52 protein-coding genes and 2 tRNA genes (2 of these 54 running past the window's edge) are annotated in these 56,321 nt (G+C 67.6%); 24 read left to right on the forward strand and 30 right to left on the reverse strand.

Annotated features, from left to right (window positions below; translation table 11 throughout):
• The 8 genes from argH to NJD74_RS09865 all read right to left on the reverse strand — a co-directional run.
• Positions 1-1,261 carry the 5' portion of an argininosuccinate lyase gene (argH, locus tag NJD74_RS09830; protein ID WP_070470152.1) on the reverse strand. Its footprint begins 35 nt before the window's first position, so 1,261 of the gene's 1,296 nt are visible here — the first part of the coding sequence; the start codon lies at positions 1,259-1,261; its stop codon lies off the left edge, out of view.
• Between the two features lie 74 nt (positions 1,262-1,335).
• Positions 1,336-2,289 (reverse strand): N-acetyl-gamma-glutamyl-phosphate reductase, encoded by a 954-nt coding sequence (argC, locus tag NJD74_RS09835; RefSeq protein WP_019182838.1) that lies wholly within the window; start codon positions 2,287-2,289, stop codon positions 1,336-1,338.
• Complete coding sequence (locus NJD74_RS09840) at positions 2,286-2,885, reverse strand: GNAT family protein (protein WP_019182837.1); 600 nt, start codon at positions 2,883-2,885, stop codon at positions 2,286-2,288. Before NJD74_RS09840 ends, argC begins: the two co-directional genes overlap by 4 nt.
• 5 nt (positions 2,886-2,890) lie before the next feature.
• Positions 2,891-4,216: an acetylglutamate kinase gene (locus tag NJD74_RS09845; RefSeq protein ID WP_070470155.1), complete on the reverse strand. Its 1,326-nt coding sequence runs from the start codon at positions 4,214-4,216 to the stop codon at positions 2,891-2,893.
• A 73-nt stretch (positions 4,217-4,289) separates the two neighbouring features.
• Entirely contained in the window at positions 4,290-5,378 is a 1,089-nt protein-coding gene (locus tag NJD74_RS09850) for an acetylornithine deacetylase (protein WP_319624070.1), read from the reverse strand.
• Positions 5,379-5,532: 154 nt separating this feature from the next.
• Positions 5,533-6,726, reverse strand: coding sequence for an argininosuccinate synthase (locus NJD74_RS09855; protein WP_019182834.1), 1,194 nt, complete (start codon positions 6,724-6,726; stop codon positions 5,533-5,535).
• A gap of 131 nt (positions 6,727-6,857) precedes the next feature.
• Entirely contained in the window at positions 6,858-7,868 is a 1,011-nt protein-coding gene (locus tag NJD74_RS09860) for an N-acetylornithine carbamoyltransferase (protein WP_019182833.1), read from the reverse strand.
• Positions 7,869-8,228: 360 nt separating this feature from the next.
• Positions 8,229-8,801 carry a hypothetical protein gene (locus tag NJD74_RS09865; protein ID WP_070425542.1) on the reverse strand — a complete coding sequence of 191 codons (573 nt, stop codon included), beginning with the start codon at positions 8,799-8,801 and terminating at the stop codon, positions 8,229-8,231.
• A 255-nt stretch (positions 8,802-9,056) separates the two neighbouring features.
• Here NJD74_RS09865 and cysS point away from each other — a divergent pair, with 255 nt between their 5' ends.
• From cysS to NJD74_RS09880, 3 genes are all read left to right on the forward strand, one after another.
• Complete coding sequence (gene cysS / locus NJD74_RS09870; RefSeq protein WP_070470161.1) at positions 9,057-10,424, forward strand: cysteine--tRNA ligase; 1,368 nt, start codon at positions 9,057-9,059, stop codon at positions 10,422-10,424.
• 149 nt (positions 10,425-10,573) lie between these two features.
• Positions 10,574-11,014, forward strand: coding sequence for a SufE family protein (locus NJD74_RS09875; RefSeq protein WP_070470164.1), 441 nt, complete (start codon positions 10,574-10,576; stop codon positions 11,012-11,014).
• A complete protein-coding gene (locus tag NJD74_RS09880; protein WP_319624071.1) occupies positions 11,011-12,264 on the forward strand; it encodes an MFS transporter in 1,254 nt (417 codons plus the stop codon). Before NJD74_RS09875 ends, NJD74_RS09880 begins: the two co-directional genes overlap by 4 nt.
• A gap of 66 nt (positions 12,265-12,330) precedes the next feature.
• Here the strand turns inward: NJD74_RS09880 and dksA are convergent, their stop codons facing one another.
• Positions 12,331-13,602 (reverse strand): RNA polymerase-binding protein DksA, encoded by a 1,272-nt coding sequence (gene dksA, locus NJD74_RS09885; RefSeq protein WP_319624072.1) that lies wholly within the window; start codon positions 13,600-13,602, stop codon positions 12,331-12,333.
• A gap of 272 nt (positions 13,603-13,874) precedes the next feature.
• Here dksA and yidD point away from each other — a divergent pair, with 272 nt between their 5' ends.
• The 3 genes from yidD to NJD74_RS09900 are packed head-to-tail and all read left to right on the forward strand — an operon-like array spanning position 13,875 to position 16,321.
• A complete protein-coding gene (gene yidD / locus NJD74_RS09890; protein WP_019182827.1) occupies positions 13,875-14,132 on the forward strand; it encodes a membrane protein insertion efficiency factor YidD in 258 nt (85 codons plus the stop codon).
• Positions 14,133-15,479, forward strand: a complete 1,347-nt coding sequence (locus NJD74_RS09895; protein ID WP_046273205.1) for a dihydroorotase — start codon at positions 14,133-14,135, stop codon at positions 15,477-15,479.
• Positions 15,479-16,321 (forward strand): M23 family metallopeptidase, encoded by an 843-nt coding sequence (locus tag NJD74_RS09900; protein WP_026069721.1) that lies wholly within the window; start codon positions 15,479-15,481, stop codon positions 16,319-16,321. Before NJD74_RS09895 ends, NJD74_RS09900 begins: the two co-directional genes overlap by 1 nt.
• A gap of 77 nt (positions 16,322-16,398) precedes the next feature.
• On the opposite strand, the gene NJD74_RS09905 is transcribed toward NJD74_RS09900, so the two are convergent.
• The 5 genes from NJD74_RS09905 to efp all read right to left on the reverse strand — a co-directional run bounded on the left by NJD74_RS09905 (position 16,399) and on the right by efp (position 20,763).
• A complete protein-coding gene (locus tag NJD74_RS09905) occupies positions 16,399-17,106 on the reverse strand; it encodes a squalene/phytoene synthase family protein (protein WP_319624073.1) in 708 nt (235 codons plus the stop codon).
• 18 nt (positions 17,107-17,124) lie between these two features.
• On the reverse strand, positions 17,125-17,808 hold the full coding sequence (locus NJD74_RS09910) for a phosphoglycolate phosphatase (protein ID WP_319624074.1): 684 nt from the start codon (positions 17,806-17,808) through the stop codon (positions 17,125-17,127).
• The gene (gene ubiG / locus NJD74_RS09915) at positions 17,801-18,532 is read right to left on the reverse strand and encodes a bifunctional 2-polyprenyl-6-hydroxyphenol methylase/3-demethylubiquinol 3-O-methyltransferase UbiG (protein WP_070425550.1); all 732 of its coding nucleotides are present in this window, start codon (positions 18,530-18,532) and stop codon (positions 17,801-17,803) included. The genes NJD74_RS09910 and ubiG overlap by 8 nt, the downstream gene beginning before the upstream one ends.
• A 16-nt stretch (positions 18,533-18,548) precedes the next feature.
• Positions 18,549-19,892 (reverse strand): TRZ/ATZ family hydrolase, encoded by a 1,344-nt coding sequence (locus NJD74_RS09920; protein ID WP_319624075.1) that lies wholly within the window; start codon positions 19,890-19,892, stop codon positions 18,549-18,551.
• A 301-nt stretch (positions 19,893-20,193) separates the two neighbouring features.
• Entirely contained in the window at positions 20,194-20,763 is a 570-nt protein-coding gene (gene efp / locus NJD74_RS09925) for an elongation factor P (RefSeq protein ID WP_019182820.1), read from the reverse strand.
• A 126-nt stretch (positions 20,764-20,889) separates the two neighbouring features.
• Here efp and epmB point away from each other — a divergent pair, with 126 nt between their 5' ends.
• Positions 20,890-21,894, forward strand: a complete 1,005-nt coding sequence (gene epmB, locus NJD74_RS09930; protein WP_019182819.1) for an EF-P beta-lysylation protein EpmB — start codon at positions 20,890-20,892, stop codon at positions 21,892-21,894.
• Here epmB and NJD74_RS09935 read toward each other — a convergent pair whose 3' ends face one another.
• The 3 genes from NJD74_RS09935 to NJD74_RS09945 all read right to left on the reverse strand — a co-directional run bounded on the left by NJD74_RS09935 (position 21,895) and on the right by NJD74_RS09945 (position 25,776).
• Entirely contained in the window at positions 21,895-24,021 is a 2,127-nt protein-coding gene (locus NJD74_RS09935; RefSeq protein ID WP_070425552.1) for an EAL domain-containing protein, read from the reverse strand. It lies immediately after the preceding gene.
• Complete coding sequence (locus NJD74_RS09940; protein WP_319624168.1) at positions 24,018-24,884, reverse strand: phosphate/phosphite/phosphonate ABC transporter substrate-binding protein; 867 nt, start codon at positions 24,882-24,884, stop codon at positions 24,018-24,020. Before NJD74_RS09940 ends, NJD74_RS09935 begins: the two co-directional genes overlap by 4 nt.
• 118 nt (positions 24,885-25,002) lie before the next feature.
• The gene (locus NJD74_RS09945; protein ID WP_293980439.1) at positions 25,003-25,776 is read right to left on the reverse strand and encodes an RNA methyltransferase; all 774 of its coding nucleotides are present in this window, start codon (positions 25,774-25,776) and stop codon (positions 25,003-25,005) included.
• A gap of 119 nt (positions 25,777-25,895) precedes the next feature.
• Here NJD74_RS09945 and NJD74_RS09950 point away from each other — a divergent pair, with 119 nt between their 5' ends.
• Positions 25,896-26,723, forward strand: coding sequence for an inositol monophosphatase family protein (locus tag NJD74_RS09950; RefSeq protein ID WP_019182815.1), 828 nt, complete (start codon positions 25,896-25,898; stop codon positions 26,721-26,723).
• A 114-nt stretch (positions 26,724-26,837) separates the two neighbouring features.
• Here NJD74_RS09950 and htpX read toward each other — a convergent pair whose 3' ends face one another.
• Positions 26,838-27,710 (reverse strand): protease HtpX, encoded by an 873-nt coding sequence (gene htpX / locus NJD74_RS09955; RefSeq protein ID WP_070470190.1) that lies wholly within the window; start codon positions 27,708-27,710, stop codon positions 26,838-26,840.
• 93 nt (positions 27,711-27,803) lie between these two features.
• Between htpX and gluQRS the strand changes: the two genes are divergently transcribed.
• The 3 genes from gluQRS (at position 27,804) to phaR (ending at position 30,224) form a co-directional block, all read left to right on the forward strand.
• Entirely contained in the window at positions 27,804-28,709 is a 906-nt protein-coding gene (gene gluQRS / locus NJD74_RS09960) for a tRNA glutamyl-Q(34) synthetase GluQRS (protein WP_319624076.1), read from the forward strand.
• A gap of 53 nt (positions 28,710-28,762) precedes the next feature.
• Positions 28,763-29,503: an acetoacetyl-CoA reductase gene (gene phbB, locus NJD74_RS09965; protein WP_088432577.1), complete on the forward strand. Its 741-nt coding sequence runs from the start codon at positions 28,763-28,765 to the stop codon at positions 29,501-29,503.
• Between the two features lie 181 nt (positions 29,504-29,684).
• On the forward strand, positions 29,685-30,224 hold the full coding sequence (gene phaR, locus NJD74_RS09970) for a polyhydroxyalkanoate synthesis repressor PhaR (RefSeq protein ID WP_019182811.1): 540 nt from the start codon (positions 29,685-29,687) through the stop codon (positions 30,222-30,224).
• A gap of 123 nt (positions 30,225-30,347) precedes the next feature.
• Here the strand turns inward: phaR and NJD74_RS09975 are convergent, their stop codons facing one another.
• The 6 genes from NJD74_RS09975 to NJD74_RS10000 all read right to left on the reverse strand — a co-directional run bounded on the left by NJD74_RS09975 (position 30,348) and on the right by NJD74_RS10000 (position 37,928).
• Positions 30,348-31,310, reverse strand: coding sequence for a TraB/GumN family protein (locus tag NJD74_RS09975; RefSeq protein WP_319624077.1), 963 nt, complete (start codon positions 31,308-31,310; stop codon positions 30,348-30,350).
• Between the two features lie 2 nt (positions 31,311-31,312).
• Complete coding sequence (locus NJD74_RS09980; RefSeq protein WP_319624078.1) at positions 31,313-32,254, reverse strand: DUF1684 domain-containing protein; 942 nt, start codon at positions 32,252-32,254, stop codon at positions 31,313-31,315.
• Positions 32,255-32,264: 10 nt separating this feature from the next.
• Positions 32,265-34,148, reverse strand: coding sequence for a DNA mismatch repair endonuclease MutL (gene mutL / locus NJD74_RS09985; RefSeq protein ID WP_070470204.1), 1,884 nt, complete (start codon positions 34,146-34,148; stop codon positions 32,265-32,267).
• A 105-nt stretch (positions 34,149-34,253) separates the two neighbouring features.
• Positions 34,254-35,876, reverse strand: a complete 1,623-nt coding sequence (locus NJD74_RS09990; RefSeq protein ID WP_319624169.1) for an N-acetylmuramoyl-L-alanine amidase — start codon at positions 35,874-35,876, stop codon at positions 34,254-34,256.
• 88 nt (positions 35,877-35,964) lie between these two features.
• Positions 35,965-36,447, reverse strand: coding sequence for a tRNA (adenosine(37)-N6)-threonylcarbamoyltransferase complex ATPase subunit type 1 TsaE (tsaE, locus tag NJD74_RS09995; RefSeq protein ID WP_319624079.1), 483 nt, complete (start codon positions 36,445-36,447; stop codon positions 35,965-35,967).
• A gap of 2 nt (positions 36,448-36,449) precedes the next feature.
• Entirely contained in the window at positions 36,450-37,928 is a 1,479-nt protein-coding gene (locus NJD74_RS10000) for an NAD(P)H-hydrate dehydratase (RefSeq protein WP_319624080.1), read from the reverse strand.
• A gap of 72 nt (positions 37,929-38,000) precedes the next feature.
• On the opposite strand from NJD74_RS10000, the gene queG reads away from it, so the two are divergent.
• Positions 38,001-39,101, forward strand: coding sequence for a tRNA epoxyqueuosine(34) reductase QueG (gene queG, locus NJD74_RS10005; RefSeq protein WP_319624081.1), 1,101 nt, complete (start codon positions 38,001-38,003; stop codon positions 39,099-39,101).
• Between the two features lie 60 nt (positions 39,102-39,161).
• Positions 39,162-40,502 (forward strand): exodeoxyribonuclease VII large subunit, encoded by a 1,341-nt coding sequence (gene xseA, locus NJD74_RS10010; RefSeq protein WP_319624082.1) that lies wholly within the window; start codon positions 39,162-39,164, stop codon positions 40,500-40,502.
• A gap of 30 nt (positions 40,503-40,532) precedes the next feature.
• On the opposite strand, the gene NJD74_RS10015 is transcribed toward xseA, so the two are convergent.
• Together NJD74_RS10015 and NJD74_RS10020 are read right to left on the reverse strand one after the other, a co-directional pair.
• The gene (locus tag NJD74_RS10015; protein WP_319624083.1) at positions 40,533-41,435 is read right to left on the reverse strand and encodes a M48 family metallopeptidase; all 903 of its coding nucleotides are present in this window, start codon (positions 41,433-41,435) and stop codon (positions 40,533-40,535) included.
• Positions 41,436-41,538: 103 nt separating this feature from the next.
• Positions 41,539-43,410, reverse strand: coding sequence for a formylglycine-generating enzyme family protein (locus NJD74_RS10020; protein ID WP_319624084.1), 1,872 nt, complete (start codon positions 43,408-43,410; stop codon positions 41,539-41,541).
• A gap of 252 nt (positions 43,411-43,662) precedes the next feature.
• Here NJD74_RS10020 and rnd point away from each other — a divergent pair, with 252 nt between their 5' ends.
• Entirely contained in the window at positions 43,663-44,742 is a 1,080-nt protein-coding gene (gene rnd, locus NJD74_RS10025; RefSeq protein WP_070471061.1) for a ribonuclease D, read from the forward strand.
• A gap of 86 nt (positions 44,743-44,828) precedes the next feature.
• Here the strand turns inward: rnd and NJD74_RS10030 are convergent, their stop codons facing one another.
• Entirely contained in the window at positions 44,829-47,174 is a 2,346-nt protein-coding gene (locus NJD74_RS10030) for a TonB-dependent receptor (RefSeq protein WP_319624085.1), read from the reverse strand.
• Between the two features lie 368 nt (positions 47,175-47,542).
• Here NJD74_RS10030 and NJD74_RS10035 point away from each other — a divergent pair, with 368 nt between their 5' ends.
• Both NJD74_RS10035 and NJD74_RS10040 read left to right on the forward strand, forming a co-directional pair.
• The gene (locus tag NJD74_RS10035) at positions 47,543-47,731 is read left to right on the forward strand and encodes a hypothetical protein (RefSeq protein ID WP_319624086.1); all 189 of its coding nucleotides are present in this window, start codon (positions 47,543-47,545) and stop codon (positions 47,729-47,731) included.
• Positions 47,732-47,834: 103 nt separating this feature from the next.
• A tRNA-Ala gene (locus NJD74_RS10040) sits at positions 47,835-47,910 on the forward strand.
• Positions 47,911-47,979: 69 nt separating this feature from the next.
• On the opposite strand, the gene NJD74_RS10045 is transcribed toward NJD74_RS10040, so the two are convergent.
• Together NJD74_RS10045 and NJD74_RS10050 are read right to left on the reverse strand one after the other, a co-directional pair.
• Positions 47,980-48,150: a hypothetical protein gene (locus tag NJD74_RS10045; protein WP_019182797.1), complete on the reverse strand. Its 171-nt coding sequence runs from the start codon at positions 48,148-48,150 to the stop codon at positions 47,980-47,982.
• 124 nt (positions 48,151-48,274) lie between these two features.
• On the reverse strand, positions 48,275-49,297 hold the full coding sequence (locus NJD74_RS10050; protein ID WP_319624087.1) for an NADP-dependent oxidoreductase: 1,023 nt from the start codon (positions 49,295-49,297) through the stop codon (positions 48,275-48,277).
• A 224-nt stretch (positions 49,298-49,521) separates the two neighbouring features.
• On the opposite strand from NJD74_RS10050, the gene NJD74_RS10055 reads away from it, so the two are divergent.
• Positions 49,522-49,911 carry a hypothetical protein gene (locus tag NJD74_RS10055; RefSeq protein ID WP_070470870.1) on the forward strand — a complete coding sequence of 130 codons (390 nt, stop codon included), beginning with the start codon at positions 49,522-49,524 and terminating at the stop codon, positions 49,909-49,911.
• Here NJD74_RS10055 and NJD74_RS10060 read toward each other — a convergent pair.
• Positions 49,901-50,701, reverse strand: coding sequence for a helix-turn-helix transcriptional regulator (locus NJD74_RS10060; protein ID WP_254427754.1), 801 nt, complete (start codon positions 50,699-50,701; stop codon positions 49,901-49,903). The genes NJD74_RS10055 and NJD74_RS10060 overlap by 11 nt on opposite strands.
• Before the next feature lie 99 nt (positions 50,702-50,800).
• Here NJD74_RS10060 and NJD74_RS10065 point away from each other — a divergent pair, with 99 nt between their 5' ends.
• The 7 genes from NJD74_RS10065 to NJD74_RS10095 form a co-directional block, all read left to right on the forward strand.
• Positions 50,801-51,982, forward strand: coding sequence for a YbfB/YjiJ family MFS transporter (locus NJD74_RS10065; protein WP_319624088.1), 1,182 nt, complete (start codon positions 50,801-50,803; stop codon positions 51,980-51,982).
• A 203-nt stretch (positions 51,983-52,185) separates the two neighbouring features.
• Positions 52,186-52,261: transfer RNA gene (locus NJD74_RS10070), tRNA-Phe, on the forward strand.
• Between the two features lie 94 nt (positions 52,262-52,355).
• On the forward strand, positions 52,356-52,892 hold the full coding sequence (locus NJD74_RS10075) for a hypothetical protein (protein WP_319624089.1): 537 nt from the start codon (positions 52,356-52,358) through the stop codon (positions 52,890-52,892).
• A 127-nt stretch (positions 52,893-53,019) separates the two neighbouring features.
• Positions 53,020-53,736 carry a hypothetical protein gene (locus tag NJD74_RS10080; protein ID WP_083298715.1) on the forward strand — a complete coding sequence of 239 codons (717 nt, stop codon included), beginning with the start codon at positions 53,020-53,022 and terminating at the stop codon, positions 53,734-53,736.
• Between the two features lie 123 nt (positions 53,737-53,859).
• A complete protein-coding gene (locus NJD74_RS10085) occupies positions 53,860-54,399 on the forward strand; it encodes a lipocalin family protein (protein WP_070470878.1) in 540 nt (179 codons plus the stop codon).
• A gap of 174 nt (positions 54,400-54,573) precedes the next feature.
• The gene (locus NJD74_RS10090) at positions 54,574-55,059 is read left to right on the forward strand and encodes an LEA type 2 family protein (RefSeq protein ID WP_026069713.1); all 486 of its coding nucleotides are present in this window, start codon (positions 54,574-54,576) and stop codon (positions 55,057-55,059) included.
• Between the two features lie 47 nt (positions 55,060-55,106).
• Positions 55,107-56,321: the 5' portion of an acyl-CoA dehydrogenase C-terminal domain-containing protein gene (locus NJD74_RS10095; RefSeq protein ID WP_319624090.1), read on the forward strand. It continues 579 nt past the right edge of the window; the window shows 1,215 of its 1,794 coding nt (coding positions 1-1,215); its start codon is at positions 55,107-55,109; its stop codon lies off the right edge, out of view.

A 56,321-nucleotide genomic window follows, 5' to 3' on the forward strand; every position in this document is an offset into this window, starting at 1 on the left:
CCAGCCGCAGGTCGGCCGCCGCGCCGGGCGATACGCGCGCGGCCAGGCTGCCTTCGGGGGTTCGCCCCTGCCCTGCCGTGTCCGCCGCCGCGGCGGCAGCCTTGTAGGCCTCGCGGAACGGCACACCGGCCACGGCTGCCTCCACCGCGACATCGGTGGCGTACATGCCCGAGTCGATCGCCGCGCACAGCTTGTCGTCGCGCCATTCCAGGTTGGCCAGCAGCGCCGGCAGCAGTTCCAGCGCGGCCAGGCCGCGGCCGAAGCCGTGGAAGATCGCGCCCTTGCTGCTCTGCAGATCGCGGTGGTAGCCCGAGGGCAGCGACAGCAGCTGCTCGATCTCGGTGCGGGCCGCGGCCACGCTGGCATGGGTGGCGCGCATCAGTTCGATCACGTCCGGGTTGCGCTTGTTCGGCATGATCGAGCTGCCGGTGGTGTACTGCGCCGGCAACGCCACGAAGCCGAACTCGCCGCTGGTGAACAGCGACAGGTCCCATGCGATGCGGCGCAGGTCCAGGGTGGCGCCGCCGAGTGCTTCCAGCGCCGCCAGTTCGAACTTGCCGCGAGAAAGCTGCGCGTAGATCGGCGAGATCTGCATGCGCGCAAAGCCAAGCGCTTCAGTGGTATGCGCGCGGTCCAGCGGCAGATTCACGCCGTAGCCGGCGGCCGTGCCGAGCGGATTGGCATCGACCAGGTTGAACGTGTCGTGCGCGCGGATCGCGTTGTCGATGAAGGCCTCGGCCCAGCCGGCCCACCACATGCCCGCCGAGGACACCACGGCGCGCTGGATGTGGGTGTAGCCGGGCACGGGCAGGTCTTTCTCGGCCTCGGCGCGATCCAGCGAGACCTTGGCGATCTCGCGGCTCAGTTCGGCCACGCGCAGCAGCTTGTCCTTCAGCCACAGCCGGGTGGCGACCAGGATCTGGTCGTTGCGGCTGCGGCCGGTGTGGATCTTGCGGCCGGCATCGCCGAGGCGCTCGGTCAGGCGCGCTTCGATCGCCGAGTGGCAATCCTCGAAGCGCTCATCCAGCACGAACGCGCCACTGCGGAAATCCTCGGCCAGCACGTCCAGCTCGCGCTGCAGGCCGATGCGCTCGTCATTGCCGAGGATGCCGATGTTCTCCAGGCCCTGCGCGTGCGCCTTGCTGGCCGCCACGTCGTAGAGGAAGAACTCGCGGTCCAGGATCACATCATCGCCGGCCAGGAAGGTCTGGATCTTGGCGTCTACCGCCACGCCGGGCTTCTGCCACAGAAGGTCTGCCATGTCTTGCTCCATAGGCGGAGTCGCTCCGCCGGGTTGTCAGGGCGCGCGCAGGGGGCCGCGCAGCGCCGTGGGAATCAGTGCGGGATCGAGGCCAGTTCGTCCAGACCCAGCGCCAGGTTGAGGTTCTGCATGGCCTGGGTGGCCGCGCCCTTGAGCAGGTTGTCCAGGGTCGCCACCACCACCACGCGCTTGCCGCCCGGGGCCACGTCGAAGCCGCCGATCTGCACGCCATGCCGGCCGGCGATCTGGCTGACCCACGGCGCTTCGTCGAGCACCTCGATCAGCGCCTCATCGGCGTAATACTTCTGGTAGAGCGCGATCACATCCTCGCGCTTGACTACCGTGTTGAGCCACAGGTTCACCGTCATGGTGATGCCACGGAAATGCGGCGCCACGTGCGGCATGAACTCGACCGGCACGCGCAGGTGCGCAGTGACTTCGCGCTCGTGCACATGGTTGGTCAGCGCATACGGCATGAGGTTGTCACGCAGCAGTTCCGGATTGTTCTTGTCCGAGGGCGTGGTGCCCGCGCCGGAGTAGCCGGACACACCAAAACACTGCGGCGGGCCGGCCAGCTGCTGCAGCAGCGGGCTGATCGCCAGCTGCATCGCGGTGGCGTAGCAGCCCGGATTGCTGATGTGCTTCTGGCCCAGGTAGTCGCCCCGGGTCAGCTCCGGCAGGCCGTAATACCAGCTCGGCTCGAAGCGGTGATCGGCCGACAGATCGACGATCACCGTGTCCGGCCTGGCCGCATCCAGCGCGGCGACGAACGGTGCGGCCAGGCCATTGGGCAGCGCCAGGATCACCGCGTCCATGCCCTTTGCAGCGACGGCATCTGCATCCAGGTTTTCGAACTGCAGCTCACCCTGCCAGTCGCCGTGGTGATCGCTCACGCGCTGGCCGGCCAGCTCGCGCGAGGAGACGAAGCCCAGCTGCAGGCTCGGGTGGGCGGCGATCAGCTTGATCAGCTCGGCGCCGGTGTGGCCACGTGCGCCGACGATGCCGACGGTGAAGATCTTGGTACTCATGCGTGTGCGTCCAGGCGGTGCTGCAGGTGGCGTTTCACCCCCTGCCATTCCGCATCGATGATGGAGAAGATGACGGTGTCGCGCGGGGTGCCGTCCGGGTGGCGCTTGTGGTTGCGCAGCACGCCGTCCTGCTTGGCGCCCAGCCGCGCGATCGCGGTGCGCGAGGTGACGTTGAACCAGCTGGTCTCGAACACCACGCTCAGGCATTCCAGCCGCTCGAAGGCATGGGTGAGCAGCATCAGTTTGGTTTCGGTGTTGATGCCGGTGCGCTGGGCGGCTTCGCCATACCAGGTGTAGCCGATGCTCAGGCGCGGCACCTCGGCGTCCAGATCGTAGTAGCGGGTGGTGCCGACCACTTCATCGGCATCGTTGAGGACCACGAACGGCAACACCTTGCCCTCGGCCTGCGCCTGCAGCGCGGCCTGGACATAGGCGGTCATGGTCTTCGCACTCGGCACCTGGGTGTACCAGAGCTTGGACAAGGTGCCATCCCCCAGTGCGCCGCGCAGGCCATCGATATGCGCCATCTGCAGCGGCTCCAGCCGGGCATGGGTGCCGGCCAGCGTGGGGACCTTGGTCCAATCGGCAAGATTCATCGGGTTCAGCCCTCCAGGCTGGGGGTGCGTGCGGCGCAATGCTCGACGTACGCTTTGATGCGGTCGAAGCCATCGGCGCCGAACCAGAACACCTTCCAGTGGCCCTGCTTGTAGCAGCCATCGGATTCGGCGTAATAGAAGTGATTGATCGGGTTGCCGTTGCGCGAGCGCCAGAACAGCTGCGGGGTTTCGTCCAGCATGACATTCCAGACCGCGCGGCCAAGGCCTTCGCCCTGCGCGTCATCCAGCACGGCGAACTTGTCCAGGTAGACCCCTTCCGCTTCATCGGTGAGGATCACCGCGGTGCGGTAGTTCTCGCTGACGTAGGCACGCAGCAGCTTGGTCTTCTGGAAATAATCCGCCACCAGGGTGCGGCCGAAGCTGGATTCGATCAGCTGCTTGAGGCGCGGCAGATCGAGTTCGTCCCAGCGGGTGGCGCGCAGCACTTTCTCGCCCTTGCGCACCAGCGTGCCCGAGCCCTTGTGGGTGAACAGTTCCTTGGCCAGGTCCGCCGGGCGGGTGATGGAGACCGAGGATTCCAGCGGCAGCCGATCCAGCAGGTCCTTGATCTGTTCGATCTTGACCCGCATGCCGCCATGGATCCACGGCTGCTGCATCAGCTGGTCGTACTCGGTGGAGAGGTTGATCGAGTCGATCACCTTGCCCTCTTCATCCAGCAGGCCGCCGGTGCCGGTGAGGAAGATGATCTTGTACGGCTGCAGTTCCTGCACCAGCTCGTTGGCGGCGAAATCAGCGTTGACGTTGAGGATCTGCCCGCAGCGGGTCTCGCCCAGGCTGGTGATCACCGGGATCGAGCCGGCGCGCAGGCTGGCCTCGATCGGGGCCAGGTTGACCTTCTTGACCTCACCGACCAGGCCGTAGGTGTCCTGGTCCAGGTACTCGGCTTCGAACACGCCCCCGGTGATCGAAGTCGCGCGCGCGCCATTCTGCTGCAGCGCTTCAACCAGCTGCAGGTTGGAGGCCTGGAACACCCGGCGCACGATCGCCAGGCCTTCGGCCGAGGTCACGCGCAGGCCGTTCACGGTCTGCTTCTCGATGCCGGCCGCCGAGAGCTCGGCGTCCAGCTGCGGGCCGGCACCATGCAGCACGATCGGGGTCAGGCCGACTTCCTGCAGGAACGACAGCGAGGAGGTCAGCGCGTCCAGGTCATCGCGCAGCACCGCGCCGCCGACCTTGACCACGGCGAAGCGTTTGGCGTCCAGCTGCGAGAAACGCTTGAGGTACTGGCTGATCTCCTTCGCGCTGGCCATGCTCGAGAGCAGGCGCACGATGGTCTGACGGGTCTGGCGGTGGGGCTGGGAAGAAGGCATTTCGATATCGTCGCAGGCGGCCGCAGCCGCGATGGGAGTTCCGTCAGTGGGGGACCACGACGGCGTCATTCGATCAGGCGCCGTGCGCGATGATGCGGTGCACGGACTCGGTGTAACGCTGCAGCTGCTCCAGCGTCACGAACTCATCGGCGGTGTGGGCCTGGGCGATGTCGCCCGGGCCGTACACCAGCGTGGTGTAACCGCCGGCCGAAAACAGCGAGGCCTCGGTCCAGAAATCCACCGCGTTGCCGATCGGGATATCCAAGGCATCGGCCACGTCACGCGCGGCCAGACGGCGGTTTTCTGCTTCGGCAATATCGCCGGCCGGGAAGCTGGGCCCGCGGAAGGTCTCGGTGAACACCGCGGCCTCCGGTTCGGCAAAACCGGCAAAGGTGGCCAGCAGCGCATCGATATCCATCGACGGCAGCGGGCGGTAGCCGAAACGCACTTCGGCCGCGGGTGCGATCATGTTGGCCTTGATGCCGCCTTCCACGCGCCCGATGTTGAAGCGCAGGCCGGTCAGCCCGCCAAAGCGCGCGTGCGACAGCGACTCGACATGGTCCAGCGCGCGGTTGCCCCAGCGCATCGCCTGGTGCAATGCGCTGGCGGCCGCATCCTGCTTGCCCGAGGCATGCCCGGCCCGGCCGGTGAACTGCATCAGCACCGAACTGATGCCACGGTGCGCGAGCACCGCTTCGCTCATCGTGGGCTCGGCGACCAGCACCGCTTCGTACGGAATGCCCCGGGCGAGGAAGGCGGCGATGCAACGCGGGTCGTTGGCCTCCTCGTCGCTGGAGAACAGGAACGCGGCATCGCCATCGCTGGCGTTGGCCGCGGCCACCAGGGCCGCCGCAGCGCCCTTGATGTCGCACACGCCCAGCCCGATCACGCGATCGTCCGCTCGCCGCATCACGTGCGGGTCGGCCGTCCAATGCGGCGAGTCCGGCACGGTATCCAGGTGCACATTGAACAGATATTTCGGCGTGCCACGCACCGCATACAGGCTGACCGCACCGTCGCCATGGTCGAGCACCTCCACGTGGAACCCGGGCAGGTTCGCGCGCAGGTAATCGAAGATGCCGCCTGTGGTGATCGCACGCGGCGGGTTGCGCGTGTCGAAGGACACGAGCTGCCGCAGGTGATCGAGTGTCTGTTCAAGCATGTGTCTGAGTATCCGTAGGGTTCAACATCGGTAGTGCCGGCCGCTGGCCGGCTCTGCAATGATCCAGCCGTGCCACGCGCCGGCCAGCGGCCGGCACTACCATCGATCGGCGTTGCGAGGCGCCGGCCAGGGGCCGGCACCCCGGTGCATCGCCTTAGCGGTTCACCTGCGCGTACAGGGTGGAGCTCATGCCGAACAGCTTGATGAAGCCTTCCGCCTCTTCCACGCCCCAGTCGGCCGACTGTGCATACGTGGCGCCCTTGGTGTTGAGCAGGTGCGGCGACTTCACCGCAACGGCGTCCACACGGCCACCACGGGTTTCCAGCACCACTTCGCCGTTGACCTTGGCCTGGGAGGACTTCAGGAAGGCCTCGATATCGGTCTTGAGCGGGTCGTGGTAGAAGCCTTCGTACACCAGCTCCACCCACTTGCGCGCCACGTCCGGCTTGAAGCGGTTCTGCTGCTTGGTCAGCACCGCATCTTCCAGCGCGCGGTGCGCGGCCAGCAGCGAAACCAGGCCCGGCGCTTCGAACACGATGCGGCCCTTCAGGCCGATCACGGTGTCGCCGGTGTACACGCCACGGCCCACGCCGTACGGGGCGAACAGCTTGTTGAGCTTGGCCAGGATCTGCTCACCCGGCAGCGCCTTGCCGTCCAGCTCGACCGCTTCGCCTTCGACGAACTTCAGGGTGACCGTCAGGGCCTGTTCCGGCCATTCGCTGCGCGGTGCGCACCAGCCGCGGGCACCCTCGCCCGGGGCTTCCCAACGGTCGATCTCGCCGCCGGACATGGTCAGGCCGAGCAGGTTCTCGTTGATGGTGTAGGCCTGCTGCTTGGCCCGCACGCCGAAACCGCGCTCTTCCAGGTACTTCTGCTCGTAGGCGCGGGTCTGGGTGTGTTCTTTCTGGATCTCGCGGATCGGGGCGACGATCTGGTAGTCGCCCAGTGCCTTCACGGCCAGGTCGAAGCGGACCTGGTCGTTGCCCATGCCGGTGCAGCCGTGGGCGATGATGTTGGTGCCCAGTTCGGCGGCGCGCTTGAGCGCGGCGTCCACGATCAGGTAACGATCCGAGACCAGCAGCGGGTACTGGCCCTGGTAGCCCTCACCGGCCCACACGAACGGCTTGACGAAACCGCTCCAGATGGCCGGACCGCCGTCGACGGTGACGTGGCTGGTGACGCCCAGTTCGGCCGCACGCTTCTCGATGAAATCGCGCTCCTCGTCATCCACGCCGCCGGTGTCGGCGAACACGGTATGCACGTTGTAGCCGCGCTCCTGCAGGTAGGGCACGCAGAAGCTGGTGTCGAGTCCGCCGGAGAAGGCCAGGACGATGTCTTTCTTGCTCATGGGGGTCAGGTCCAAGTGGGAATGCAATGTGGAATGCGTTTTTCGAGGCGGTAGAGCCACGCCATGCGTGGCTGCTATTCGTTGGGCGCCGCGAAGCCACGCATGGCGTGGCTCTACGGCCGCCGTGCTGCTTATCGTCCTGCCAACGCCGACATGATCGCCTTCTGCACATGCAGGCGGTTTTCAGCCTCGTTGATCGCGATGCACTGCGCCGAGTCCATCACGCCGTCGGTGGCCTTCACGTTGCGACGCAGCGGCAGGCAGTGGCTGAACACGCCGTTGTTGGTCAGCGCCATCTTGGCTTCGTCCACGATGAAGTGCTTGTACTGGTCGCGGATCGGCTTCTCCGGCTCCCAGTTGCCGAAGAACGGCAGCGCGCCCCAGCTCTTGGCGTAGACGACATCGGCGCCGGCGTAGGCGCTGGCGATGTCATGGCTCACCTGCAGCGAACCACCGCTCTCGGCCACGTTCTGCTCGGCCCAGCCCATGTAGCGCTCATCCAGGATGTAATCCGGGGTCGGGCACAGCAGGGTCACGTCCATGCCCATGCGGGTGGCGATGGTCAGCGCCGAGTTGGCCACGGCGGTGTTCAGCGGCTTGGGGTGGTAGGTCCAGGTCAGCACGTACTTCTTGCCGCGCAGGTCCTGGGTGCCGAAGTGTTCCTGCAGCGCCATCACATGGGCCAGTTCCTGGCACGGGTGGGTGATGGTTTCCATGTTGATCACCGGCACCGGCGAGTACTTGGCGAAGCTCTTGAGCACTTCGTCTTCGCGGTCCTTGGTCCAGTCGATGAACTTCGGGAACGCGCGCACGCCGATCAGGTCGACGTAGCGGCCCAGCACCCTGGCCACTTCGGCGATGTGCTCTTCGGTATCCCCGTCCATCACCGTGCCCAGGTTGAACTCGATCGGCCAGGCATCCTTGCCCGGCTGCAGCACGATCGCGTGGCCGCCCAGCTGGAACGCGCCCAGCTCGAAGCTGGTGCGGGTACGCATGGAGGGGTTGAAGAACACCAGGGCAATCGACTTGCCCTTGAGCTCGTCGCCCAGCTTGTTGCGCTTGAACAGCGCGGCCTGGGTCAGCAGGGCATCCAGGTCGGTGCGGCTCCAGTCCTGGGTGTTCAGGAAGTGCTTCAGGGACATCGATCGATCCTTTGCGGCTGGTTTTCCACCGTTTCCGGCGGGGGTTGGGGGCGCCGGGGCGCGGTCAGGGCTCAACAAAACACATACAGATGAAACTTTTCAGATCGCAGAAACGAAAAAACCCAGCGCGGGGGCTGGGTTTTCCGAACAGACAGCACGAAGCTCCGGTTACCCAGCGAAAATGTGGGGTTCCGGTCGGCGGGCACGCGACGTCATGCCCGTAGCCATACGGGCGGCGCTGGTGTCGTGCTGGAAGTCGGTGAGTTTCATGGCCGCCCATCTTTGCATGCACCCGGGGTGGGTGCAAGGCCTGAATGGAAATTCAGTTTGAAGGTGTCGCCGATGGGGCGACGGAAGGGGTCACGGATTGGCGCCGCCGGCCTGTTCATTGCCGACCCAGGGGGTGATCGAGACCCGGATCTTGAGCCGGTTGCCCGGGTCTTCGGGCAGGCGCGAGCGGTACTTGGTGCCCTTGTAGACGTAGTCCACGTCGTAGGCGATCGGGCGGCGGAACTCACGGCCCACCGGAATGATCTTGCAGTCCCGGGTCAGCAGTGGACCGGTATTGGCCGGCGCGGCCTCCACCACGACGGTTTCCGAATAGCCACTCTCATCGGTGCTGCCATCTTCGCGGCGGAAGATCGAGCGCACCGAATCCATGAAACGTCCGAAACGACCCTTGTCTTCCTGCGGCTCTTCGCCGGTGACGTTGACCGGAGCCAGCGTGCGGGTGGAGACCGGCTCGCAGTGCTCCTCGGTACGCGTGGCGCGCAGGGTCTGGAAGACCGGCTCCACGTTGAGCACCTGGGCGTAGTCGAACTTGACGTTCTCCACGATCACCACCCGGTTGCGCACCTCACCGTCCTGGGCGCACGCCCCGAAGGCGGCACTTCCGAGCAGGCAGACCAGCGTCAACAACGAAGCGGATTTCATTGGCAACAAGGAAAAGGACAAGGGGGATAGTTTAGGCAGTGCCAGGCACAAGGGGCTGAACATTACCCTTCCGTGACGCGTATGCCCATAGGTCGGGCCCCAGCCGCGGCCCCGGGGCCGCCTCCACGGGGCCGATCGGCTGAAGCCTTCAGCCGGCGGCCGTGGTGACGCGAACGCCTGCATGCCCTGCCCCGCATCCCCCCAAAGGCCCCGACACGTTCTAAAATCGACCGCTTACCCCCGCTCCCGACCCTCATGACCCTGCGCCTGCACAACAACCTGACACGCCAGCTCGAACCGTTCACCCCGCTCGATCCGACCTGTCCGACCCTGTATGTGTGCGGCCCCACCGTCTACAACTACGTCCACATCGGCAACGCCCGTGGCCCGGTGGTGTTCGGGGTGCTGGCCGACGTGCTCCGGCGCCGTTTCGGCGGCCTGCGCTATGCCCGCAACATCACCGACGTGGATGACAAGATCAACACGGCCGCGCGCGAGCAGCAGGTCCCGATCAGCACCATCACCGACCGCTTCGCCGCCGCCTACCGCGAGGACATGGCCGCGCTGGGCGTGGTCCCGCCGGACATCGAGCCGGAAGCCACCGCGCATATCCCGCACATCATCACGATGATCGAGCAGTTGATCGGCAACGGGCATGCGTATGCCGCCGAGGGGCACGTGCTGTTCTCGGTGAGCTCCTACGCCGATTACGGCAAGCTCTCGCGCCGCGACCCGGACGAGATGCTGGCCGGCGCGCGCGTCGACGTGGCGCCGTACAAGCGCGACCCGGGCGACTTCGTGCTGTGGAAGCCGTCCAGCGACGACCTGCCGGGCTGGGCATCGCCGTGGGGCCGTGGCCGCCCGGGCTGGCACATCGAGTGCTCGGCGATGGCTGCCGCGCATCTGGGGCCGACCATCGACATCCATGCCGGCGGCGTGGACCTGCAGTTCCCGCACCATGAAAACGAGATCGCGCAGAGCGAGTGCGCGCACGGCGGGCAGACGTTCGCCCGGTTCTGGCTGCACAACGGCATGCTCAACTTCGGCGGCGCCAAGATGAGCAAGTCGATCGGCAACATCGAGCGCGTGCACGACCTGGTCCGCCAGCATGCCCCCGAGGCGCTGCGCTATGCGCTGCTGTCGGCCCACTACCGCCAGCCGCTGGACTGGTCCGACGCGCTGATCGAGCAGTCTGTGCGTACGCTGGACCGCCTGTACGGCACCCTGCGCGACCTGGTCGACGTGGAGGCTGCTGCGGTGATTCCGGCCGAGATCGAGGCCGCGCTGGATGACGACCTCAACACGCCGCAGGCACTGGCCGAGCTGGCCCGCATCGCCGGCGAGGCACGCAGGGCCGGCGACGCCGACAAGGCGCACTGGAAATCCGCCCTGCTCGGCGCCGGTCTGGCACTGGGCCTGCTGCAGCAGGATCCCGCCGCATGGTTCGGTACTGCAGGCGGTACCGATGACGATGCGGCCATCCAGGCCCTGATCGACGAACGCGCCGCCGCCAAGCAGGCGCGTGACTTCGCCCGCGCCGATGCGATCCGTGACCAGCTGGCCGCCGAAGGCATCGTGCTGGAAGACACCGCCCAGGGCGTGCGCTGGTCGCGCAAACGCTGAACGGCCGCCCGGCTGACCGTCGGGCGCTGCCAGACACTGCCCGGTCCGCCGGGCGTCGCCACGACACAGGCCCGGCCACGGACGGCCAGGCTGCTTCCCCCGCAAACGCACGGTCACCCACGGACGGCGAACACCGACCCGGAGCCCCCATGACCCCCACCTCCCCGTTCCCGCTCGAACCCACCGCCGCCGAAGCCCAGGCTGCCATCGCCGAGGAATTCGCGTTCTTCGGTGACTGGTCCGAGCGCTACCAGTACCTGATCGACCTGGGCCGCAAGCTGCCCACCTTCCCGGAAGAATGGAAAACCGAAGCGCACCGCCTGCTCGGTTGCCAGTCCATGGTCTGGATCGTGCCGGAGGGCAACGCCGAGGCCCTGCGCTTCCACGCGATCAGTGATTCGGCGATCGTCTCCGGGCTGATCTACCTGGCCCTGCGCGTGTACTCGGGCCGTTCCGCTGCCGAGATCCTGGCCACCGAGCCAAGCTACATCCAGGACATCGGGCTGTCGCGTCACCTCTCGCCGACCCGCAGCAACGGCGTGGCGGCGATGCTGGCCTTCATCCGCGACACCGCGCAAGCGCAGTCGTGACGCCCTCCGCCGATCCGCAGGAGCCCGACAGCGCCCTGCAACTGCTGGCCCGCCCGGGCTTTTCGCTGGTGCTGGCGTATCGCATCTTCGCGATGCTCTCCTACCAGATCGTCGCGGTGACGGTCGGTTGGCATATCTACGAAGTCACCCGCAATCCGTTTTCGCTGGGCCTGATCGGCCTGGCCGAGGTACTGCCATTCTTCTGCGTGGCGCCATTTGCCGGCTACCTGGTCGACCACCTGCCCCGCCGCCGGCTGGGCATGGTCGCCTGCAGCGGGCTGGTGATGACCGCGCTGGTGCTCACCGCGGTGGCCCACGGTTGGCTGCCGTTCCACGGGGTGTGGCCGATCTACGCGGCGATCGCACTGACCGGCATGGTCCGCGCGTTCCTCTCGCCGATCTACAACGCGCTGTTCGCCCGTGTGCTGGAGCGCACCCAGTACGCGCGCGGCGCGGGCCTGGGCGCGGTGGTGTTCCAGGCGGGCATGGTGGCCGGCCCCGCGCTGGGCGGCGTGCTGGTGGCCTGGGGCGGCAAGGGGGTGGCCTACGGCGTGGCGGTCGGCGTGTCGCTGATCGCGCTGGGCTGCCTGGCGGCGCTGCGTGTCTCCGAGCCGGTGCATACGGGCCCGGCGGCGCCGATCTTCAAGAGCATCGCCGAGGGCGGCCGCTTCGTGCTGGGCAACCGGATCATGGTCGGGGCGATGGCGCTGGACATGTTCTCGGTGCTGCTCGGCGGGGTGGTGGCGATGCTGCCGGCGTTCCTGCACGAGATCCTCCACCACGGCCCGGAAGGCCTGGGCGTGCTGCGTGCGGCGCCGGCGCTGGGTTCGGTATGCGTGGGCCTGTGGCTGGCGCGTCGCCCGTTGCAGCGCAATGCGGGGCGCGTGCTGTTGTTCGCGGTGGCCGGTTTCGGGCTGTGCGTGATCGGGTTCGGGTTGTCGTCGAATTTCTGGTTGTCGGCGGCGATCCTGCTGTTCTACGGTGCCTTCGATGGTGTCTCGGTGGTGGTACGTTCGACGATTCTGCAGTTGGCGACGCCGGAGGAGATGCGCGGGCGGGTGTCGTCGATCAATGGCATTTTCATCAGTTCGTCCAATGAGTTGGGCGCGTTCTATGCGGGCACGATGGCGAAGCTGCTGGGGCTGGTCCCGGCGGTGGTGCTGGGGGGCTTTGCGGTGTTGAGCGTGGCCGGGATCACGGCCTGGAAGAATCCGACGCTGCGGCGGTTGAATCTGCGCGATCTGCATTGAGGATACGGCCAAAAAAAACCCGGCCGAAGCCGGGTTTTTCGTAGAACAGCACAACCAACAGCGCGATCAGTCGCCCTGCTGCTTCTGCAGGTGCTCCCAACGCTCCTGCGCATCGATCGTGCGCTCAGCGGTCAAACGGGCTTCCAGACGATCCAGACCGATCTCTTCGCCGGTATCCACGCAGAAACCGTAGTCACCGTCTTCCAGACGCTTCAGCGTGCTGTTGATCTTGCCGATCAGCTTGCGGTAACGATCACGGGTACGCAGTTCCAGCGAGTTCTCGGTCTCGCGGGTGGCGCGCTCGGCCTCATCACCGATGTCACGCACTTCTTCCTGCAGATTCGCGATGGTCTGCTTGGATTCCTCGACCAGATCATTGCGCCAGTGCTGCAGGCGCTGGCGGAAGTACTCCAGCTGCAGCGGGCTCATGTATTCCTCTTCCGCGCTCGGCTTGTAACCGTCGGGCAGGATCGGACGACCGGTGGCTTCGTCAGTCTTGTATTCCACCACCTTCACCTTGGTGCGCGGGGCCGGGGCGGCCGAACGCGCTGCCACGGCAACGGCGACCTTGCCGACCGGGCGGGACACGGGCTTGGGGGCGGACTCGGACTTGGCGGGGGTTTTTGCAGGCGATTTCGAAACGGGCACGGGATTCTTGTTTTGCGGGGCCTTGGAGGCGGGGGCGGCTGCGACCGGCGCCGGCGCGGAGGCCGGAGGGGTGACAGGTTTGGCCGCGCTCTTGGCCGGGACAGACTTGGCCGGGGCCGGCGATGCCGGCTTCGGTGCGGACTTCACTACGGGTGCTGCAACCGGCTTGGCGGCCGGCTTGGATGCCACGGGCTTGCTGGCGGTCTTGCTGGCCTTCACCGGCGTGGCCGGTGCCTGCTTGACCGCGGTCTTCTTCGCCGGTGCCGGCTTGGATGCCGGTTTGGCGGCAGCAGGCGTCACGGTCTTCTTGGCCGCCGTCTTGCTGGCAGCGGTTTTCTTGACGGGCGCCTTGCTCATCGGCTTGCCCGCCGCGCGCTTGGCGGGCGTGGCAACCGGCTTGGCGACCGTCGACTTCTTGGCAACGACCTTCTTGGCGACGGTCTTCCTGGCCACCACCGTCTTGGCAGCAGGCTTCTTGGCGACTGCCTTCTTGACGGCTTTGGCGGGCGACTTGCTGGCCGCCTTCTTGACGGGTGCCGTCCTGGCAGCCGGTTGTTTGGATGCAGGCTTGCCCACCGGCTTGGCGGCCGGCTTCTTGGCAACGGACTTGGCCGCCAACTTCTTTACAACAGGCTTGGCGGTTTTCTTGGCGGCCTTGACGGCCTTCTTTGCAGTTTTTTTAGCAGCCACGAAACGCTCTTCCTTGGATTCCCCGGGGCCCGGGAAAGCGGGCCTTTATAGCCTACCCGACCAGCAGCAGCAACCACACCGCCTACTCCGTTCAGCCCCGGAGTCGCAAGGCGTGCGACCGGTCCACCTGGCTGGCGGGCCGACGTGCGCAGTTCGGTACCTGACCCGGCGATACCGCCGGGGCGGCCCGTCGCGCGCGTGGGTGCGGACGGGTCCAACGCCCCATCCTGCGACAAATGCGGCCTTCATGCCAACTGGAATAAGATTGGGGGGTGATCTCACGCCTGCTCATCGCCCTGCTGCGCTTCTACAAGCGCTTCATCAGCCCGCTGCTGGGGCCGCGTTGCCGCTTCATGCCCAGCTGTTCTGAATACGCCATGCAAGCCATCGCCACCCATGGCCCCGCGCGCGGCAGCTGGCTGGCCGCGCGCCGGCTGGGCCGCTGCCATCCCTTCCATCCCGGCGGTATCGACGAGGTGCCGCCGCGCGCCGCGCACGACGCCGCCTGCCGCTGCACAGGAAAACACTGAATGTCCTCCACGCTCATCGTCAACGCCCGCCTGGTCAACGAAGGCACCATCACCCAGGGCGACCTGCGCATCGAAGATGGCCGCATCGCGCAGATCGGCCCCGGCCTGGACGCCCGTCCGGGCGAAACCGTGGTCGATGCCGCCGGCCGCTGGCTGCTGCCCGGCATGATCGACGACCAGGTCCATTTCCGTGAGCCCGGCCTGACCCACAAGGGCGACATCGCGACCGAATCGGCCGCGGCCGTCGCCGGGGGCCTGACCAGCTTCATGGACATGCCCAACACCAACCCGCCCACGCTCAATGCCGAGATCCTGCAGGCCAAGTACGATGCCGCCGCCGGCCGTGCACGCGCGAACTACGGGTTCTACATGGGCGCCAGCAACGACAACCTGGCCCACATCCAGTCGCTGGACCCCAAGACGGCGCCGGGCATCAAGGTCTTCATGGGTGCCTCCACCGGCAACATGCTGGTCGACAACCCGGAAACGCTCGATGCGATCTTCCGCGATGCGCCCACGCCGATCATCACGCACTGCGAAGACACGCCGATGATCGACGCCAAGGCCAAGGAGTACGCCGAGAAGTACGGTGATGCCCTCAGTGCCGAGCAGCACCCGGACATCCGCTCGCGCGAGGCCTGCCTGAAGTCCTCCGAGCTGGCCGTGTCGCTGGCGAAGAAGCATGGCACCCGCCTGCACGTGCTGCACATCTCCACCGCCGATGAGCTGGCCCTGTTCGAACGTGGCCCGCTGATCCGCGCCGATGGCAGCCGCAAGCAGATCACCGCCGAAACCTGCATCCATTTCCTGCGCTTTGACCGCAGCGATTACGCGCGCCTGGGCAACCTGATCAAGTGCAACCCGGCGATCAAGGAAGCCAGCGACCGCGAGGCGCTGACCCGCGCCGTGGCCGATGACGTGATCGACGTGCTCGCCACCGATCATGCGCCGCACACCTGGGAAGAGAAGCAGAAGCCCTATGCACAGGCGCCGTCCGGCCTGCCGCTGGTGCAGTACGCGCTCGTGGCCGCGCTGGAGCTGGTGCACGAAGGCAAGCTGGAGATCACCCAGGTCGTGCAGAAGTTCGCGCATGCCCCGGCGCAGCTGTTCGACGTCAGCCAGCGCGGTTACCTGCGCGAGGGCTACTTCGCCGATCTGGTGCTGGTCGAGGACGTGCCCTTCACCGTCAAGCGTGAAGACGTGCTCTCCAAGTGCGGCTGGTCGCCCTTCGAGGGCACCACCTTCCGCTCGCGCATCGCCTCGACCTGGGTCAACGGGCAGTTGGCATGGGATGGCGAGAAGCTGGTGGGCTCGCCGAATGGCCAGCGCATGAGCTTCGACCGCTGATGCGGGCACGGTTGTTGAGTGCGGCCCTGGCGGCCACCGGCGTCGCGGCGATGGGCAGTCTGCTGCCCTCGCCCGTCATGGCCCAGGCCGAGGCGCGCGTGGTGTTCCCGGCCAGTGCCTCGCAGGGCGCGATGGTGATCGGCAAGGTGCCGGCCGGCAGCGTCGTGCAGTACGGCGGCCGCACCCTGCGCGTGAGCGGGTACGGCAGCGTGGTGTTCGGCATCGGCCGCGATGAGAAGGGCCCGCTGCAGGTGCAGGTGAAGCGCCCGGACGGCGGCAGCGAGACGGTCAGCATTGCGGTCACCCCGCGTGACTGGCCGACCGAGCGGGTCAACGGCGTGCCGCCGAAAACGGTCAATCCACCCCCGGCGATCGCCGAGCGGATCAAGCGTGAGCAGGCCCAGGTCACCGCCGCGCGTGCCCGCGATGACAACCGCGCCGACTTCGCGCAGGCCTTCATCTGGCCGGTCCAGGGCCGGATCAGCGGCCGCTTCGGCAATGCGCGCGTCTACAACGGGCAGCCCGGCTCAGGCCATTCGGGCATGGACATCGCGGTGCCGACCGGCACCCCGGTGAAGGCACCGGCGGCGGGCGTGGTCACCTTCGCCGGCCCCGACCTGTATCTGACCGGTGGCACGCTGCTGCTCGATCACGGCTTCGGGATCAGCTCGAACTTCCTGCACCTGTCGCGTATCGACGTGAAGGTTGGCGACCGGGTTGAGCAGGGTCAGGTGATTGCCGCCGTGGGCGCGACCGGCCGCGCGACCGGGCCGCACCTGCATTGGGGCATGAACTGGTTCGATACCCGCATCGATCCGCTGCTGGTGCTGGAACGGAAGTAACGCCGTGGTAGGTGCCGATCCTGGTCGGCACGATCGCACAGAGCGTGCGGACCAAGGTCCGCACCCACCAGAAACAGTCAGCCGCGCGCCGCCCACCAGGCCAGCCACAGCGTACGCATCGGCGTGGCCTGGTACTGGCGGTCCTGCGCCCAGGTCTTCTGCCGGGCGCGCGCCAGGGCGGCGTACAGACGGCGCGGGCGCGGGCCTGCGACCCGGGCTGGCCACTTCGCCAGCAGCTGCTGCGCCCACCGGCGTGGCGCGGCGCTGTCGTCCTCGGCCAGCAGCGAACGCGGAATGGCCGCGACGCCACTCTCGTGCAGGCGCTGGGCCAGGGTCTGCACCAGCACCGGGGTGGCGACATCGCCACGCGCCGGCGCCTGGAACATCACCGCTTCCACCGCGGCCACCGCGGCCGCATAGGCCTGCAGCGAACGCAGCGCCTGCGCCGGATCGACCGGCACAGCTCGCGCCTCGATCAGATCCGGCAGGGTCTCGGCCAGTTGTGCCCACGGCGCACGGACCGGCTCGAGCACCCGGCCCAGCGGATGGCGCGAGCGCTGCACGGACCAGCTGCGCAGCTCCTCACCCCACCACGCCAGCTTGGCATCGGACGGCATCGGGTCGCCGGCGGTATTGAGGATGTCGTCGAACTCCTGCAGCAGCGAGAACCACGCCACCACCAGGGTGCGCTGGCGCTCGGGAACGAAGCGTTCGGCCACCTGCCACTCGGGCCAGCGGGTCCGCCACTTGTCCAGGAAACTGTCCAGGGCGCTGGAAGTACTCACGATGTATTCCTTGAAAGGCTAGAGCGTGCGCGGAAGCGGCCACGCCTTGGCATGTTGCAGGTGTTCGGGCAGTGCGACGAGGGTGTCGGCACCCCACGCCAGCGGATCGTCGGCGTCCAGCCGGTAGCCCCACAACGCGGCGACCGAGGCCATGCCGGCGGCGTTGGCGGCGACGACGTCGCGCTCGTCATCGCCCACATAGACACAGGTGCCCGGGGCGATGCCCATGCGTTCGGCGGCGATCAGCAGCGGCAGCGGATGCGGCTTGCGCTGGGCCAGGGTATCGCCGCCGATCAGCACCTTGCAGCGCTGTTCCCAGCCCAGCTGCGGCACGATCAGCCGGGCCAGGTATTCGGGCTTGTTGGTGACGATGCCCCAGGCACAGCCGGCCGCATCAAGCGCCTCGAGCATGCCGGCGATGCCGTCGAACAACACGGCGTGCTGGCCGATCAGGCCTTCGTAGCGCTCCAGGAACTCCGGCACCAGCGCATCGCGCTCGACCTGCCCCAGCGTGGGGAACGCCACCGAGACCATCGCACGCGAGCCTTTGGAGACCACCGGGCGCAGCGCGTCCAGGGTGATCGGCGCGCGCCCGCGGGCGGCCAGCATCGCATTGGCGGTGGCCAGCATGTCCGGCGCGCTGTCCAGCAGGGTGCCGTCCAGATCGAACAGCACCGCCGGCGGGAAACCGGCCTCAGACACGTGCGACGTCGTCCGGCTTGACCGCGTGGGCCAGGTAATTGATGTCGGTGCGCGTGCTCAGGCGGGCACGGTTGCGCCACGGCTCATAGGCCATACCGCTGACATCGCGCAGGTTGAAATCGGCCTCGCGCAGCCACTTGCCCAGCTCGGCCGGCTTGATGAAATCCTGGTAGTGGTGCGTGCCCTTGGGCAGCAACCGCGCCACGTACTCGGCGCCGACAATCGCCACGGCGAACGCGGCCGGGGTGCGGTTGACGGTGGAGAGGAACAGCTGGCCGCCGGGCTTGAGCAGGCGGTGGCAGGCGGCGATGATCGCGCCCGGGTCCGGCACGTGCTCGAGCATTTCCATACAGGTGACCACGTCGAAGCTGCCCGGCTGTTCGGCGGCCAGGTCTTCAGCGGCCTGCACGCGGTAGTCGACGGTGACGCCGGTCTCCAACCCGTGCAGGCGTGCGACCTTGACCAGCTCCGGGGCGAGGTCGATCGCGGTCACGTCCGCGCCTTCCTTGGCCAGCGCTTCGCTGAGCAGGCCGCCACCGCAGCCGATATCGAGCACGCGGGCGCCGCGCAGGGTCACGCGCCGGGCGACGTACTGCAGTCGCACCGGGTTCAGGGCATGCAGCGGCTTCTGCGGGCCGTCGACGTCCCACCAGCGGTTGGCGAGGGCGGCGAACTTGTCCAGTTCGGCCTGATCGAAATTGGTGGACGCGTGGGGGGTGTTCATGGGGATCCTTGGTGCATCAAGCACGGATGTGTCGGATACGCTCGCGCCACTGGCGCGCGTTGGCGACGATCGCCGCGGTGTCCATGCCGACCAGTTCGCGCTGGACCAGCTTGGGCTGGCCGGCGATCCAGACATCGCTGACCTGATGGCGGCCGGCGGCATACACAAGCTGCGAGAGCACATGGTGCAGCGGTTGGGTTTCCAGTGCGGACAGGTCCACGCAGACCAGATCGGCCTGCTTGCCGACCTCGATCGAGCCGATGCGGTCACCGAAGCCCAGCGCGCGGGCGCCGCCGAGCGTGGCCGCACGCAGCGTGGTGGCCGCGTCCAGCGCGGTCGCGTCATTGGCGACGGCCTTGGCCAGGATCGCCGCAGTGCGGTTCTCGCTGAACATGTCCAGGTCGTTGTTGCTGGCGCAGCCGTCGGTGCCGATCGCCAGGTTCACGCCAGCACGTTGCAGCGCGCAGGCCGGGCAGAAGCCGGAGGCCAGCTTGAGGTTGGATTCCGGGCAGTGCACCACGCTCACGCCGCGCTCGGCGCACAGGTGGATTTCGGCCTCGGTCAGCTGGGTCATGTGCACGGCGATCAGGCGGTCGTTGACCAGGCCCAGCCGATCCAGACGCGCCAGCGGACGCTGGCCATGCAGCTTGATCGAGTCGCTGATTTCCTGCGCGGTTTCATGCGTGTGCAGATGCACCTGCATGTCCAGCTGGTCGGACAGCATGCGCACGCGTTCGAAGTTCGCGTCGTTGACGGTGTACGGCGCGTGCGGGGCGAACGAGGTGCCGATCAGCGGATCGTTGCGCCACTGGTCGTGCAGCTCGCCGGCCTTGGCGAAGTACTCGTCGTCGGTCTTGGCCCAGGCAGTCGGGAAATCGATGATCACCGCGCCGACCAGCGCACGGAACCCGTGCTGCTTGTAAACGGCGGCCTGGACGTCGGAGAAGAAGTAGTTTTCGTTGGCGCAGGTGGTGCCGCCGCGCAGCATCTCGGCGATCGCCAGGGTGGTGCCGTCGGCCACGAACTCCGGCCCGATCACCGCCGCTTCCACCGGCCAGATGTGCTGCTGCAGCCAGACCATCAGCGGCAGGTCGTCGGCGACGCCCCGCAGCAGGGTCATGGGATTGTGGGTGTGTGCGTTGACCAGACCCGGCATCAGCGCCGCCTCCGGGCGCGAGACGGCCTGCTTCGGCGCAAAGCGCTCGCGTGCTTCGGCACGCGGCAGGATCGCGATGATCTCGCTGCCACGCACGGCCACGGCATGGTCTTCCAGCACCACCGCATGCGGTTCGATCGGGACCACGTAACCGGCTTCGATCAACAGGTCACAGGCTTCGGGAATGCGGGCGGTGTCGGTCATGCGGGCTCACTTGTCTGGGCGGACGACCCGAGGGTGTGGGCGACCGGGACGCTTGGGGGGGTAGAGCCGACCGTTGGTCGGCTATACCGGGTGCGGTGGCCGGTGGGTACCGCAGCCGACCAACGGTCGGCTCTACACGGTGCGGTGGCCGGTCGGTACTGCAGCCGACCAACGGTCGGCTCTACCAGTCCCGCAGCCGACCAACGGTCGGCTCTACCAGTCCCGCAGCCGACCAACGGTCGGCTCTACCAGTCCCGCAGCCGACCAACGGTCGGCTCTACCGTAATCCGGCTTTGCCGGATTACTTGCCTGCGCGTGCGGAGTATTCGCCCGAACGGGTGTCGACCTTGATGATTTCATCCTGGTTGACGAACAGCGGCACGCGGACCACCGCGCCGGTTTCCAGGGTGGCCGGCTTGCCGCCGCCGCCCGAGGTGTCGCCACGGACGCCCGGATCGGTCTCGGTGATCTTCAGCTCGACGAAGTTCGGCGGCTGGACGAAGATCGGCTCGCCGTTCCACAGGGTGACGATGCAGGACTCTTCGCCCTTCAACCACTTCTCCGCGCCGCCCATGCCGGCCTTGGTGGCCTGGACCTGCTCGAAGGATTCCGGGTCCATGAAGTGCCAGAACTCGCCGTCGCTGTACATGAAGTCCATGTTGGTATCCACGACGTCGGCCTTCTCCACGTCATCGGTCGCCTTCATGGTCATTTCGACCACGCGGCCGGACTTGATGAAGCGGTACTTCATGCGGGTGAAGGCCTGGCCCTTGCCCGGCTTGACGTATTCGGTCTCGGTGATGACCGCTGGTTCATTGTTGACCAGGATCTTCATCCCGTTCTTGACGTCGTTCATGCCAACAGTGGCCATGTTGAAACTCCTGAATGGGCAAACGCCGCGCAGGCGCGGCGAGCCGGATAGAATGGGAAATCCCACCGACACCGGTGGGGTGACTCGATATTTCTGACCCACATGATACCCGCAGGCCCCCATTCCATGCAGCTTTCCGCCACGCCCCTGGCCGCCCCCGTCCGCTGGCAGCAACGGTGGCGCGAGGCGATCCGCGACCCGCGCGAGCTGCTGCGGCAGCTGGGGCTGGATCCGGTGGCGCTGGGGGTCTCGGATGAGGCGGCCGGCCAGTTCGCGGTGCGCGTACCGCAGGGCTTCGCGGCCCGGATGCGCCACGGCGACCGACATGACCCCCTGCTGCGCCAGGTCCTGCCGATCACCGACGAGCTGAAGGTCGTGCCCGGCTTCAGCCTGGATGCGGTCGGCGACGGTGCGGCCAAGAAGGCCACCGGGGTCATCCAGAAGTACCGCGGCCGTGCCCTGCTGGTCACCACCGGCAGCTGCGCGATCAACTGCCGCTACTGCTTCCGCCGCCATTTCGACTACGGCACCGAGAACGCCGCCCGCGAGGGCTGGCGTGATGCGGTGGACGCGATCGCCCAGGACCCGGACATCGATGAGGTCATCCTGTCCGGAGGCGATCCGCTGTCGCTGGCCACGCACAAGCTGGTCGAGCTGACCGCGGCGCTGAAGCAGATTCCGCACCTGCGCCGGCTGCGCATCCACAGCCGCCTGCCGGTGGTCCTGCCCGAACGCGTGGATGACGAACTGGTGCAGTGGATCGCCTCGCTGCCGTGGCCGGTGGCGTTCGTGATCCATGCCAACCATGCCAACGAGTTCGATGCGTCGGTGGATGCCGCGATGGCGCGCCTGCGCGCGGCCGGTGCCACCCTGCTCAACCAGGCGGTGCTGTTGCGCGGGGTAAACGATTCGATCCAGGCGCTGCAGGCACTGAGCGAGCGCAGCTTCGCCGCCGGCGTGCTGCCCTATTACCTGTACCAGGTGGACCGGGTCGAGGGCGTGGCCCATTTCGAAGTGGCCGACGACACCGCCAAGGACCTGCATGCGCAGCTCACCGCGCGCCTGTCCGGCTACCTGGTGCCCAAGCTGGTCCGCGAGATCTCCGGCGACAGCAGCAAGCGCCCGGTCTGATCAGCTGCCCGATTCGAGCAGCTGCACCACATCGGTCGCGCTGACCGGATGGCTGAGCCAGTAACCCTGGGCCAGGTCGCAGCCGCGCTGGGCCAGCAGGTCGAACTGCACTTCCTGCTCGATGCCCTCGGCCACCACGGTGATCCCCAGGGCGTGGGCCATGGCGATGATGGCCGTGGTCAGGGCCAGGTCGTCCGCATCGCGCTGCATGTCGGCCACGAAACTCTTGTCGATCTTGACCCCGTCCACCGGCACCTGGCGCAGATGGCTCAGGCCGGAGAAACCGGTCCCGAAATCGTCCAGCCACACCTTCACACCGGTCCGGTGCAGCTTGTCCAGCAGGGCGGCGGCCAGCATTTCATCGCCGATCACCGCCGTTTCGGTCAGCTCCAGGTGCAGCCGCGAGGCCGGCAGGCCGGTGTCGCGCAGGCAGTCGGCGACCAGCGTGGGCAGTTCGCCGCCGCGCAACTGCCGCGGGGAGACGTTGACCGAAACGAACAGCCCTTCCCCGTCGCCGCCGACCGGCCACTGCACCGCCTCGGTGCAGGCCGCGCGCAGCACCTTGGGGCCGATCACTTCGATCAGCCCGCTCTGCTCGGCCACTTCGATGAAGACCGACGGCGGGATCGTGCCCAGGGTCGGGTGCTGCCAGCGCAGCAGCACTTCCACGCCGACCATGCGGCGGTCGCGGGTGCGGAAGATCGGCTGGTAGGCCAGCCGCAGCTCGCCCCGTTCCCAGGCACCGCGCAGCTCCTGCTCCATGTGCACGCGGCGCTCGACCGCATGGTCCATCGCCCGGCTGTAGTAGCGGTAGCAGTTCTTGCCGGCCATCTTGGCCTGGTACATCGCGATGTCGCCGTTCTTGAGCAGCGTGGTGGCGTCGGCAGCGTCATCGGGGAACAGGGTCACGCCGATCGAAGAGCCCAGGAACAGCTCCCGGCCCTGCACCACCAGCGGCTTGCCCAGTTCGCGCACCAGGATCTCGGCCAGTTCGCGGGCGCCGGCAGCGACATCGCCCTCCCCGATCAGGATCACGAATTCATCGCCGCCAAAGCGCGCCAACAGCGCCTCGTCCCCACCGGCCTGGGCCACCGCCGCGCTGATGCGCTGGGCGAACTGCAGCAGCGCCTCGTCGCCGGCCTCGTGGCCGAGCGTGTCGTTGACGCGCTTGAAGTCGTCCATGTCCGCGAACAGCAGGCCCAGCCGGTGGCCGGACGCCCGCGCGGCCATCAGCCGGTGGTCCAGCGCCTCGCGGAATGCCAGCCGGTTGGTCAGCCCGGTCAGGGCATCGGTATAGGCCATGTGCCGCACTTCGCGGTCGTGCCGGGCGATCGCCTGGCTCATCCGACCGAATGCACGCATCAGCTCACCGACTTCATCCTGGCGCCGGATCTCCGGCATCTGCAGGGTGTAGTCACCGGCCTCGATCTGGCGCGCCGCCCCGGCCAGCCAGCGGATCGGCGTCACCAGGGTGCGCTGCACGTAGATGATCACCACCGCACCAATCCCGACCAGCAGCCCGAGCATCAGCAGCAGCCAGCCCAGGTGGCGCTTGCCGACCTGCTGCAGGCGGTCGCCCAGGGTCTGGTTGGCCTGCTGCTCCATGGCCTGCACATCGTCCAGCGCCATGCCCACGCGCACCCCGCCGATCCGCTGGTTGCCGATCATGATCGGCATCGCGTTGTCGAGCACCTTGGGCGACTGCTGGACCACCAGCTCGCGCGCGCCTGCGGCACCGGCGGCGAGCGGGTCGGTCATCGGCTGGCCGAACTCAAGCACGTCCACCGTGCCGTCGTGGATCAGCCGGCCGTTCTCGTCGAACACCAGCACATAGCGCACCACCTGCTGCCGCGAGGTGTTGCGCACCAGCGCCCCGACCTGCTCCAGGTCGTTGTAGTACAGCGGGTTGGCCAGCGCATCGGACAACTCGCGGGCCAGTGCTTCACCACGGCTGCGCACACTGCGGTCGAACAGGTCATGGATGACCGTGCCGCTGAGATGCTGCACCTCGTCCTGCATCGTCGCCTGGCGCCCCAGCACCACGGCCACGATCGCCACCACGACCAGCATCGCGCCGCCCATCGCCAGCACGAAGCGGGCCTGCATTCCCGAACCCAAGCGACTCATTCCACTTCCATCCGCACGCGCGTCAAGCCTTGTTTCAATTCATCCAGCCGGTGCTGCATCTGCGCATCCACCCGGTGGAACCCGGAAGTACCAAAAAATGTCTTCAATGCCGGCTGCGCCTGGGGATCGGATGCGGCATCCAGCAGCACCTGCTGCAGCCGGTCGCGCACCTTCGGATCCAGCCCTTCGCGCACCATTTCCACCGCACGCGGATACGGTTCGGTGCGATGGATGACCCGGAAATCACGCAGGAAGTTGGCCGGAATGCGCTTGCCATCAGACCAGTCCACGCTGCTCACCGCACCGGCATCCACCAGGCCCTTGTGCACGAAGGTGGCGATGTTCGCCTCCGAGCGCGCGAAGACGTAACCGACGGTGTCCGGTGCGGCGACATCCCCGATCGAGGCGAGGATCTCCGGCGTCTCGCCATGCTGCAGCAAGGTCATGACCGGCACCAGATAGGCACTGGTGGAGGCCATGTTCTGCAACGCCAGGGTGTGCCCGCGCAGGTCCTCCAGCGTCCGCACGGGGCTGTCGCGCCGCACGAAGAACACCGTGTGGTACTCACGCACGCCGCTGCGCTCGGTCAGCAGCAACGGCTTGGCGCCACTGCGCTGGCCCAACGCGACGGCGGTGCCGGAGGTCTCGGTCACCCAGTCGACGCGGCCGCGGCGCAGGTAGCTGCCCATCTGCTGGGTATCGCGCGCCATCAGGATGCGGCCCTCGGTGATGCCAACGTCGTGCATGCGCGGAATCACGTAATCGAGCAGGGGCTGCAGTTGCGCATAGTGTGACCTGGGGTCATCGCTGATCCTTCCCAGCACCAGCACATGGGCGGGCCCGGCCCATGCCGGGCCGGTCATCGCGGCGATGGCCAGACACAGCACTACGCTCTGCAGCAGCCTTCGCAGTCCCGACAAGCCCATCACTCCCCCCAAGGAATCGAGACAGACTACCCGAAAAAATGAGAACTGCGTCAGCTTACAGGGGCTTGTTGGTCGCCAATCTCGCCATGCGCTGCGCGTCGGAGAGGATGCCGCGCAACAGCCGGACTTCCTGTTCACTCAGTTCGGTGCGCAGGAACAGGCGACGCAGCTTGCGCATCGCCGATTCAGGCGCACGGCCCTTGTGGAAGTCGATCTCATCGAGAGTGTCGCCAAGCTGGCCGAACAGGCCTTCGACCTGGGCATGGCTGGCCGGCGCTTCGCCGAAACCGGGATCGGCCGGGGCCGCGACCGGGGCGTCGGCTGCGCCCAGGATCGCCATGCGCACCTCATAGGCCAGCACCTGCACCGCGGCGGCCAGGTTCAAGGAACTGAACTCGGGGTTGGAGGGAATGTGCACGGCCGCATGGCAGAGCTGCAGCTCCTCATTGGTCAGGCCGGTGCGCTCGCGGCCGAACACGAAGGCCACCTCGGCCGGCTCGGCGGCCTTGGCCAGCACGCGCTGGGCGGCCACGGCCGGCAGCAGCTCTTCCAGCTGGACCCGGCGCGAGCGGGCGGTACAGCCCAGCACGAAGCGGCAGTCCGCCACGGCCTCGGCCAGGGTGGCCACGACCGGGGCATCGCCCAGGACATCCTCGGCCCCGGCCGAGCGGCGGAAGGCCTCCTCATCCAGCGGTTTCTCTGGCGCGACCAGGACCAGGCGGCCCAGGCCCATGGTTTTCATGGCACGTGCGGCCGCCCCCATGTTTCCGGGGTGCTGGGTGCCGACCAGGACGAAGCGGATGCGGGCGGGAGCGGTTTGTACGGACATGAACAGGCCAAATGCGAGCAGGACAGCGACAAATGGTAAACTGTGCGACCGGCCTCTGCGCCGGGACCGCTCTTTTCCCCCGCCAAACCCCTACTCTGCCTTTACGGGAGCTTTTCGCCATGCAGAAACCCGCCGTCACCGTCATGGTCAAGGCCGCCCGCCTCGCCGGCAACGTCCTGTTGCGCAACATCAACAAGCTCGAGGCGTTGAACGTCGTGCAGAAGGGCCGCATGGACTATGCCAGTGAAGTCGATGCAGATGCGGAAAAGGTCATCGTCAAGGAACTCAAGCGCGCCTATCCCGAGTACGGGATCATGGGTGAGGAAGGTGGCGTGCAGTCGGTCAACCGTTACATGTGGGTCATCGATCCGCTGGACGGCACCAGCAACTACCTGCGTGGCTTCCCGCATTACTGCGTCTCCATCGCCCTGGTCGAGAACGGCGAGCCGATCGACGCGGTGATCTTCGATCCGCTCCGCAATGAGCTGTTCACCGCCAGCCGTGGCGCTGGCGCGGTATTCAACGACCGCCGTATCCGTATCGCCGAGCGCAAGGATCTGGGCGGCGCGATGATCCACACCGGCTTTGCCCCGCGTGAGCGTCAGCGCACGAGCGCGCAGCTGAAGGCCGTGGACGCGCTGCTGGTGCAGGCCGAAGACGTGCGCCGCACCGGTTCGGCAGCGCTGGATCTGGCCTACGTGGCCTGTGGCCGTGCCGATGCGTATTTCGAGGCCGGCGTGAAGGCCTGGGATATCGCGGCCGGTGTGCTGCTGGTCCGCGAGGCCGGTGGCCGCGTATGCGATTTCAAGGGTGCGACGCCGGCCCGCATGGACAGCCGGGGTCCGGAGACGCAGCAGATCGTGGCCGGCAATGTGAAGATCAGCGATGCGCTGCAGAAGGTGCTGGTCAATACGGGCTACGCGGCCGAGTTCGACGCGAAGTTCTGATCGGGCTGGATCTGATCTGCATGACGACGGCGCCTTCGGGCGCCGTTGTTGTTTGCGGGAACAAAAAACGCCCGGCGCAAGCCGGGCGTTCTGGTCAGCGCACCGCGGTGAGGGTTACACCACGGTGTTGTTGGCCGCGCGCAGGGCGGCGATGCGCTCGTCCAGCGGGGGGTGGCTCATGAACAGCTTCCTGGCGGCGCCGCCGGCGATGCCAAAGGCGGCGATCTGGGTCGGCAGGGTGCTCTGGCCGTGGTTGACCTTGAGGCGTTCCAGGGCGGCGATCATCTTCTGGCGGCCGGCCAGGTGGGCGCCACCGGCGTCGGCGCGGAATTCGCGGTGACGCGAGAACCACATCGAGATCATGGTGGCGAACAGGCCGAAGACCATCTCCAGCACGAACACGATGATGTAGTAGGCAAAGCCGCGGCCGCCGCCTTCGCGGTTGCCGGACAGGGCGCTGTCGATGAAGCCACCGACAATGCGGGCCAGGACGATCACGAAGGTATTGAGCACGCCCTGCAGCAGGGCCATGGTGACCATGTCGCCGTTGGCGACGTGGGCGATTTCATGGCCGAGCACCGCTTCGGCTTCGTCTTCGCTCATGTTGTGCAGCAGGCCGGTGGAGACCGCGACCAGCGCCTTGTTGCGGTTGGCGCCGGTGGCGAAGGCATTGATTTCCGGCCCTTCGTACACGGCCACTTCGGGCATGCCGATGCCGGCTTCACGGGCCTGCCGCTCGACGGTGGCCAGCAGCCAGCGTTCGGTCTGGTTGCGCGGCTCGGTGATCACCACCGCGCCGGTGGAGCGCTTGGCCATGAACTTGGAGAGCAGCAGGGAAATGAACGAGCCGCCGAAGCCGAAGATGGCGGCAAAGACCAGCAGACCGCTCATCTGGTTGGGATTGACACCCAGCACCGACATCACGATGCCGGCCAGGATAAGCACCGCAAAGTTGGTCAGCAGGAAGAGAGCAATGCGACTGAACATGGGAAAAGGACGCTCGTTGGAGGTTGATGAGTGCAAATCTGCGGTGACTTCAGCTTGAATTCAAGTCGCAAACTGACCGACGATTCATAGTCCATGTCCGATTCCTCCTATTGCGGGCGCTTTGCGCCCTCCCCCACCGGCCCGCTGCACCCCGGCTCCCTGCTGGCGGCGCTGGGCAGCTGGCTGCTCGCGCGCCATGCCGGCGGCCGCTGGCTGGTGCGGGTGGAGGATGTCGATCCTCCTCGAACGGTCCCCGGTGCGGTGAACGGCCAACTGGCCGCGCTGGCCGCCTTCGGGCTGTGCAGTGACGGACCGATCGTCCATCAGAGCCAGCGCGGTGCGCTGTACCAGGCGGCGCTGGACCGGCTGCTGCGCGAGGGCAAGGCGTTCGCCTGCCATTGCAGCCGCAGCGAGCTGGCCGCGCAGGGCGGCATCCATCACCGCTGCGTGGCCCGGGCCGCGCGTGCGCAACCGGCGGTGAGGCTGCGGGTACCACCCGGCAGCGTGGTGGGCTTCGATGACGGGTTGCAGGGCCGGGTCGTGCAGGACGTGCACGCCGAGGTCGGCGACTTCGTGCTGCGCCGGGCCGACGGCTACTGGGCGTATCAGCTGGCGGTGGTGGTCGACGATGGCGCGCAGCACGTGACCGACGTGGTCCGCGGCGCCGACCTGCTCGATTCCACCCCACGCCAGATCCTGTTGCAGCAGGCGCTGGGCTTGCCGACCCCGCGCTACCTGCATCTGCCGCTGCTGCTGGGTCCCGATGGGCGCAAGCTCTCCAAGTCCGAGGCCGCTCTGCCGATCGACCCTGCCGACCCGCTGCCGGCCCTGCGCCGGGCCTGGGCGCAGCTCGGCCAGGACCCGGCGATCGGCGCGGGTGTCGAGGACGTTTCCGGTTGGCTGCACCAGGCGGCGGCCTGCTTCGATCCGGTGCGATTGCCACCGGGCGACATCCCCATGCGGCAACCGGCTGACGGGGCTGCCCCTTTTGCCCGCTGATGTTGCAGAATCCTGTTCCCCCTTGTTGGCCCTGCCTTTCGGAGTAGCTGCTCATGACATCTCGCGTCGCACTGGTCACCGGTGGTACCGGCGGTATCGGTACTGCCATCTGCCAACGCCTGGCCGACCAGGGCCATCGGGTCGCCACCAACTACCGTGACGAAGCCAAAGCCAAGGCCTGGCGCGAGAAGATGCTGGCCCGCGGCTGCGATGTGGCGATCTTTCCGGGTGATGTATCCGAGCCGGGCACGGCCGAACGCATGGTCCAGGCCGTTGAAGCGGCGCTGGGCCCGGTCGAGATCCTGATCAACAACGCCGGCATCACCCGCGACACCACCTTCCACCGCATGCGCGCGGACCAGTGGCACGATGTCATCAACACCAACCTCAACTCGGTGTTCAACGTCACCCGCCCGGTGATCGAGGGCATGCGCCGCCGCGGCTGGGGCCGGGTCATCCAGATCAGCTCGATCAACGGCCTGAAGGGCCAGTACGGCCAGGCCAACTACGCGGCGGCCAAGGCCGGCATGCACGGCTTCACCATTTCGCTGGCGCGTGAGAATGCCGGTTTCGGGATCACGGTGAATACGATTTCGCCGGGCTATGTGGCCACCGACATGGTGATGGCCGTGCCGGACGAGGTGCGCGCCAAGATCATCGCCGACATCCCCACTGGCCGGCTCGGCAAGCCGGAGGAGATCGCGTACGCGGTGGCCTTCCTGGTCAACGACGAAGCCTCCTGGATCACCGGCTCCAATCTGGACATCAACGGCGGCCACCACATGGGGTGGTAACGCGGCACTGCGCCAGCGGCGGCGCGGGCAGAACGTGGAATGCGGGCAACCGCCCGGCGCAGGGCGGAATTGCTGCACCCTATGTTGCGCAACATAAATGCGGCCCCTTGCTACCTATGGCGGTTGCATAGGCTGCTGCACTGCGCCATGCTGCGCGCCTACTGTGATGAGTGACTGCTTCATGGCTGCGACCCGCATTATCAAGAAGTATCCGAACCGCCGGCTCTACGACACGGAAATCTCCAGCTACATCACCATAGAGGATGTGCGCCAGCTGATCCTGGATGGTGAGGACTTCGAGGTGCGTGACGCCAAGAGCGGCGATGACCTGACCCGCTCGGTGCTGCTGCAGATCATCGCCGACCAGGAACAGGACGGCGAACCGATGCTGTCCACGCAGCTGCTCAGCCAGCTGATCCGCTTCTATGGCGACTCGCTGCAGGGCTTCATGGGCAATTACCTGGAGCGCAGCATGCAGGTGTTCCTGGACCAGCAGCAGCAGTTCCGCCAGCAGATGGGCAATCTCCTCGGCCAGACCCCCTGGGCGATGATGAACCAGCTGACCGAGCGCAACATGGAAATGTGGCAGGACTTCCAGCGCAACATGGGCACCGGCTTCGGCGGCCGCCCAGGTGGCACCGGAACCGGTACCGGTACCGGCACGGGAACCGGCAAAAAGCCGGAAACCCCGGCGCCGGGCGCAGGCAAGACCCGCCGCTGAGGCCGGTTCCGCCGCAGAAAAGAAAAAGGCGCAGCCTCCGGGCCGCGCCTTTTCTCGTTCCAGGGCCGGGCGTCACTCACCTGGAGCCGGGCGTCACTGACGGCGCCCCGGTGTCCGATGCGCTCAGCGCTTGGGCTTGGCGCAGCCGGTGCAGACGCGTTCGACCTTGTAGCCCCTGGCGCGCAGCTTCTCGACCACCCCATCGTTGCCCAGCAGATGCAGCGTGCCGACCACCACCATCGTGCCGCCCTGCCCGGCCTGCAGATGCTGCTGCAGCTTGGGCACCCAGGCATCGTTGCGGTCGGTGTTGATGCGCTTGTAAAGCTGCGGGTACTGGCCGCGCATTTCGGTGGCCATCGAGGTCCACAGCAGCTTGTCGTCGCCGCGGCGCCAGGCGTCATGCAGCTTGCGCCCCATCTCGTCGCCCTTGCCGGCCTGCTCCAGCGCTTCGGCCACCATCTGCTGCTGTTCCTTGGCCGACATGCCCGACAGCACCGCGATCTGCGTGTCGATATCCTCCAGCCCGGCAGTCGCCTTGCCCGCGCTGGCAGCCCGCGTCATGAAATGCCGGTCCAGCCCCAGCGCCGGATCCAGGCCCATCTTGGTGAACTGGCTCAGGGTGATGGTCAGGCCGACGAACCACGGTTTCATGCCCTGCAACTGGGCCAGCGGCAGCTTGTTTTCCTGCGCATAGGCCTGCAGCCGGGTCCACGTAGCCGCATCGAGGTCGCGCTTCAGCTCCGAGCCATCGGTGCGCATCGCGGCCTGCACCATCTTCTGCGCAAGCTCCGGCGACTCCATGTCCTGCGGCGACAGCTCGAACACCACGCGCTGCGAGGCGGCGAAGGCCTGGTCGACATCCGCCGCGAGCGGGTAATCGGTCGGCTGCAGCAGATGGAACGACCCCAGCAGGTACAGGCGGCTGTCCCCCGGGCCGGTAACCTTCCACAACAGCGGAACCGGCGCGGTGGCCTTGGCGGCTGCGGGTGCACGCGGCGCGACCGGGCGCGCGTCGGCGCTGACCGTGCCGGCCAACAGGCCCGCAGCGATCAGCAACGGGGACAACAGACGCGACAACATCGACATGGTCAAGCCTCTCCTTCGGGGGCGTGGTACGCCTGCTCACCGGCGTCCACGCGCAGGTCCAGGCGGTTTTCAGGGGGCGTCAGCGGACAGGTGGCAAAGGGCGTGAACGCGCACGGCGGGTTGTAGGCCTGGTTGAAATCGATCACCACGCGGCCCTGGTCATCCGGCGCAGGCAGATCCAGATAACGGCCGGCCGGATAACTGCCGTGACCACTGGTACGGTCACCAAAGATCACGAACAGCGCGCGGCCCGGCTCGCCGATGGCTTCCAGCCGCCAGGTGCGGCCGTCGCGCTCGAACTCCAGGGCGCCCGCATTGGGCATGTTCGTGGTCAGGCCGGTGATGTCCACGATCGGCAGCGTCTGGCCGGCCGGGTGCGGCACGAAGCGCGCCGTGACGCGCCACGACGCGCCGCCCGGCCAGTACGTCAAGCCGGTGAAGTTCGTCCGCGAAGGCGCGTCGGCCTGCTTGACCCGCAGCGCCAACCGCTCGCCGCGATGGATCAGGCTGAGTCGGCCCTTGCCGTCGTCGAAGGCGATGACGGTCGGGGTCGGATCGCGATCGCTGAAGAAGCGGATGCGGCCGGTGACCGGCTTGCCATCCACCTGCATCGCCACCCCACGCTCGGGCGTGAACCAGACGGCGTCACCCTCGCGCGCGACCATGCCCAGCTTGTCCGGGCCGACCGCCAGGCGGATGCCGCTGCCCGGGCCGCGACCGATGTAATGCGCTTTGTATTCCAGCCAATGCAGGCCGACCAGGCTGGTCCAGCCGTCGGCGGCATGCAGTTCCTCGTAGCGCTGTTGGCGCCACTGCTGCTGTTCGGCCTCGAAGGCTGGATCGATCGCCACCTTCGCAGGGGCATCCACCGCTTTCTCGCCACACCCCGCCACGCTCACTGCCAGCAGCAATACCGCCGCCCACACTCCCCAGTGCTTGTTCATGACCGTCCTCTCAACGTCCGCGCAGGAACCAGCGGTCGATTTCCGCCAGCGAAAAACGGGCCCAGGTCGGCCGGCCGTGATTGCACTGACCCGAGCGTTCGGTGATTTCCATGTCGCGCAGCAGGCCGTTCATTTCCGGCACGGTCAGGCGCCGGTTCGCGCGCACCGCGCCATGGCAGGCCATGGTCGACAGCAGTTCGTCGCGGGCGCTGGCGATGCGACGGCTCTGGCCATGCTCGCGCAGGTCGGTCAGCACATCGCGCAGCAGCGCCTCCGGCTCGGCATTGGCCAGCAGGGCGGGAATGCTGCGCACGTGCAGCGAGCCGGGGCCGGCGCGGGTGATTTCAAAGCCCAGCGAGGTCAAGGTCTCCGCTTCGCGTTCGGCGGTGTCGGCGTCGCGCTCGCCGACCGCCAGGGTGATCGGCACCAGCAGCGGCTGCGCATGCAGGCCCATGCCGTCGTGTGCGGTTTTCAGGCGCTCATAGCCGATGCGTTCGTGCGCGGCATGCATGTCCACCACGATCAGGCCTTCGGCATTCTCGGCGAGAATGTAGATGCCATGCAGCTGCGCGATCGCATAGCCCAGCGGGGGTACGCCACTGTCGGCCGCCGTGACCGGCAAACCACTTTCGGTTGGCATCGGCGGCAGGCTGCCGCCGGCGGCGGTGCCACCGGGCGCGCCATACAGCGCCGCATAGGCGGAAGGGGCATCGGCCACGCGCAGGCCCAGTGGCGATTGCTGCGGGCGCCAGTCGCCGCCCATGCCACCCCCACCGCCACCACCGGCTGCACTGCCGGCGAGTGCATAGCCCCCATTGCCTGACGAAGGCAGACCGTAGGCCGGCGCCGCGGTCGCGGCACTCTCCGTGGCGTGCACCTGCGTGCCGGCAGCGGTCATGCCGGCGCGCGTTTCCGCCAGCGCTTCCTTGAGCGTGCGGTACACAAAATCGTGGATCAGGCGCGAATCGCGGAAGCGCACTTCATGCTTGGCCGGATGCACGTTGACGTCGACACGGGTCGGGTCCAGCTCCAGGAACAGCACATACGCCGGCTGGCGACCATGGAACAGCACGTCGCCGTAGGCCATCTTCACCGCGTGGGCGACGCTGCGGTCACGCACCGAGCGGCCGTTGACGTACAGGTACTGCTGATCGGTGCTGGCCCGCGAGTAATGGGGCTGCGCGATCCAGCCGTGCAGGCGCAGGCCAGCACCGCTGTGGTCCACGCGCAGCGCCTGGTTGGCGAAGTCTTCGCCGAGTGTTTCGCCCAGGCGCGCGTCCGAGTACAGATCGCCGGGCTTGTAGCGGCGCGAAGGTTTGCCGTTGTGCGACACGCGCAGCTCGACATCCGGCCGCGCCAGCGCGAGCGAGCGCAGCCACTCTTCGATATGGCCCAGCTCGGTGCGCTCGGCGCGCAGGAACTTGCGGCGGGCCGGCACGTTGTAGAACAGCTCGCGCACTTCCACGGTAGTGCCCGGCGCATGCGCGCGCGGGGTCACCTCGCCAAGCCGGCCGCCTTCGATCTGCAACGCCGAGCCGTGTTCGTCGATGGCACGGCGCGAGCTCAGGGTGAAGCGGCTGACCGAGGCGATCGACGGCAACGCTTCGCCGCGGAAGCCGAGCGTGGCCACCGACTCCAGATCATCCAGGCTGGCGATCTTGCTGGTCGCATGGCGCGACACGGCCAGCGGCAGCTCTTCCGGTGCAATGCCACCGCCGTCATCGCGGATGCGGATCAGCCGCACGCCGCCCTCTTCCAGGTCGATATCAACCCGCGTGGCGCCGGCGTCCAGCGCGTTCTCGACCAGTTCCTTGACCACGGACGCGGGCCGCTCGACCACTTCGCCAGCGGCGATCTGGTTGATCAGGATCTCGGGAAGCTGGCGGATGCTCATGCGCACCTCCGGCTGACGGAGGTGAGAGGCGCAGCGGCGAGGGGGATTCGGGAAACAGACGTCATCCCGTGATGATAGCGTGCGCCGGGCGGTACCGTGGCGGGCTTACTTGCTGCCGCCCGCCACGGTACCGGCGGCGTCGATCTCGGCCTGGGCGCGCGCAGCGTACAGGGTGCCCGGCGGCGGCTGGCGGCTGAAGAAGGTATGCACGCCATCGAGCACGGCCCCGGCGATCTGGCGCTGGTAGGCCGGATCGATCAGGCGGCGCTCTTCATCCGGGTTGGAGATGAACGCGGTTTCGACCAGCATCGCCGGCATGTCCGAGGTGCGCAGCACCGCGAAGTTGGCCCGTTCGATGTTGGGCTTGTGGTTCTTGCCGATCCGCTTCAGGCCGCCCAGCACATGCCCGGCGGCGTCTTCGGAGGCCTTCATGTAACCGCTCTGGGCCAGATCCAGCAGCACGTTGGCCAGGGTGCCTTCGGTCTGCTGCAGGCGCACGCCACCGACCAGATCGGCGGCGTTTTCCTTGTCGGCCAGCCAGCGCGCACGCTGCGAGGACGCGCCCTTGGTCGAGAGCACGTAGACCGACGAACCGGTGGCCGCGCGGTTCTCGGCGGCATCGGCGTGGATCGAGATGAACATGTCGGCCTTGGCGGCGCGCGCCTTCTGCGCGCGCATCGGCAGCGGGATGAACACGTCGCTGTCGCGGGTGAGGTAAGCCTTCAGGCCGGGCGTTGCGTTGACCTGGCGGGCCAGTTCACGCGCCACTGCCAGGGTGATGTCTTTTTCGCGCTTGCCGGTCGGGCCAACCGCGCCGGGATCCTGGCCGCCGTGGCCCGGGTCGATCGCGATCACCAGCGGGCGCATGCCGGCGCGCATCTTCACCCGCGAGGCGTCGCTGGGCATCGCCGGACGCGGGTTCTCCTGCGGCGTCACCGGGGTGGGCGTCGGCGCCGGGGTGGGCACCGGCGCACTGGCGACCATGCCCGTGGTCGACTGACCGGCGAGGATGGCGGCCGGTGAAGCGCTGTTGCTGGCGGCATTGGCGGTGCCGGCAGCGGCCACGTTGACGGTGGTGGCGGTGGTCGCCGCCGGGCCCGGCGCCGGTGCCGAGGTGGCGACGGTGGCGCTGGCCTGCTGACGTACCGAGGCGGTCAGCAAGGCGGTGGCGCGCGCGGCGTCGCTGCGCGCCTGTGCGGATTGGGCAGCGGCCTGCGCGGGGGTCGGAGCGGCTGCGGCCGGCGTGGAAGCAGCTGGCGCAGGCGTCGGCGTCGGTGTCGGCGCAGCAGCAGGTGTCGGGGTCGGGCTCGGCGCGCTGGCCACGCGGGTGGACGTCGGCGCATCGCCCGGCCACTCGATCACCAGCCGCGACTGATCCCCCTGCTTGATCATCTGCGGGCGGAACGGCGCGACCGATTCGGCCAGGTCGAACACCACGCGGAACGTGCCCGGCACCGGCTGCCCGGTTCGGACCGCCGTGACCACACCCTTGGGCGCCGGCAGTTTGAGGTTGCGGATCGCGCTCGAGTCCGGGAAATCGACCACCAGGCGGTTCGGACCGGCCAGGGACAGGGTCTTGTAACCCCCGCTGCCGGCCAGCGAAATCTCCGCACGGGTACCGGTCGCACCGGTCTCCACGGCCACCTGGCGGACTTCGCCCGCCCACGACAGCGCGCTCGCCAGACAGAGTCCGACGGCAGTGCAGATGGCGGTGAGTGATTTCCCCATTGGCATGGGTCTGGATTCAATCACCGCGCTGAATGAAATGCAACTCCTTTTCCCTTAATAATCCGTAACCTGCCGGTGGTTCCTAGTGTCAGCCGACAGAAAGGGCCTGCAAGTCACGCCCTTGGGGGAGCCGTCCGAGCCATTCGCGACCGGCAGGACTGGTCGCCGTGAGCCGGGCGCGCCGCCCCTGGCCATGGATCTCCAGTGCGACGTCCAGATCGGTCGGCGGCAGCGCACCGGCGCCGCGCTCGGGCCATTCGACCAGCCACAGCGAGGCGCTGCCCTCGTCCAGCCCCAGGAAATCCAGCTCCTGCGCATTGCCGATCCGGTACAGGTCCAGATGCCAGGCTTCGTGCCCGTCGGCCAGCGGGTAGCGTTCCACCAGGGTGTAGGTCGGGCTGCGGATCGCGCCCTGCACGCCCAGCGCGCGCAGCAGGGCGCGGGCCAGGGTGGACTTGCCAGCCCCCAGGTCCCCCTGCAGCTGCATCACCGCCTGCGGCGGACGGGTCGCGGCCAGCCATTGCCCGAGCAGGTCGGTGTCCTGGGTCTGCGCGAGGAAAAACTCGATCATGTTCAAACGTCCGGATTGACCAGCCGGCGCAGCGGCGCCAGCAGCTCGGTGGGAAGCAGGCCCCGCTGGCCGTCACTGGCGGCGGCATCGCCGGCCAGGCTGTGCAGCAAAGCGCCGGTACTGGCCGCATCGAACGCGCCCAGGCCCTGCGCGCGCAGGGCGGCAATGATGCCGGTGAGCAGGTCGCCCATGCCACCCACGGCCATGCCGGGGTTGCCGGCGGCGATCACCCGCGGCACCGAGTCGGGCGCGGCGACCACGCTGCCGGCGCCCTTGAGCACCACCACCGCGTGGAACCGGTCGGCCAGCGCTTTGGCAGTAGTGAAGCGGTCCGCCTGCACCTGCGCCGTGCTCAACCCGAGCAGGCGCGCGGCCTCGCCCGGGTGCGGGGTCAGGATCGCATCACCCAGCGGCTGCGGTGCCTTGGCCAACAGGTTCAGGGCATCGGCATCGATCACCAGCGGCTTGCCGCTGGCCAGCACCTGCCGCCAGAGTTCGTGGGCCCAGTCGTCCTGGCCCAGGCCCGGCCCGATCGCGATCACCCCGGCGCGTGGCAGCAACGCCTGCAGGTCCTGCGCGTCCTGGACGGCATGCACCATGGCTTCTGGCCGCCGCGCCAGCAGCGGTGCGACATGCGCTGCCCGGGTCGCTACGCTCACCAGCCCTGCGCCCGCGCGCAGTGCCGATTCACTGGCCAGCATCACCGCGCCGCCGCTGCCGAGATTGCCGCCCACGCACAGCACGTGGCCGGATTCGCCCTTGTGGGTGTTGGCGCGGCGGGCCGGCAATTGTGCGCGCAGGCGTGGTTGCTGCCAGCACTCGGCGCTGTGCTGCACGCCCTGGTCGGCGCCGGCAGGCAGTTCCAGCGCGGCCAGCCGACGCCCGCCGACATGCTCCAGCGCCGCGCCGGTATACAGCCCCTGGTGGCGCACGATGAACTGCAGCGTGACCGTGGCGCGGATGGCGACGCCCGGCACGTTACCGGTCTGCGCATCCACGCCGCTGGGCACGTCCAGCGACAGTACCGGCAGGCCCGAGGCAGTGATCGCGTTGATCAGATCGGCCGCCCCACCGGCTGGCGCGCGGTTCAGGCCGATGCCGAACAGCGCGTCCACGAGCAGGTCCACCGGCGGCAGGCCGCCATCGAAATGAGCTACCGCACCGCCGGCGGCGATGAACGCCTGCTCGGCCTGCTGCGACAACGTCGTGGCCGGGGCATCGGTCGCCAGCCGCAGCACCGTCACCTGGCGGCCGGCTGCACGGGCCAGACCGGCCAGCACATAGCCATCGCCGCCGTTGTTGCCGGCCCCCACCACCACGCCGATGCGCTGCGCCTGTGGCCAGCGCTCCAGCAGGCAGTGCCAGGCGGCCAAGCCGGCCTGTTGCATCAGCGAGGCTCCCCCATCGCCCAGCAGGGCGCTGGCCTGCGCATCCAGGCGGCGCGCGGCGGCGATATCGAACAGTTCAGCAAGCTCGGGCATGCCGGGATTCTATACTTGTCGCCCAGGCGCAGCCTTGCCGCGCCCTTCCCAGGCTCCGTTTCCGCCCAGGCCATGTCCGCCGTCCCCCTCCCCGTCCCCCTCCCCGCCCCCGTCCACCTGGCCCGCGCCGCCGACCGCATCCGTGCGATCGCGCGCGTGCATGGCTTCCAGCGCTGCGGCGTGTCCGGGATCGATCTGCGCGAGGACGAAGCCCATCTGGCCGACTGGCTGGGCAAGGGCCTGTACGGCACGATGGAGTGGATGGCGCGGCACGGCACCCTGCGCGCGCGGCCGGATGAACTGCTGCCGGGCACGGTGCGGGTGATCTCGGTCGGCATGGATTACGGCCACAAGGATGACGCCGAAGCCTGGAACACCCTGCATGACGCCGACCGCGCCTACGTAGCGCGGTATGCGCTGGGCCGCGATTACCACAAGCTGATGCGCAACCGGCTGCAGAAGTTCGCCGACAGCATCGCCGCGGAAATCGGTCCCTTCGGTTACCGCGTGTTCGTCGATTCGGCGCCGGTGCTGGAGCGCGCCCTCGCGCGCAATGCCGGGCTGGGCTGGATCGGCAAGCACACCTGCCTGATCGACAAGCAGGGCGGTTCGTGGTTCTTCATCGGTGAGATCTACATCGACCTGCCGCTGCCGGTGGATACACCCGCTAGCGCGCACTGCGGCACCTGCACGCGCTGCATCGATGTCTGCCCGACCCAGGCGATCATCGCCCCGCACCGCCTGGATGCACGTCGCTGCATTTCCTATCTCACCATCGAACATGACGGCGCGATTCCCGAGGAGATGCGCACCGCAATGGGCAACCGCATCTACGGCTGCGACGACTGCCAGCTGGTCTGCCCCTGGAACAAGTTCGCCAAGCGCACCGACGAGCCCGATTTCCGCGCGCGCAATGACCTGGACACCGCCTCGCTTGCCCAGCTGTTCGCCTGGGAGGAAGACGAGTTCCTGCGCCGCACCGAAGGCAGCCCGATCCGCCGCAGCGGGCATGAACGCTGGCTGCGCAACATCGCCGTGGCGCTGGGCAATGCACCGACCCATGCCGAGACCCTGGCCGCGCTGCAGGCACGGCGCGAGCACCCTTCGGCGATCGTGCGCGAGCATGTGGCCTGGGCCCTGCAACAGCAGGCCACGCGCGCCACCGCGGGATGAAGCATCGCCGCCGACGTGCGACCATGGCCCCCCGTTCGTACCGTTTGGCCTGATGCCCCCATGGACCGCAGCGCGCAGATTCTCACGCCCAGCCAGCTCAACATCCTGGCCCGCGACCTGCTGGAAGGCGCGTTCCCGCTGATCTGGGTGGAAGCCGAACTGGGCAGCGTTACCCGTCCGGCCTCAGGCCATATGTATTTCACGCTGAAGGACGCGCGCTCGCAGATCCGCGCGGCGTTGTTCAAGCCCAAGAGCCAGTGGCTGAAGTTCGTGCCGCGCGAAGGCATGCGCGTGCTCGCGCGGGGCCGGTTGACCCTGTACGAAGCCCGCGGCGAGTACCAGATGGTGCTCGACCACATGGAAGAAGCCGGCGAAGGCGCCCTGCGCCGCGCCTTCGAGCAGCTCAAGGCGCGGCTGGAGGCCGAGGGCCTGTTCGCGCCCGAGCGCAAGCGGCCGATGCCGGCCCATGTGCGCCGCCTGGCGGTGATCACCTCGCCCACCGGCGCGGCGGTGCGTGACGTGCTGAGCGTGCTGGAACGGCGTTTCCCGATGCTTGAGGTCGACCTGCTGCCCAGCCTCGTACAGGGCGACAGCGCCGCCGCGCAGTTGACCTCGTTGCTGCGTTCAGCCGATGCCAGCGGCCGTTACGATGTGATCCTGCTGACCCGCGGCGGCGGCTCGATGGAGGATCTGTGGGCCTTCAACGACGAGCAGCTGACCCGCGCGATTGCCGCCAGCCAGACACCGGTGGTCTCTGCGGTGGGTCACGAAACCGACTTCAGCCTCGCCGATTTCGCCGCCGACCTGCGCGCGCCCACGCCCTCGGTCGCGGCCGAACTGCTGGTACCCGACCAGCGCGACCTGCTGCTGCGCGTGCGCCGCCTGGATGCGCGCCTGGCACAGCTGCAGCGGCACAGCCTCGGGCAAGCGATGCAGCGGGCCGATCGCGCCCTGCTGCGCCTCAACGCACAGAGCCCGCAATCGCGCCTGCAGCTGTTGCAGCGCCGCCAGCAGGATGTCGCGCGTCGCCTGCACGCAGCGTGGACGACACAGCATCAGGGCCGCCTGGCCCATCTGCGCCACGCCGCGACTGTACTGCGCAGCGGTCACCCGCAGCGCCGGCTGGATGCCCTGCGTGAGCGCCTGCAACGGCTGCTGCCACGTGCAGACAGTGCAATCGGCCGCCAGCTGCAGCGCGACAATCTGCGCCTGCGCGCGCTCGCCCGTTCGATGGAAGCAGTCAGCCCGCTGGCCACCGTCGCGCGCGGTTACGCCATCCTGACCCGCGAGGACGATGGCAGCCTGGTGCGTTCGCCGCTACAGGTGCGCCCCGGCGATACGCTCCAGGCACGCGTGCAGGACGGCGTGATCGACGTAACGGTCAACGAACCGGCGCGCTGACCCAGCGCGCCCACGCCACGCCGTTCGCCTTCAACGCCCCGCGCTTTCGCAGAACTTCTGCCGGTATTCCATCGCCTTGGGCATCAACGCCTGCAGGTTCTGGATGCGCGTGCCCGGGTTGGGATGCGTGGACGCGAATTCCGAGGTCGACTGCCCCCCACTGGCCTGCCCCATCCGCTCCCACAGCGGAATCGCTTCCTGCGGGTCGAAGCACGCTGCGGCGGCCAGCATCAGGCCCACCTCATCGGCCTGGGTTTCATGGCTGCGCGCATAGGGCAACAGGTAGCCGTAGCCCATCGCCGACATCATCATCTGCTGCTGTTGCGGGTCCATGCCGCTGGCGGCGCCGGCCATCTGCCCGATCTGGGTCATCTTCTGCTGGGCCATGCGCTGGGCCCCATGACGCAGCAAGGCATGCGCGATCTCATGCCCCATCACCACCGCCATCGCATCCACCGTACGCGCGACCGGAATCAGCCCGGTATAGACCGCCATCTTGCCGCCCGGCAGGCAGAACGCATTGGCCTGGTCGGACGGGATCACGTTGACCTCCCATTCGAAGTCACGCGCGAAGTGCGCAGGCTTCAACCCATGTTCCTCGGCGAGCGCGGTTTCCACCACGTCCACCTTGGCGATCAGGCGCTGGGCGATCGCCTGGATCTCGCGCGACTGTGGCGCATTCGGATCCAACGGCCGCTCCTGGGCCAGGATTTCCTGGTAGGCCTGCAGCCCGAGCGCCTTCTCCTGGGTCGCATCGAGCGAGCTGTCGATCAACACGCTTTCGCCGGTGTACGGATCCACCGCACGGTTGGAGAACCAGTAGAACGCGGCATAGCCGGCGAAGGCCAGCAGTACCCACCAGCGGATGTTGCCGAACAGGCCCGGCCGCCGGGCGCGGCCCTGCTGCTGACCGCCGAATGGATCGTTGCGCATGCGCTTGCTTCCTGAGATGGCCGCGGCACCCTGCCCGACACTGCGCCAATCCTAGAACGCGCGGTGGGTGGCCGGGTGAAAATCCGGCCCGGCGCGCCGCTGGTCAGATGCCGCGGACCAGGCGGAAGCCGATCCGAGCGCTGGTGGTGTCCGAGTCCTGCGACTGCCGCCACGCCGCGCGGGTCTGTGCCGGTGCGTTGGCCCAGTTGCCGCCACGGATCACGCGCTGCCGGCAGCCGGGGTTGAACCAGGCCACGCCATCGGCAGGTGCCCGCCGGTAACTGGCATGCCAGCAGTCGGCCACCCACTCGCTCAGGTTGCCGGCGATGTCGTGCAGTCCCCAGGGGTTGGGATCGAAGCTGCCCACCGGCGCCGGGCCCCAGTATCCATCGCCGTAGCCGACGAAGGCGTTGTACCAGTGCCGGCCGGAGGGTGAGACATCCTCGGCGCCGGTGAAATTGCCGGCACGCGCGGGCGGCGTGCCCGCATCGCCCCACGGGTAGCGGCCACTGCTGCCGGCGCGCAGCGCGTATTCGAATTCGGCCTCGCTGGGCAGGCGGTACGAGCGTCCGGTCTGTTCGGACAGCCAGGTCGCGTAATTCTCGGCATCGCGCACGCTGACGTGCATCACCGGCAGGTTCGCGATCGCCTCGGCGCCGTTGTAATCGGACTGCCAGTCCACGCCGCTGCGGCGGACGAAGTTGCCGCTGCGCTCGTCGTACACGATCGAATGCCCGCGCCGCGTGGCACGTGGGCGGGCCTTGGTGGATTGCACGTAGCGGCGGAAATCGGCGACCGTCACTTCGGTGATCGACATCGCAAAGCCGCGCTCGAACCGCACGTAATGCGAGGGTTTCTCGGCATCGGTCGCGCCCAGTTCGTTCTCGGCGGCGCCCATCTGGAATCCGCCGTGCGGCACCACGATCATCTGGGGCCCGCGGCCACCATCCCGCAGGGCATCGCTGAACACCTGCCGCGGCCGGAAGCTGCCGTAATGGGTGACCAGTTCGATGCGCTCGCGCAGCTGGCCCACGACCGGATCGCCGGGCAATGCGATGCGCAGGGCATCTTCCAGTTTCTGCCGCGCCGGCTTGAGACCCTGCGGCGTGGCCAGATCACGCAGGCCCTCGTTGCGCAGCCGCGCCAGGGTGTCAGAGCGGATGTTCTCGATGCGCTCGAAGGCATCGGCGATGGTGATCGAAGAGTCACGCACCTTGGCCGCTTCGGCCAGCCACGTCCCCGCGGTCGCAAAGTCAGTGGCCCGCGCGGCCGTTTCCGCACGCCGGATCAGGGCGCTCTCTGCCGCGGCCAGCCCCTGCCGGGCACGCGGATTGTCCGCATCCAGCGCCAGCGCCTCGCGGAAATTGGGGATGGCGCCATCGCCGTCTTCGCCGATGCGATCGGCACGCAGATCCTCTTCACCGGCGCGGTTGTAGGCCACCACGCGCTGGGCGATCTCCACCCGCGACTGCAGCTCACGTACCTTGGCATCGTCGGGCGCCAGGGTCAGCAGGACCAGGGCCATCTCGCTGGCCTGGGCCAGCGCCTCACGCTGCTTGAGCGGGCGGTCCAACAAGGCGGACGCTTCCTCCAGCAGACGCTGACGGGCGCGCTTCAGGCCGGCCTGGGCCACCCTGTCCTTGGGATCGCGCTCCAGCAGCGCCAGCCAGATCGGAATCGCATCCTCGGCGCTGCGGTACAGCTGGTCTTCTTCGAAGGCGCGCGCGGCGTCACGGCGTGCCTGCGCGGCTTCGCCGTCGACGAGGGTGACCGCAGGTGGCTGCCAGCGCTCCACCGTCTCGGCCGCATCCTCGCCACCGATGGTGACCTGCGCCACCGGTGCGCTGGGCGTGGGCCGCGGCGCAGCGGGCGTGGCCGCTGGGGTTGCCGGGGCGGGCGCAGGCGCGGGCGAACAGGCGGCCAGCACCCCCAGCAGTGCGGTGAACAGCAGCGGCAATGTGCCTGACGGTCGCAAATGGGGGTCCTTGGGGCATGGCATCGTCTTGCAGCGCCTGCGCCCTGCCGCACGCCGTGTGCCCCGGGTGCAGTCGCGTTCCAGGCGGCATGCCGCAGGTGCGGACAGGCGATCATCATAATCGCCACCGTCGCAGGCGGCGACCGCTGGCAGCCCGGGCGTTCATCGCACTGCGCAGGCATGCCGGCCGTGGCACGGGGTTAGGCTATCCTCCCCGACCTGAGCACCCCTTTGCAGTACATGGAATCCCACGTGGCTTACTGGATCAAAACCCCGGCGGAACTGGACGAGCGCTTCCGCCAGCGCCCCACCCGCATCGGCCTGGACACGGAGTTCATCCGCGAGCGCACCTACTGGCCGCAACTGGCCCTGGTACAGATGGCGGTCGGCGATGAAATCCTGCTCATCGACCCGCTGATCCCCGGCATGAACGAGGCCCTGGCCCCGTGGCTGACGGATACCTCGATCCTCAAGATCATGCACAGCGCCAGCGAAGACCTGGTCACCTTCAAGGTCGCCTGCGGCGTGCTGCCACGCCCGCTCTTCGACACCCAGATCGGCGCTGCGCTGGCCGGCATCGGCGGCGGCATGGGTTACCAGAAGCTGGTCACTGCGGTCACCGGCGTCACCCTGGCCAAGGGCGAGACCCGTTCGGACTGGATGCGCCGCCCGCTCTCGGAGGCACAGCTGGAGTACGCCGCCGACGACGTGGAGTACCTGTTCCAGATCCACGACACCATCGACGCACGCCTGGAAGAACTCGGCCGCCGCCAGTGGCTGCAGGACGATGCCGAGCGCCTGCTCGCCAGTGTGGAACACGATGAAGAGCGCTGGCCGCATGTGGCGATGCGCTCGGCGCAGTTCATGGATACCCCGGCACAGCTGCGCCTGCTGCGGTTGCTGCGCTGGCGCGACGTGCAGGCCCGCGCCAGCGACAAGCCGCGCAGCTGGGTGCTCGACAACGAACTGGCCGCCGTGCTGGCACGCACGCCGCCGGCCGATGTGGATGCGCTGTCCAAACTGATGGAAGGCTTCCCCAAGGCCCCGCGCAAACTCGCCGCGCAGGTCTGGCAGGCGCTGATCACCCCGCTTGCCGATGAAGCCGAAGCCCCTTTGGCGCTGCCGGCCAACGATGCCAACAAGCAGGCCCTCAAGCGGCTGCAGGATGCGGTCAGCGCGCGCAGTGCCGAACTTGGCCTGCCCGACGGCGTACTGGCCTCGCGCAAGCACCTGGAAAGCTACATCGAACGCCGCCAGTGGCCCACGGCGCTGGCCGGCTGGCGCCAGGCGCAGCTCGAGCCGATCCTGGCCCCTCTGCTGCCACCTGCCTGAAACGACAACGCCCCGCATCTGCGGGGCGTTGTCTCTTGGATCCGACACACCGGTGCCGCAGCAGCGCAGCACCGGCGACGTGGGTCTTACCAGTTCATGTTGAGCGACACACCCACGGTGCGCGGTTCGTTGTAGACCGCGGCCATGTAGTTCTCGATCACACCCTTGAGGTTCTTCTCATTGGTGATGTTGCGCGCGAACAGCGCCACTTCCCAGGCACCGTAGTTGGCCGAGTAGCCCAGCTTCAGGCCGCCTTCGAAGCTGCCCTTGGAGTTGAACTCGGCCGAGTCGTACAGCACGAAGCTGGTGTAACCCTGCTTGTTCCAGTCGGTGGAGACGAAGAACACATCGGCGTCATTGACCGGCATGTCGTAACGCGCAGCCAGGTTGATGTTGTACTTCGGTGCGTTCGGCAGCGGGTTGCCGTTGATCTGCGCGAAGGTGTTGGCACCGACCTTGATGGTCGGGTCGTTCACGGTGCACACCACGGCGCCGTTCAGGGCGCAGACCTGGGCGTACACGCGGTCGTCCTGGATTTCGCTGTGCAGCAGGCTGACGCCGGCGCTCAGGGCCAGGTTCGGGATCGGGCGCAGCTCCATGTCCGCTTCCAGACCGTAGGCCTTGGCCTTGTCGGCGTTGAAGAGCACGCCGTTGCCGTCCGAATCGTTGCCGTTGAGCTGGATGTCGTTGACCACATAGGTGAACGCAGCCGCGTTCACGCGCAGGCGGTTGTCCCACAGGCTGCTCTTGATGCCCGCTTCCCAGGACAGGATGGTTTCCGAGTTCGCCGTGGTGAAGTCGGCATTGAACACGGCCGAACGGCCCTGGATGGTCGGGCCGCGGAAGCCGCGGGCCACGCGCGCGTACACGCTCAGCTGCGGGTTGAACGCATACATCGCGCTCAAATCCCAGCTCGGCGTGGTGTCGGACATCTCCACGTAGGTGCGGCCCTTGTAGGTCACGCCACCGGCGGCGGTATCGGCGGTCTTGAGCAGGCGGGTCTTCTTCTCGTCCTTGGTCTGGCGCAGGCCGGCGGTCAGGGTGAACTTGTCGGTCACGTCATAGCTGACCTGGCCGAAGCCGGCCCAGGAGGTGTTGACGTTGCGCAGGCGAACCCAGTTGTTCGGGTTGCGCGCGTTGCCCTGCAGGAACCAGGCGCGCTGGTAGAAATCGGTGGTGTCGCGACCGTCGAAGTAGAACGCGCCGACCTGCCACTTCAGGCGGTTGTCGTCGGCGTTGGCCAGGCGGAACTCCTGGGTCCACTGGTCCAGATCGCGGATCTGGCCCATCGACTGGCCGTAACCGTTCGGCACGCCGTTGACCGGGTAGTTCACGGCCGCGCCGCCGTCGGTGTCACCGCGGCTGTAGCCGGAGGTGGTTTCGTAGGCGGTGATCGAGGTCAGCGAGACGTTGCCGAAATCGTAGATGGCCTTCACCGAGCCGCCGTAGGTCTTGTAGGCCTGCGGGTTGTTGTCGGCTTCGTCGTAGGCGACCTGGTCGCGCGGCACGTCGGTCTTGTTGGAGCCCTTGGTCAGCGCGCTGCGCAGGAACAGGGTCGAGGTGCCGTCGTAGTCGCGTGCATGGGCCGAGGCCAGCAGCGAGAAGTTCTCGGTCGGCTGCAGCAGCAGCTGCGCGCGCACGTTGCGGTCGTCGAAGCCGCCCATGGCGTTCTTCTTCGGCGAGACCGTGCCATCGGCGCTGGGGCCGCGGTAGGTGTTGTCGACGTAATCATCGCGGTGCTGGTACAGCGCCGACACGCGGAACGAGGCGATATCGTTGATCGGGCCACCGAAGCCGCCGTCGATCGCCACGCTGCCGTAGGTACCGTAGCTGGCCTGCACGCGGCCGCTGTAGTCCTGGCTCGGCTTGATGGTGTCGAACTTGACGATGCCGGCGGTGGTGTTGCGGCCGAACAGCGTGCCCTGCGGGCCGCGCAGCACTTCGATCTGGTCCACGTCATAGACCGGGTTGGACTTCAGCACCACGTGCTCGAGCACCACGTCGTCCTGGATGATCGAGACCGGCTGCGAAGCACCCAGGTAGAAGTCGATGTTGCCCAGGCCGCGGATGTAGAAGCGCGGGAAGATGCGGCCGGTGGTGGTTTCAGCGTAGAAGCTGGGCACCTTGCCCGACAGTGCCAGCAGGGTGTCGTCGCCGCCGGCGGTGTAGTCGCGGATCTTCTCGCCCTGCACCACACCGACCGAGACCGGCACTTCCTGCAGGTTGCGCTCGCGGTGGTCGGCGGTAACGGTGATGGTGTCCAGCGAGGTCGCGCTGGCCGACTGCGCGTCCTGCGCCGAGGCGGCAGCGGACAGCATCAGCGCAGCCGAAGCGCAGGCCAGCGCCAGGGCGTGGCGGCGCGGCAGCAGGGCGGCCGGCAGGGAACGGGAAAGAAGACGCGTCGACACAGGGGCGTGGCGTAGAGCGGGCATGCAGAGGTCTCTGGTAGTACAGATCGGGGCAGCCGGCGAGATGGCCGGGCACCATAGGAAATCGACACCGCTGTGGAGACAGCGATGCGGCACGGTATTGGCTGGATGTTGCAGATTGGTGTCAGGGCGTTCTGGGCGACGGCTGTCCGGCCCCCCTGGTCCACTGGCTATGCGGCCGCGTTTTCTGGCGCGGATTATGCCCGGCCCACGCGCGCGCCGGAAGGGCAGCGTCCGGGTTTGACGCCTACCGGGCCATCGGTCACATGTCGCCCGGCACTTGTCGCCCTGGCGGCGGCGGCGAACACTGAACCGGTCAACCATGAGCAGGCCACTCGCTGGAGGATGCCCTGCGCGCGGCCACCGCCGGGATGGCGCAGTGGCTGGAGCAGGACGACGGGTTGAGCCTGTCCGAGACAGCGCAGGTGCTGGGTAGTTCGGTCAGCTTCGTGGTGGCCAACCTGGCCGGGCGCAGCGTCGGCGTGGCGGCCAAGCTGGACAAAGCCCTGCTGCGGCAGGTCGAATGGGCACCTGGCAGGACACCCGGCGCCGGCCCGTGACCCGGACCAGGCACCCCTTGGCAGGCAATGCCGGTCGGCGCTAGACTAGGCCCATCGCGAGGTACGGCCGAGGTCGGGTACGCCACGCAGTTGCACCACCCGTGGGGCCATAGCTCAGCTGGGAGAGCGCGTCGTTCGCATCGACGAGGTCAGGAGTTCGATCCTCCTTGGCTCCACCACTATTCAAGACAACGCCTCGGAAACCAGGTTTCCGGGGCGTTGTTGTTTCTGCAGGTTGCGCGGGTTGCTTACGCGCCCTCGGGATTGTCCTTGCGCTCCGGCCGGCGCGTGCCTGCATCGTGGATCGCCTGATCGGTCTGCGCCGGCCGCTGCTTGGCGGTTTCGTCCTGCTTGCGGTCCTGCTGGCTCTCTTCGATGCCTTCCTGCTTGCCTTGTTCGCTGGGCTTGGTGTCTGCCATGGTTCTACTCACTGATGCGGGCACCGGGACGGGGCCTTCAAGGGCAGACTAACCAGCCGATCGTGATGCACGAATCATGATCGGCGCGCTCCTGCACACGTCGCGCTCACGCGCGCCGCGCCGGTCAATCCAGCTTGACCACCAGCTTGCCGAAGTTGCGCCCCTTCAGCAGCCCAAAGAATGCTTCCGGCGCGTTCTCCAGGCCCTCCACGATGTCTTCGCGATACTGCACGCGGCCGTCCTTCAGCCACTGCCCCATCTCGTGCAGAAACGCCGGGAAGAAGGCGTGCAGGTCCGACTGGATGAAGCCGCGCACGGTCAGGCGCTGGCGCAGCACCTGGCTCATGAAACCCGGCAGCCGGTCCGGCCCGGGCAGCACCGCGCCGCGCGCATTGTAGGTGGCGATGGTGCCGCACACGGGAATGCGCGCGAAATCGTTGAGCAGCGGCGCGACCGCATCGAACACATGCCCGCCGACGTTCTCGAAGTAGACATCGATGCCGTGGGGCACCGCCGCGCGCAACTGCGCGGCGAAATCGTCGGCGCGGTGATCCAGCGCCACATCGAAGCCCAGTTTTTCCAGGTACGCGCGCTTCTGCTCGCCACCGGCAATGCCGACCGTGCGCGCCCCCTGCAGCTTGGCGATCTGCCCCACCGTTGCGCCCACCGGGCCACTGGCAGCCGCCACCACGAGCGTTTCGCCCGGCTGCGGCTTGCCGATTTCCCGCAGGCCCACGTACGCCGTGAATCCGGGCATGCCGTACACACCCAGTGCAGTGCTGATCGGCAGGTCGTTGTCCTCGAGCTTGCGGCTGAGCTGATCGCCATGGATGACCGCGTGCGTCTGCCAGTTGCCCGGTGCCAGCACATGCTCGCCGATGGCGAAACCGGGATGGTTGGAGGCGAGCACTTCAGCAACGGTGCGCCCTTCCATCACCGCATCCAGCGCAACCGGTGCGGCGTAGGACGGCCCCTCCTCCATGCGACCACGCATGTAGGGATCCAGCGACAGATAGCGATTGCGCAGCAGCACCTCGCCCGGGCCAGGCGCGGGCACCGGCACGTGCTCGATACGGAAGTTGGATGAGACGGGAGCACCGTTCGGGCGAGAAGCGAGCACGATGCGGGTGTTGGTAAGTGCGTTCATCAGCGGATCGCTCCGGGGAGACGGAAAAGGAATCCCGACAGTACGCCGTCCGGGCACGTGCGGGCGGGGGGGTAAAACAGCGTTCCATCGGTGCAGGACGACGCGGCTGTGCAATCACCTTGTGCGACAGGGACCGATCGTCCCGATGGCGTCACAGCATTCCATTCGTACGCTGCACCGCGCATGCGTTGCCCGCGCCGCCGGCCAGGGCGCATGATCGCGTCATGAACGTTCCCGCTTCCCGCCGACGCCGCTACCTGCTGCCGGGGTTGATGTCCGCCACCACTGTGTTCGGCCTGGCATGCTGGGCAATCCTGGCGACCGAGCCCGGTTGCCTGGCCGCGCAAGGCCACTGGTCGTCCGGTGCAGGCAAGTGCCACACGCGCCTGTGCCTGCTGCAGGGCGACTGCGGCGAGATGGCTTCACCCATCGTGGCATGCAACAAGGTGCAGGTCGGCGACAGCCGTGGCCGCGTGTACTTCCACCTGGGCAATCCCCTGCCCGGTGCAGGGGCCGACGCGGAGTGGCCCGCAGGCAAAGCCGACAAGGGCATGATCCGCGCACGCTTCGAGGATGACCGCCTGGTCAGCCTGGCCTGCCCGGTCACGCCGTAGGGCGTGCGCGCCTCCATTGCAGCGGGCTCATGCCCATCTCGATCCGGAACATGTAGTTGAACGCCGACGCCGAGGCATAGCCCAGCTCGTGCGCGATTACCGTGGGCGAACGCCCCTGCGCCAGCCACTCAATGGCGCGCAGCAGGCGCAGCCGCAACCGCCACTCACGCAGGCGCATGCCGGTCTCGCGCTCAAAGTGGCGCGCCAGGGTACGCGGCGATGCACCCAGCAAGGGTGCCCAGTCATTCACGCTGCGGGTGTCGGCGGGTTGCTCGTACAGCGCCTGGCACCAGCGCTGCAGGCGCGCATCCTGCGGCCACGGCAGGTGCCGGGTGTGCTGCCGCTGGCGCGGCAACTGCGCAGTGATCAAGGTACACAAGGTGGCGTAGTAGGTGCGGTCGTGATCGGGCACGGTGCGATCGAGTTCAATGATCAGTTCGCGCAGCAGCGGTGACACATCGAGCACCACGCAATGCGTGGGCATACCCAGTTCCGGGCCATCGGCCACGTAAAGATTGCGGAACGCCGAGGTGTTCAACGCGCCCGTGTGATGGAGCGTGCCGGTCGGCACCCACAGCGCCTGCTGCGGGGTGATCACGTGACGTGCCTGCCCGGCGCTGGCCTGCAGCACACCCGTGCTGGCGTGGACCAGCTGGTTCCAGCCGTGCACGTGCGGCGGGAAGCGCTCGCCGGCCTCCAGTCGCTGGCTGCGCGCCACCACCGGCCAGGGTAGACGCCGCAGCGGCGGCACCGGAACTTCGCGCCAACCCGGCGCAGTAGGTTCAGCCATGGCCATGTGACGTCTCATCGACAGGATGGGTCATTCTATCGAAAGACGCGGTCACCTCCGTCCACCGACGATGGGCCCTCCCCGCTGCCCTCCACACCCATGTCCCTCACGATCCCGCCTCCCCGCCGCGCCTGGCAGGTCATCACGGCCGGCATCTGCGCGCTGGTACTCACGGTTGGCCTGGCGCGCTTTGCCTACACCCCGCTGCTGCCGGTGATGCGGCTCGACGCCGGGCTCACGGCAGCGGGCGGCGGCTGGCTGGCCACGTTCAACTATCTGGGCTACCTGGCCGGCACCGTGCTGGTCGCCCGGGTCGGCGACATGCAGCTGAAATTCCGCTTCTACCGCATCGGACTGGTCCTGGCAGTGGTATCCACCGGCCTGATGGGCACCACCACGGACATGGCCATCTGGGGCGTGCTGCGCTTCGTGGCCGGCCTGTCCAGCACCGCCGGCCTGCTGCTCGCCTCCGGGCTGGTGCTCAACTGGCTGCTCGCCCATCAGCGCCGCCCACAGCTCGGCCTGCACTTCGCCGGCCTCGGGGTGGGGATCGCGGTCTCGGGCCTGGCGGCTGCGGCGATGGCCGATCAACTGGCGTCCTCCCGGCAGTGGATCGCCCTGGGCACCCTCGCGGTGGTGTTCCTGATCCCGGCCTGGGCATGGATGCCGCCGCCGGCAGCGATCTCCAGCGCGACGGGTGCCAACGCTCCCCCGCCACCCGGGCGGCGCTGGCGCTGGCTGCTGATCGCCTCGTACTTCTGCGCGGGGGTCGGCTTCGTGGTCAGCGCGACCTTCATCGTCGCCATCCTGGTGCAGACCCCTGCCTTCGCCGGCCACGGCAGTTGGGTGTGGATGCTGGTCGGCCTCACCGCCATCCCCTCGACGTTTGCCTGGGACCGGCTGTCTAACCGGCTCGGCCTGATCCGTGCATTGATGCTCGCGTATGCGTTGCAGGCCACGTCCTTCGTATTGCCCTTGCTGGATGGCGGGCTGTGGGCCGGCGCGGCCAGCGCGGTGCTGTTCGGCCTGACCTTCGCCGGCATCGTCAGTCTGACCCTGACCGTGGTGGGTCGCCACTACCCGCACAATCCTGCCAAGGCGATGGCGACGTTGACGCTGAGTTACGGCGTCGCCCAGATCATCGCCCCCGCGATCGCCGGCACGCTGGCGCGCGACAGCGGCAGCTACCAGGGCGCATTGGTGCTGGCGGCGATCATGATGGTGATCGGCATCGTGCTGTTGTGGTGCATGCCCAACGACGCACGATCCACCCCGGGCTGATCAACTGCACCGGCGCAACGCATCCGCCTGAACCGACGTTCATGCGCTTCGGTGATGTGCTCGAGCCCGGTGGATCAAGCACTTGGATGTGGGCGGACAAGGGTTTGGAAACAAATGTGAAATTTTTTTCGCGAAACGCTTGCCGAACCCCTCATACCTCCGTATTATTCGCGTCCTCGCCAGCGGCAACGCAGCGATGAAGTGGCCGGGTAGCTCAGTTGGTAGAGCAGGGGATTGAAAATCCCCGTGTCGGCGGTTCGATTCCGTCCCCGGCCACCACAATTTCAGATGACCTGCAGAAATGCAGGTCATTTTTTTTGTCTGGCGTTCGACCAGGCCACATCGCGCATCGTTCAAGGAAGGGGGTCTGCACATGGTTCGTGCTCTGTTCGCCGCGCTGTTCGGCAAACGCCATGCTGTCTTCCACAGCACGCACCCGCTCGAGGCGACCGTGCTGCAGCTCAGGCAGTCGATCCAGCACGGCCCTCGCCTTTCTGCCGCGGGGATGCGCGGGAAGGTCTCCGCTCAACGGATCCGCCTGTGCTGGAAACGCCCCTTCGTCTCCAATTCGTTCAAGCCGTATTTCATCGGCCGGTGCATTGCCACCGAGCGCGGCGCGCGGCTGGAAGGTGCGTTCCAGATGCACCCCTTCATCCGCACCTTGGTGATCGGCATGTTCGTCAGCCTGCTCATCTTTCCGCTGGTGGCGGTGGTGAAGCACTGGCAGCTCACACACGAGCTCGCCCCCGCACTGTTCGCCAGTCTGGCGGTCGTGCCTGCCGCCTACCTCATCGCCGCCGCGGTGCTGGTGATCGTCAGGATCAGCCGCTGGGCCGCACTCGACGACGAAGCGATGATCGAGGCGGAGATCCATCGCGCATTGCAGAGCGGGCAAACCGACCAGGGATGATGTCCTGCGTGACGCAATGGCATGCCTTGCCGTTCATCGCCACGCGCTGGCATGCTCACCTGGCGGACAGTGTCGTCTGCGGCCACGCTTGTTCGCACCTCATGGCCGCGCACACAGGGAGAAGTGAATGTCGAACGGCATCGACGTGCTGCAGGCGCAGATCGCGCAGCTGAAACGCAGTCAACGAAGACTCACGCTGGGCTACGCGGGGTTCGGCGTCCTGGCCGTGGCGGCGTTGATGATGGGGGCGACGTCGCAGCGCAGCGCCAGCTTCGACGTCATCGATGCCCAGCGCATCAACATCAAGGAACCTGATGGGACGTTGCGACTGGCGATCTCCAATCGCACGCTCTTTCCCGGGGTGCTCATCCACAACAAAGAGCAACCGCATCCGCGCCCGATGGCAGGCATGCTGTTCTTCAACGATGAAGGCACGGAAAACGGCGGGCTGATCTACAACGGCTCGCTCGACAAGAACGGCAAACCCTCCAGCGGCATGAGCCTGACCTTTGATCGCTATCAGCAGGACCAGCAGATGCAGTTGCTGGGCGTGGACGAAGCAGGGACACACTCGGCAGGGCTGACCTTCAATGACGTTGCCGATGGCCTGGACCGTCCGTTCTTCTCCAAGCGGGACGAAGCACTTCATCGGAATGGCGTTCCTGCGATCACCGAGCGCGTGTTCCTTGGCAAATCTGATGCGCGCGATGCCATGCTGACCCTGCGCGATGGTCAAGGGAAGCCGCGGCTTGAGCTGGTGGTCACGCCCGCGGGAGACGCCAAGGTGCGCTTCCTGGACGAGAACGGCAACGCCACGCGGGAACTCTCCGCTGACAGTCGGTAGCGCGGGTGCCGCACGCTGCCACGCGCACGCCAGCCACGTGAGACGGCCACTGCATGACGGAATATTCACAATTTCCGTCCTGCCTGTGCCTAAGCTCGCTGCGTCTTGTGTGGAGTGTCGACAATGCGCAGCCGCTATCTGATCAGTGCCCTGCTCGCCCTCGCCGCCACCGGGTCGGCCTGGGCGGCCGCGCCGGTGACCTCGGTGGAGGCGCTGGACATGGACCGCTACGCCGGCCAGTGGCATGAGATCGCGCACCTGCCGGTATCGTTCCAGAAGAAGTGCGTCAGCGATATCACCGCCACCTACAGCCTGCGCGCGGATGGCCGGATCAGCGTGCACAACGCTTGCCGCCAGGCCGATGGCGATCGCGTCGCCGCCGATGGCGTGGCACGGCCCGTCGAGGGTCACCCTGGCAGGCTGCAGGTGCGCTTCGTGCCGGACTGGCTCTCCTGGGTCCCGTTGGTCTGGGCCGACTACTGGGTGATCGCCCTGGATCCGGGCTACCAGTGGGCAGTGGTCGGCGAGCCGGACCGCAGATACCTGTGGATCCTCTCGCGTTCGCCGAGCATGGACACCGCCCTGTTCGAGCAGCTCAAGGCGCGTGCCGAGGCGATGGGCTATGACCTGGCCCCGTTGCGGGTGATGGCGCCGCTGGACTGACCTGGCGCGCCGGCCACGCGCCGCGCCGCCGCTCGGCCGTGTTCCCCCAGACTAAAAGCACGTGGCCCGGTCATCCCGGTGCCCTACCCTTGCCCCCTGCTGCCCCGGAGCAGCACGGACACCATACGCCGTAGTATGCTCATACCCATGCAGTATCCGCCCGAGGATTGCGCCATGTCCCACCGCTTCCGTTCCGCCCTGCCCATCGGCCTGATCGCCGTCGCCTGCCTGGCCCTTGCCGCCTGCAACAAGACGGTCAAACGCGTCTCCGAGCCGGCCGCCAGCGTGCAGGAATTGACGGTGCGTGCCGATGGCAGCTGGACGGTCGCGCTGCGCCTGCAGAACTTCAGCTCCATGCCCATGACCTTCGACAACGTGTCCCTGCAGCTCAAGGTGAGCGATCAGGACGCCGGTGCGCTGCAGCTGCAGCCGGCGCTGTCGATTGGTGGCGTGTCGGCCGATGTGGTCAACGTCGACCTCAAGCCGAGCTCGGGCGCGCGCCTGGTGATGGCCGACGCGCTGGCCGGCAACCGTACCCTGGCCTATTCGCTGAAGGGTTCGGTGAGCGCGACCCCGCAGGAAAAGAAGCAACGCACCTTCGAGATTGACAGCCGCAGCACGCTCAACCAGGCCCCTGGCCTGCCCGGCGTCCTGCGCTGACCGGCGGGCTGTCCGCCACCCTTCGCCACTGATCGAGACCGTCCCCGATGAGCAGCTACACCGCCCCGCTTTCCGATATCCGTTTCGCCCTGCATGACGTGCTCAAGGTCGAGCCGCTGTTCGCGCGCCTCGGCCTGACCGATGCCACCGCCGATGTGGTGGATGCCGTACTGGAAGAAGCCGGCCGTTTCAGTGCCAGCGTGCTGGCGCCGTTGAACAGCGTGGGCGATGAGATCGGCTGTGTACTGGACCAGAGCACCGGCGAGGTCACCACCCCGCCTGGCTTCAAGCAGGCGTACACGCAGTTTGTCGAGGGCGGCTGGACCGGCCTGACCGCTGCGCCGGAGCTGGGCGGCCAGGGTCTGCCGCACACGCTGGGCGTGCCGCTCAACGAAATGATCAATGCCGCCAACCTGGCATGGGGCAACTTCCCGCTGCTTTCCCATGGCGCCATCGAGGCGCTCAAGCAGCACGGTGAGGCGTGGCAGCAGGAGGCCTTCCTCAAGCCGCTGATCGAAGGCCGCTGGACCGGCACCATGTGCCTGACCGAACCGCATTGCGGCACCGACCTGGGCCTGCTCAAGACCAAGGCCGAACCCAACGCGGACGGCAGCTACGCGATCACCGGCACCAAGATCTTCATCACCGCCGGCGAGCACGACCTGACCGACAACATCGTGCACCTGGTGCTGGCCAAGCTGCCGGATGCACCGGCCGGCGCCAAGGGCATCTCGCTGTTCGTCACCCCGAAGTTCAAGGTGGACCGCGAGGGCAAGATGGGCGAGCGCAATGCGCTGCGCTGCGGCTCGATCGAGCACAAGATGGGCATCAAGGGTTCGGTCACGTGCGTGATGAATTTCGACGGCGCCGAAGGGTATCTGGTGGGCCAGCCGCACAAGGGCCTGCAGGCGATGTTCACCATGATGAACACCGCACGCCTGGGCGTTGGCCTGCAGGGCATCGGCCTGTCCGAACGCGCCTACCAGAACGCCCTGAAGTACGCCCGCGAGCGCCTGCAGTCACGTTCGCTGAGCGGCCCGAAAAACCCGGAAAAGCCGGCCGACCCGATCCTGGTCCACCCGGATGTGCGGCGCATGCTGCTGACCATCAAATCGCTGGTGGAAGGCAGCCGCCTGTTGGCCCTGCACGCGGCCACCCTGATCGACGTCGCCCACCATGCGCAGGATGCCGGCGAACGCGAACGCGCCGACACCCTGGTGAGCTTCCTCACCCCGATCTCCAAGGCCTGCCAGACCGAATGG

Origin of the sequence: Stenotrophomonas sp. RG-453 (assembly GCF_033843685.1) — a bacterium.
Taxonomy (GTDB): domain Bacteria; phylum Pseudomonadota; class Gammaproteobacteria; order Xanthomonadales; family Xanthomonadaceae; genus Stenotrophomonas; species Stenotrophomonas bentonitica_A.

Excerpts from the sequence above, each read along its gene's own strand:
- argC (WP_019182838.1), bottom strand. The coding sequence starts at position 2,289 with ATGAGTACCAAGATCTTCACCGTCGGCATCGTCGGCGCACGTGGCCAC.
- NJD74_RS09840 (WP_019182837.1), bottom strand. The coding sequence starts at position 2,885 with ATGAATCTTGCCGATTGGACCAAGGTCCCCACGCTGGCCGGCACCCAT.
- NJD74_RS09845 (WP_070470155.1), bottom strand. The coding sequence starts at position 4,216 with ATGCCTTCTTCCCAGCCCCACCGCCAGACCCGTCAGACCATCGTGCGC.
- NJD74_RS09850 (WP_319624070.1), bottom strand. The coding sequence starts at position 5,378 with ATGCTTGAACAGACACTCGATCACCTGCGGCAGCTCGTGTCCTTCGAC.
- NJD74_RS09855 (WP_019182834.1), bottom strand. The coding sequence starts at position 6,726 with ATGAGCAAGAAAGACATCGTCCTGGCCTTCTCCGGCGGACTCGACACC.
- NJD74_RS09860 (WP_019182833.1), bottom strand. The coding sequence starts at position 7,868 with ATGTCCCTGAAGCACTTCCTGAACACCCAGGACTGGAGCCGCACCGAC.
- NJD74_RS09865 (WP_070425542.1), bottom strand. The coding sequence starts at position 8,801 with ATGAAATCCGCTTCGTTGTTGACGCTGGTCTGCCTGCTCGGAAGTGCC.
- cysS (WP_070470161.1), top strand. The coding sequence starts at position 9,057 with ATGACCCTGCGCCTGCACAACAACCTGACACGCCAGCTCGAACCGTTC.
- NJD74_RS09875 (WP_070470164.1), top strand. The coding sequence starts at position 10,574 with ATGACCCCCACCTCCCCGTTCCCGCTCGAACCCACCGCCGCCGAAGCC.
- NJD74_RS09895 (WP_046273205.1), top strand. The coding sequence starts at position 14,133 with ATGTCCTCCACGCTCATCGTCAACGCCCGCCTGGTCAACGAAGGCACC.
- NJD74_RS09900 (WP_026069721.1), top strand. The coding sequence starts at position 15,479 with ATGCGGGCACGGTTGTTGAGTGCGGCCCTGGCGGCCACCGGCGTCGCG.
- ubiG (WP_070425550.1), bottom strand. The coding sequence starts at position 18,532 with ATGAACACCCCCCACGCGTCCACCAATTTCGATCAGGCCGAACTGGAC.
- NJD74_RS09920 (WP_319624075.1), bottom strand. The coding sequence starts at position 19,892 with ATGACCGACACCGCCCGCATTCCCGAAGCCTGTGACCTGTTGATCGAA.
- efp (WP_019182820.1), bottom strand. The coding sequence starts at position 20,763 with ATGGCCACTGTTGGCATGAACGACGTCAAGAACGGGATGAAGATCCTG.
- epmB (WP_019182819.1), top strand. The coding sequence starts at position 20,890 with ATGCAGCTTTCCGCCACGCCCCTGGCCGCCCCCGTCCGCTGGCAGCAA.
- NJD74_RS09935 (WP_070425552.1), bottom strand. The coding sequence starts at position 24,021 with ATGAGTCGCTTGGGTTCGGGAATGCAGGCCCGCTTCGTGCTGGCGATG.
- NJD74_RS09940 (WP_319624168.1), bottom strand. The coding sequence starts at position 24,884 with ATGACCGGCCCGGCATGGGCCGGGCCCGCCCATGTGCTGGTGCTGGGA.
- NJD74_RS09945 (WP_293980439.1), bottom strand. The coding sequence starts at position 25,776 with ATGTCCGTACAAACCGCTCCCGCCCGCATCCGCTTCGTCCTGGTCGGC.
- NJD74_RS09950 (WP_019182815.1), top strand. The coding sequence starts at position 25,896 with ATGCAGAAACCCGCCGTCACCGTCATGGTCAAGGCCGCCCGCCTCGCC.
- htpX (WP_070470190.1), bottom strand. The coding sequence starts at position 27,710 with ATGTTCAGTCGCATTGCTCTCTTCCTGCTGACCAACTTTGCGGTGCTT.
- gluQRS (WP_319624076.1), top strand. The coding sequence starts at position 27,804 with ATGTCCGATTCCTCCTATTGCGGGCGCTTTGCGCCCTCCCCCACCGGC.
- phbB (WP_088432577.1), top strand. The coding sequence starts at position 28,763 with ATGACATCTCGCGTCGCACTGGTCACCGGTGGTACCGGCGGTATCGGT.
- phaR (WP_019182811.1), top strand. The coding sequence starts at position 29,685 with ATGGCTGCGACCCGCATTATCAAGAAGTATCCGAACCGCCGGCTCTAC.
- NJD74_RS09975 (WP_319624077.1), bottom strand. The coding sequence starts at position 31,310 with ATGTCGATGTTGTCGCGTCTGTTGTCCCCGTTGCTGATCGCTGCGGGC.
- NJD74_RS09980 (WP_319624078.1), bottom strand. The coding sequence starts at position 32,254 with ATGAACAAGCACTGGGGAGTGTGGGCGGCGGTATTGCTGCTGGCAGTG.
- mutL (WP_070470204.1), bottom strand. The coding sequence starts at position 34,148 with ATGAGCATCCGCCAGCTTCCCGAGATCCTGATCAACCAGATCGCCGCT.
- NJD74_RS09990 (WP_319624169.1), bottom strand. The coding sequence starts at position 35,876 with ATGGGGAAATCACTCACCGCCATCTGCACTGCCGTCGGACTCTGTCTG.
- tsaE (WP_319624079.1), bottom strand. The coding sequence starts at position 36,447 with ATGATCGAGTTTTTCCTCGCGCAGACCCAGGACACCGACCTGCTCGGG.
- NJD74_RS10000 (WP_319624080.1), bottom strand. The coding sequence starts at position 37,928 with ATGCCCGAGCTTGCTGAACTGTTCGATATCGCCGCCGCGCGCCGCCTG.
- queG (WP_319624081.1), top strand. The coding sequence starts at position 38,001 with ATGTCCGCCGTCCCCCTCCCCGTCCCCCTCCCCGCCCCCGTCCACCTG.
- xseA (WP_319624082.1), top strand. The coding sequence starts at position 39,162 with ATGGACCGCAGCGCGCAGATTCTCACGCCCAGCCAGCTCAACATCCTG.
- NJD74_RS10015 (WP_319624083.1), bottom strand. The coding sequence starts at position 41,435 with ATGCGCAACGATCCATTCGGCGGTCAGCAGCAGGGCCGCGCCCGGCGG.
- NJD74_RS10030 (WP_319624085.1), bottom strand. The coding sequence starts at position 47,174 with ATGCCCGCTCTACGCCACGCCCCTGTGTCGACGCGTCTTCTTTCCCGT.
- NJD74_RS10035 (WP_319624086.1), top strand. The coding sequence starts at position 47,543 with ATGGCGCAGTGGCTGGAGCAGGACGACGGGTTGAGCCTGTCCGAGACA.
- NJD74_RS10045 (WP_019182797.1), bottom strand. The coding sequence starts at position 48,150 with ATGGCAGACACCAAGCCCAGCGAACAAGGCAAGCAGGAAGGCATCGAA.
- NJD74_RS10050 (WP_319624087.1), bottom strand. The coding sequence starts at position 49,297 with ATGAACGCACTTACCAACACCCGCATCGTGCTCGCTTCTCGCCCGAAC.
- NJD74_RS10055 (WP_070470870.1), top strand. The coding sequence starts at position 49,522 with ATGAACGTTCCCGCTTCCCGCCGACGCCGCTACCTGCTGCCGGGGTTG.
- NJD74_RS10060 (WP_254427754.1), bottom strand. The coding sequence starts at position 50,701 with ATGGCTGAACCTACTGCGCCGGGTTGGCGCGAAGTTCCGGTGCCGCCG.
- NJD74_RS10065 (WP_319624088.1), top strand. The coding sequence starts at position 50,801 with ATGTCCCTCACGATCCCGCCTCCCCGCCGCGCCTGGCAGGTCATCACG.
- NJD74_RS10075 (WP_319624089.1), top strand. The coding sequence starts at position 52,356 with ATGGTTCGTGCTCTGTTCGCCGCGCTGTTCGGCAAACGCCATGCTGTC.
- NJD74_RS10080 (WP_083298715.1), top strand. The coding sequence starts at position 53,020 with ATGTCGAACGGCATCGACGTGCTGCAGGCGCAGATCGCGCAGCTGAAA.
- NJD74_RS10085 (WP_070470878.1), top strand. The coding sequence starts at position 53,860 with ATGCGCAGCCGCTATCTGATCAGTGCCCTGCTCGCCCTCGCCGCCACC.
- NJD74_RS10090 (WP_026069713.1), top strand. The coding sequence starts at position 54,574 with ATGTCCCACCGCTTCCGTTCCGCCCTGCCCATCGGCCTGATCGCCGTC.